Raw genomic sequence first — 57,671 nt, 5'->3', positions numbered from 1 at the left:
GCGGCGTTGCAGCAGCTCCTCGACGGCCCGCTCCAGCTCGACCGCGGCCACCGCGGCGGGCCGGCCGTCCCGCCCGACGCGCAGTTCGCGGAGCGCCTCCAGGGTGCCGGTCGGCACGGTGTCGCCGACCACGGCGGCGTCCCGCAGCACCGAGCGGGCGTCCGCCGGCAGCGCGTCGATGCGGGCGGCGAGCACGGCGGCCAGGTCGCGGGAGAGCAGCCGGCTGCCCAGCGAGCCGGGCGCCAGCCGCCAGCCGCCGGAGTTGCCGGCGCCCCGCTCGGCGACCGCGGTGAGCGCGCCCCGCTCCATCAGCAGGGTGACCAGCTCGGCCAGGTAGAACGGGTTGCCCTGGGCGGTGGCGAGGAGCCGGTCCGCGTCGGCCTGCGGCAGCCGGCCGCCGCCGAGGTAGGTGGTGAGCAGCCGGGCGGCGTCGGCGCCGCGCAGCGGGGGCAGCGCGTGCACCTCGGCGTCGGCGACCCGGGTCAGCGCCCCCGCCGTGCGCACCAGCTCCGGCCGGCCGAGCAGCAGCACCAGCGCCGGGCCGGCGAGCCGGGACAGCGTCAGCCCGAGCGCGCTGATCGTCTCGGCGGTGGCGTCGTGCAGGTCGTCCACGACGATCACCAGCGGCGCCTCGGTGGCCAGGGCGCTGAGCAGGCCGGCGACCGCGTTCGGCACGGCCTCGGCGTCGGCGGGCGCGCCGCCGGCGGTCCACTCCCCGTTGTCGGTGGCGCTGCCGTGCCCGCCGGGCAGCTCGGCGTACCCGAGCAGGGCCAGCAGTTGGTCGGTGGCGAGCGGGGTGCCGCCCTGCCGGCCGAGCCGGTGGCCGAGCCGGCGCAGCCGCTCCTCCACGGCCGGGCGGGTGAGCGCGGTGGACGTGTCGTTGGGCAGGCCGACCGCGGCCCGGACCAGGTCGGCCAGCGGGGCGAGCCGGCGCCGCTCGCCGAAGGCGGCGCAGCGGACGGAGAGCACCCGGGCGCCGGTGTGCGCGGCGTACCGGCCGGCGCCGACGTCGTAGCCGGCGGCGAGGCGTTCCACCTCGGCGGCGAAGCGGGACTTGCCGATCCCCGCCTCGGCGGTCATCAGCAGCACCCGGGGCTCGCCCCGGTCGATCACCTCGGCGAGCCGGCCGGCGACCCGGCCGATCTCGGTCTCCCGGCCCACGAACGGCGCCTCGTCGCCGAGGCCCGAGCGGGTGCCCGGGGCGTCCAGGAGCCCCAGCAGCTCGTACGCCTCGACCGGCTCACGCTTGCCCTTGAGCCGCAGCGGACGCAGCGCCCGCCAGGAGGCGACGTGCCGGGTGGCGGCGGAGGTGCGTGCGCCGCCGTAGACCGCGCCGACGGCGGCGGCGTCGGCGAGCCGGGCGGCGGTGTTCACCGTGTCGCCGATGACGGTGTACTCGATCGCCGCCTGGATGCCGGCGATCACGTCGCCGGTGTTCAGGCCGACCCGCAGGCCGAGCGGCGCGCCGCCGCCCCGCTCGTCGTCGAGCACCCGGCGGACCGCCCGCTGCATGGACAGCGCGGCGCGGACCGCCCGTTCGGCGTCGTCCTCGTGCGCGACCGGCGCGCCGAAGACCGCCATGATGCCGTCGCCGGTGAGCTTGTCGACGTGGCCGCCGAAGGTCTTGACCGCTCCGGCGAGCGCGGCGAGCACCCGGTCGGTGACCGCGCCGACCCGTTCCGGGTCCAGGTCCTCCGACCAGGAGGTGAAGTCGGACAGGTCGCCGAAGAGCACGGTGACGACCCGCCGCTCGGCGGCGGGCAGGGTCGCGGCGGCCGGCAGCGCGGCGCCGCAGTTGTGGCAGAAGCGGGCGCCGGGCACGGCCACGGTGCCGCACACGGGGCAGGTCACGGCTGCTCCAACTCCGTGACCCCGGTGCCGGATTCCCGGGGGGCGACCCCCAGGTACTCAAGTTGGGCCCGGACCGACCATTCGGCGGCCCACCAGAGCGACCGGTCGACGTCGGCGTAGACCCGGGCGACCACCTCGGGCGCGGTGGTCGCGCCCGCCTCGACCGCCGCGCGGACCTGGTCGAGCCGGGCCCGCCGGTGGGCCAGGTAGAACTCCGCCGCGGCGCCGCAGTCGGCCAGTGCCGGGCCGTGCCCGGGCAGCGCCGGGATCCCCCGGTACGCGGAGAGCAGTTCGAGGCTGGCGAGGTAGTCGCCGAGGTGTCCGTCGGGGTGGGCGACCACGGTGGTGCCCCGGCCGAGGATGGTGTCGCCGGTGAGCACGACCCGCTCGTCGCCGTGCTCGGCGAGGAAGCAGACCGAGTCGGCGGTGTGCCCGGGGGTCGGCACCAGGCGGACGGTGAAGCCGGCGGCCTCCACCGGGGCGTCCGGGGTCAGCGGCGCGGCGCCGATGGTGTGCGCCGGGTCGGCGGCCCGCACGGCGGCCCCGTCGAGCAGGTCGGCGAGGCGGGCGGAGCCCTCGGTGTGGTCGGGGTGCCCGTGGGTGATCAGCACCGAGCCGATCGGCCCGTGCGCGGCGATCCGGCCCAGGTGGCCCTCGTCGGCCGGTCCGGGGTCGACCACCACGGCGGGCGCGCCCGGGGCGGCGCGCAGCACCCAGGTGTTCGTCCCGTCCAGCGTCATCGGCCCGGGGTTGGGCGCCCGCAACAGGGTCACCCAGCCGGGCAGCCCGTCCGCGAGCGCGGCCACCGGCCCCGTCACATGCCCGCCCATGGCTGCGATCGTACGACCCCGCCCGCCACTCCCCGCGATCTTGCAGCTTCGACCGATGGTTTGTGGCCGTTCGCGGCTTTCCGCGGCCACGGATCCGCAGGATCGCGGGGAGAGTGCGGTGCGGTCAGGCGACCTCGACGATGACCTCGACCTCGACCGGGGCGTCGAGCGGCAGCTCGGCGACGCCGACGGCGGAGCGGGCGTGCCGGCCGGCCTCGCCGAAGACCGCGCCGAAGAGGTCCGAGGCACCGTTGATCACGCCGGGCTGGCCGGTGAACCCGGACGCGCTCGCGACGAAGCCGGTCAGCTTCACGATCTTGACGACGTTCTCCAGGCCGACCAGGGCGTCGACCGCCGCGAGGGCGTTCAGCGCGCACCGCTCGGCGAGGTCCTTGGCCTGCTCGGCGGAGACGCCGGCGCCGACCTTGCCGGTGGCGAGCAGCTTGCCCTCGGCGATCGGCAGCTGGCCGGAGACGTAGACGTGCTGGCCGGACTGCACCGCCGGCACGTAACTGGCCACCGGCGGCACGACCTCGGGCAGGGCCAGCCCGAGTTCCGCCAGCTTGGCGTGAGGCCCGTTGCTCATGCCCGTCAGCCCTTCGGACGCTTCAGGTAGGCGACCAGCTGGTCCGGGTTCGGGCCGGGGACCACGGCGACCAACTCCCAGCCGTCCTCGCCCCAGTTGTCGAGGATCTGCTTGGTCGCGTGGACCAGCAGCGGGACCGTGGCGTATTCCCACTTCTGCATCGGTGGAAGGCTCCCTTGCCTGGCGTGGACTGGTTTCCAGGCACAGCCTACGGTTTGGGCGTGGGCCGGGGCGCGGGACGCTGCTCGGGGGTGGTCGGCACCTCGCCGCACGGGCCCTCGTGGTCGTACGGCTGGGGGCAGCGGGACTTGTCGGGCAGCAGCAGGTCGCAGAAGACGCGGTGCCGGTTGTTCTGGTCGTCGGCGGTCGAGACGGTGGTGTCCCCGGCGTCCAGCTCGGGCAGGAAGCCCAGCGAGACCGCCACCGTGCCGGCCAGCGCGGTGGCCGCCGACAGGTCGGCGACCCGGATCGGCAGGTGGATGACGTAGCCGGGCTCGTCCTCGTCCCGCCCGCCCGTGCGGTTGGGGATGCGCAGCACCTCGTTCGGCTCCGCGCACCGGCGGTACGACCGCTCGTTGATCGGGAGACCGTCCGCGTCCCCCCGGTCGGTGAGCCGGCCCGCCCGGTCGCCGGGCGGGAACTGGGCTCGAGCGATATTGTCCGCGTCGCGCATGTACTGCCTCCGGGCCTCAAACCATGAACTGACCGCCGTCCGGACCGGGCCCACCGCCCGACCCGCTCCCCGCCGGCACGAACGTAGGACCGCAGCCCGGCGGCCACAACGGGACGCGCATGGTCGATCACCTGAAGTCACATATGCGACACATGCCTCGTCCAGAACGTGACGACGCGGGCCGACGGCTCGTGAACGGTGCACAACGGAAGGACCCATCGACCGCTACCCTTCTGCCTCGGACGGGCGAGCGACGTCGCCCGCCGCGCCCGAACCCTCTTCCACGCCCAGCGGCGGCGAGGATGCCCATCCCCGGGGGACCAGATGACCCAACCGCCGAACGACGGAGCGACCGGATCGCCGGCCACCCCAGCGCCGGGCGACACCACCCCCGACGAGCCCGGGCCGGGCGCCATCCCGGCGTCCCCGCCCGCCTACCCCGCGTACCAGGCGCCGGTGGCCCGGCGCCGGCGCGGCCTGCTCATCGCCTCGCTCGTGCTGGCCGGCGCTCTGCTGCTCTGCGGCGGGGGCGGGACGGCCGCCTTCCTGGCCCTGCGGAACACCGAGGACGGCGAGGGCGCCAAGGAGCCGGCGGTCGCGGTGGACAACTTCCTCACCGCCGTCTACCGGGACCAGGACGCCAAGAAGGCGGCCGACCACGTCTGCTCGGACGCCCGCGACCAGGAGAAGCTCGACGCCAAGGTGGCCGAGGTGCGCAGGTACACGGCCGGCTACGCCAACCCGCGCTTCCGCTGGGCCAGCCCGAAGGTGGACAACCAGACCGGGGACCGGGCCACCGTCACCACCAAGGTCACCATGACCACCGCCGACGAGAAGGTCGCCGAGCAGGCGCTGCGCTTCACCGTCGTACGGAAGACGGGTTGGTGGGTCTGCGAGGTGGCCTGACGCCGCCGGGTGGATAGGCTCGACGGGTGCGAGCAGCAGAGCGGCCGGCCGACCCGGCCTATGGATGGCCGGCCCGCCTGCACGTGGTCACCGGCAAGGGCGGCACCGGCAAGACCAGCGTCGCGGCGGCCCTGGCGCTGGCCCTGGCCGAGGGCGGCCGGCGCACCCTGCTGGTCGAGGTCGAGGGGCGGCAGGGCATCGCCCAACTCTTCGGCACCGACCCGCTGCCGTACGAGGAGCGGCACCTCACCGACGCCCCGGGTGGCGGCGAGGTACGGGCCCTGGCGGTGGACGCCGAGGAGGCCCTGCTGGAGTACCTCGACATGTTCTACAAGCTCGGGGCGGCCGGCCGGGCGCTGCGCAAGCTCGGCGCCATCGACTTCGCCACCACCATCGCGCCGGGGCTGCGGGACGTGCTGCTCACCGGCAAGGTGAAGGAGGCGACCACCCGCACCACCGGCCAGCGCCGGGCGTACGACGCGGTGGTGCTGGACGCGCCGCCGACCGGGCGGATCGGCCGCTTCCTCAACGTCACCGCGGAGACCGCCCGGCTGGCCAAGGTCGGCCCGATCAAGACCCAGAGCGAGGGGGTCGCCGCGCTGCTGCGCTCCCCGATGACCGCGGTGCACGTGGTCACGCTGCTGGAGGAGATGCCGGTCCAGGAGACGGTCGACGCGATCGCCGAGCTGACCCAGCTGGGCTTCCCGGTGGGGCGGGTGATCGTCAACGGCGCCCGGCCGCCGGTGCCGGCCGGGCGTGAGGTCACCCAGGCCGAGCTGAAGCGGGGGCTGCTCGCCGCCGGGCTGCCGGCCGACCGGGCCACCGTGGCCGGGCTGGCCGGCGAGGCACGGGACCAGCAGATCCGGCGCGAGCTGGAGGACTCCCTCCGGACGGACCTGGTGGAGCTGGGGCTGCCCCTGACCGAGCTGCCGCTGCTCCCCGACGGGGTGGACCGGGCCGGGCTGGATCGGCTCGCCGAACTCCTCGGCCGGGCCGATTGACTCACACCTGACCTCGGCACGGGCGCACGGACCCCACCGGCCCGATACGCTCGATTGGTGCCTTCCGAAGACGCGGCGCCACGGCTGGACGTCGACCAGATCCTCGCCGATCCCGGCGTGCGGATCGTCGTGTGCTGCGGCGCCGGCGGTGTGGGTAAGACGACCACGGCCGCCGCGCTCGCCCTGCGGGCGGCCGAGCGGCACGGCCGGCGGACGGTGGTGCTCACCATCGACCCGGCCCGCCGGCTGGCCCAGTCGCTCGGCCTGACCGAGCTGGACAACACACCCCGCCAGGTCAAGGGGCTCGACGTCGAGGCCAGCGGTGGCGAGCTGCACGCCATGATGCTGGACATGAAGCGCACCTTCGACGACGTGGTGCTCCAGCACACCGATCCGGCGAAGGCGGCGGAGATCTTCGCCAACCCCTTCTACCAGGCCATGAGCTCGACCTTCGCCGGCACGCAGGAGTACATGGCGATGGAGAAGCTGGGTCAGCTGCACGCCCGCGGCGAGTGGGACCTGATCGTGGTGGACACCCCGCCGTCCCGCTCCGCGCTGGACTTCCTGGACGCCCCGGCCCGGCTCTCCCGCTTCCTCGACGGGCGGATGCTGCGGCTGCTGCTGGCGCCGGCGCGCAGCGGGGGGCGGAGCATGTTCAGCCTCGTCACGGCCAGCTTCGGGATGTTCTCCAAGGTGGTGCAGAAGGTGCTCGGCGCGCAGCTGCTCACCGACCTCTCCGGCTTCGTCGCCGCGCTGGACTCGATGTTCGGCGGCTTCCGGCAGCGGGCGGAGCAGACGTACCGCATCCTGCAGGCCCGGGAGACGGCCTTCCTGCTGGTCGCGGCGCCGGAACCAGACGCGGTCCGGGAGGCGGCCTACTTCGCCGGGCGGCTGCGCGAGGAGCGGATGCCGCTGGCCGGCCTGGTGCTCAACCGGGTGCACCGGCCGGCGGTGCCCGACCTGGGCGCGGCCGAGAGCGTCGCCGCCGCGGGGCGGCTGGCGGAGCTGGGCGGGCACGGCGCGACCGTCGACGTGCTGCGGGCGCACGCCGCGCTGGCCCAGCAGGCGGTACGCGAACAGCAGGTGGCGACCCGGTTCACCGAGGAGTTCCCGACGGTGCCGGCCGTGTCGGTGACGGCGCAGCCCGCCGACGTGCACGACGTCGACGGGCTGCGGACGATCGGCGCGGCGATCAGCCGGCCGTGACCGGCGTCAGCCGGCGGCGGTGACCAGGACCTTGTCCTTGCCGGTCTTGTCCTTGGCGTTCTTCTTCATCGCGGCCTCGAACATCTTGCGCCAGCTCGTCACCTGCGGGTGCCGGCGCAGCAGCGCCCGGCGTTCGCGTTCGGTCATGCCACCCCACACCCCGAACTCGATCCGGTTGTCGAGCGCGTCGGCCAGGCACTCGTACCGAACTGGGCAGCTCCGGCAGATCCTCTTCGCCACGTTCTGTTCGGCGCCCTGTACGAACAACGCGTCCGGGTCCCCGTTCTGACACGCCGCCAGTGACGGCCAGTCAGTGATCATGCCCATGTGTACACGTCCCCCCTTGCAGTACCTACCGACCTCGTGCGACCAGCCGTGAATTTCCCCCCCGGTCGTCCGGCCCGTTCCTTCCCCAAGGAGGCACGGACGACGTGTGGCTGTCGCCGCCACCATCATGCTCTGTAGTCGCCTGATTACGCAACGTTGTCGGCGAAATCCATCATTACGGACACTCCCGGCTTACCGGGCCTTCGCCCGCCGCTTACCCGGCCCGGGTACGTGAAAACGCTGCGGACGCTCCACCGTTCGGTGGAGACTCGCGGCAGGTCACACGCAACCACGTACCGGGGGTCGTGCGTTTAGCACAACGAGGTCGGCGCGCGCAGGAAATGGGGAAAGAACGCCCCAGCGCCCCTCGTTCCCTACTCGCGTACCCTGTCGAGGTGACCTGGATGCGGAAACGTGACCACAATGTCTTCACCAACGCCGCATCGCTGCTTGTCTGTGGCCTGCTGGCCGGCGTGGTGGTCGCGGCGGCGGCCTTCCCCGCGGTGGCGATGTCCGGCTTGGCCGCGAAGGCCGGCGCCGAGACCTTCGGCGCGTTGCCGAAGGAACTGACCGTGGCCCGCGCGCCGCAGATCAGCTACCTGCTCGCCTCCGACGGCAAGACACCGCTGGCGACCATGTACGACGAGAACCGGCGGGACGTGAAGCTGGCCGACATCGCGCCGGTCATGCAGAAGGCGATCATCGCCGCCGAGGACCACGACTTCTACAAGCACAACGGCGTCGACCTCAACGGTGTCGCCCGTGCCTTCGTCAACAACCAGTCCGGCGCCAACTCCCAGCAGGGCGCGTCGACGCTGACGATGCAGTACGTCCGGCTGGCCATCGCCTACTCGGCGACCCACCCGGCCGACGTGGTCGCGGCGACCGAGGACACCAGCGCCCGCAAGCTGCGCGAGATGCGCTACGCGATCCAGATCGACAAGGAGTTCTCCAAGGACGAGATCCTGGAGCGCTACCTGAACATCGCCTCGTTCGGCAACGGCGCGTACGGCATCTACGCCGCCAGCCAGGTCTACTTCGGCAAGCCGCCGAGCAAGCTGAAGATCGAGGAAGCGGCGATGCTGGCCGGCATGGTCAAGGCGCCGACCACCAACGACCCGACCACCCGTAGCGGCCGCCCGCTCGCCCTCGACCGGCGCAACTACGTGATCGACAACATGGTCAAGATCGGCGCGATCAACCAGCAGGAGGCCGACGCCGCCAAGGCGGCCCCGATGGTGGTGAAGGACAAGCGCACCCCGAACGGCTGCGTCTCCACCAACGAGAAGGGCTGGGGCTTCTTCTGCGACTACTTCTACCGCTGGTGGCTGCAGCAGGAGACGTTCGGCTCGACCACGTACGACCGCGAGCGGCGGCTCAAGAGCGGCGGCTACACCGTCATCACCACCCTCGACGCGCAGGCGCAGCGGGGTGCGGACAAGGCGGTGCGCAAGGCGAAGAAGGAAGGCGCCAAGGAGGCCGCCATGGTCGCCGTGGTGGAGCCGGGCACCGGCCGGGTGCGGGCGCTCGCGGTGAACCGGTCCTTCAAGATCGACGACCCGAAGAACCCGAAGAACAAGATCTCCAGCGACCCGGCGAAGGCCAAGAAGAAGATCCGCGGTAACTACCCGAACACGGTCAACCCGCTGCTCACCGGTGGCCAGGGCATCACCGGCTACCAGGCGGGCTCCACCTTCAAGATCTTCACCATCGTGGCCGCCCTGGAGAAGGGCATCCCGCTCGGCTACACCATCAACGCGCAGCAGAAGTTCAAGTCGGAATACATCATCGACAGCAGCTCTCCGGCCGCCTGCCCGGGCACACACTTCTACTGCCCGACCAACTCGACCGGCAAGGCCGGCGGCGTGCTGAACATGTGGAGCGCCTTCTCCCAGTCGACCAACACCTACTTCGTCCCGCTCCAGCAGCAGGTCGGGGCGGAGAACGTGGTCGACGCGGCGAAGCGCCTCGGCATCCAGTTCCGGGCCGCCAACGACGCCAAGTTCGCCGGCACCAAGGACGCGGCGCACCAGTGGGGCGCGTTCACCCTGGGCGTCTCGCAGACCACCCCGCTGGAGCTGGCCAACGCGTACGCGACCCTCGCCGCGGACGGCAAGTTCTGCGAGCCGATCCCGGTGCAGGAGATCAAGGACCCGGAGGGCAACAAGCTCGACATCGCCAACCCGCGCTGCGAGAAGCGGGTCAGCACCGAGGTGGCCCGGGCCGCCGTGGACGCCGCCCGCTGCCCGGTCGGCGACAACTCCTCCACCAGCAAGTGCGGCGACAGCCGTACCGCCCGCCAGGTGAAGACGATCGTCAAGGCGCCGGTGGCCGGCAAGTCCGGCACCACCGACTCGGAGAAGACCGCCGCCCTGGTCGCGATGACCAAGCAGTACGCGGTGGCCGGCATCATGGCCGACCCGGACTGGCCGCAGACCAACGTCAAGATGAAGCACAACCAGCCCGACGGCATCAACCCGCCGGTCATCGAGACGCTCCGCGACGCGATGGAGGGCAAGGAACGGATCAACTTCGAGCCGCCCGGCAAGAAGATCTCCGAGGGCGACCAGCGGTCCATCCCGAGCGTCACCTGCCAGGACCTGGACGCCGCCAAGTCCCGGATCAACGGGGCCGGCTTCGAGGCGGTCGTCTCGGACGTCAAGGTCCCGTCGAGCTGCCCGGCCGGCAAGGCCGCCGGCACCAGCCCGGACGGCCGGACCATCAAGGGCGGCGTGGTCACCATCCAGGTGAGCAGCGGCGGCGGCACCCCGCCCGGGACGACCACCGGCCCCGGCGGCCCCGCCACCCCGCCGACTCCGGGCCGACCCCCTCGGCCCCGCGGCTGACCTCCGCACCAACGACGGGCGGGCACCCTTTCGAGGGTGCCCGCCCGTTTCGCGTACCCGGGTCAGAGGCCAAGCTGTCGGCGTACCTCGGCGGCCACCCGGCCCCCCTCGGCCTGGCCGGCCACCGCGGCCTGGGCCGCCTTCATGGCCGGGCCCATCTGCGCCTTGCCGGTGAAGCCGCCGGCCGCGAGCGCCCCCGCGACCAGCTCGGCCAGTTCGTCGTCGGAGAGCTGCTTGGGCAGGTAGCGGTCCAGCACCTCGCCCTCGGCGGTCTCCTTGGCGGCCTGGTCGCCACGGCCGGCCTCGGCGAAGGCGGTGGCGGCCTCGCGCCGCTTCTTCGCCTCCTTGGTCAGCACCGCGAGCACCTCGTCGTCGGTGAGCTCGCGCTTGGCCTTGCCGGCGACCTCGGCGGTGCCGACGGCCGCGAGGGCCATCCGCAGGGTGGAGGTGGTCAGCTCGTCACGCGCCTTGAGAGCGGCGCGCATGTCGGCAGTGAGGCGGTCCTTCAACGTGCTCATGGACGGTCAAACTACCCTGAACGCCATGCGAAAGCGCACACTATTCCGCCTCGCCGCCGGAACCGTCGCCGCGGGCGCGGCCACCCTGGCGTACGCGTCGCTCGTCGAGCGCAACATGTTCACCCTGCGGCGGTACGACGTACCGGTGCTGCCGGCCGACGCGGAGCCGCTGCGCGTGCTGCACCTGTCGGACCTGCACATGATGCCCGACCAGGCACGCAAGCAGCAGTGGGTGGCCTCGCTGGCCGCCCTCGACCCGGACCTGGTGGTGGTCACCGGCGACAACATGGCCCACCCGGAAGCAGTCGAAGGGGTGCTGCGGGCCCTGCAACCGCTGCTCGACTACCCGGGCGCGTTCGTCTTCGGATCGAACGACTACACCGGGCCGGTCTGGAAGAACCCGTTCACCTACTTCCTGCCGAACCGGGAGTACACCGAGGGCGTCGAGCTGCCGCACGAGGAACTGCGGGACGTGTTCACCGGGGCCGGTTGGGCGGACCTGAACAACGCCCGGACATCGGTGAAGGCCGGCGGCCGCCTGGTGGAGCTGGTCGGCGTGGACGACCCGCACATCGAGCGGGACGACTACGACGCCGTCGCCGGGCCGGTCGCCGCCTCGGCCGACCTCGGCATCGCGCTCGCGCACTCCCCCGAACCGGCGGTGCTGGACCGGATGGCCGCGGACGGCTTCAGCCTGCTGCTCGCCGGGCACACCCACGGCGGCCAGGTCTGCGTACCCGGCTACGGGGCACTGGTGACCAACTGCGGGCTGCCCCGTTCGATGGCCCGCGGGCTGCACCGCTGGCCCGGCTCGGACTCCTGGCTGCACGTCTCCGCCGGCCTGGGCACCCACCCCACCGCTCCGGTGCGGTTCGCCTGCCCGCCGGAGGCGAGCGTGCTGACGCTCATCCCGCGCTGAGCTCCCCGGCGCCTGCGCCCCGGGCCGGGTCGAGGGGGTACCGAGTTTGACCATCGGACCGGGTGGGCTACTATTTGTCGGCACGCCTCGGGGTGTGGCGCAGCTTGGTAGCGCGCTTCGTTCGGGACGAAGAGGTCGTCGGTTCGAATCCGGCCACCCCGACCAGAGGTAACAGCAGGTCAAGGCCCCTCCACGGAGGGGCCTTGATTCGTTCCTGCGGCCTACTGCTCTTCCGAAGGCAGCGAGAAGGCAGCAGACGACGCCAGCACCCTGCGATCCCGGTCTCGCGTCAAGGCGGCCCTGAACGGCCGGATGCGCCGCCGCCTCAGCGCGCGCCGGCCGCTGCCGCGCTACTTCTGATCAGGGGGGCCCATTCGTCGTCGGTGAGTGAGGCGGTCGCGGCCGCGGCCGTACGCGTCGATGTAGCCCCAGCGTCCTGGGATGTCGAGGAGTTGGAGGTGGCCGATATGTGCGGGTATAGCGGGATTTGTGACCATGTTCTCGTCAACTGGCTCGATGCCGAGCATGGTACGCAGCAGCAGGAGCGGCGTTCCTGAGGACCAGGCTTGGGGGCTGCATGCCGTGGGGTACTCGACCGGGTACCTGGTGCGTTCGCGGGGGTAGCCGGCGAATGCTTCTGGGAGGCGGCCCTGGAAGTAGGTGGCGGCGTCGAGAATGCCGCTGGCGATGCGGGCGGCCTCTTCGTTGAAGCCGTAGCGGCGCAGTCCCCAGGCGATGAAGGAGTTCTCGAATGGCCAGACCGTGCCGATGTGGTATCCGACGGGGTTGTACCGTCGTTCGGTCGTGGCCAGGGTGCGCACGCCCCAGCCGGAGTACATTGCGGGCGACATCAGGTGTGTCACGACCGCCTCAGCCTTGTCTTCGGCGACGATGCCGCTGCCGAGCAGGTGGCCGATGTTGGAGGACAGCGCGTCGACCCGGTCCGCGCCGGGGCCGGCCAGGGCCAGGGCGTAGTACTGCCGGTCCTCGAGCCAGAAGTCGCGGTTGAACCGGCGCTTGAGGTCCGCCGCGTCGCGTTCCAGACGAGCGGCGTAGTCGGGATCGTTCCAGAACTGGCGGGCCAGCCGGGCCGCGCGCCGCTTGGCGTCGTAGGTGTAGCCCTGCAGTTCACAGGTGGCTCGGGGGAATCCGGGCAGCCGGCCGTCACGGTAGGAGATGGAGTCCAGGGAGTCCTTCCAGCATTGGTTCTCCAACCCGGTCTGTTCGTTGCGACGCTGGTAGGACACGTAGCCGTTGCCCATCAGGTCGGCGTATTCGTCGATCCAGGTGATCGCCGCGCGGGCGGCGTGTTCGAACTGCCGCACCGTTGTGGCGTCGCCGCTCCACCGCTCGTACTCGTCGAGCAGGATCACGAACAGGGCAGTGGCGTCGGCGGTGCCGTAGTACGGGCTGTGCGGCTGCTCCCCGAACGCGGCGGTCTCCCCGTACCGGATCTCGTGCAGGATGCGCCCCGGGTCCTCGTCGCGGAAGTCGTCGATGTTGCTGCCCTGCCACCGGGCCAGTACCCGGATGGTGGTGGCGGCCAGCTCGGGCAGGAACGGCACCGTCTGCAAGCTGGTGATGATGCTGTCGCGACCGAACATGGTCATGAACCAGGGCAGACCGGCGGCGGGCATGCTGTCCCCGCCGCCGACGGCAGGCCGGAAGCGTAGTGCGGCTAGATCAGTCAGGCTGCGCTGGTACGTGCGCTTCAGCGGCTCCCAGTCGGTCTCCAGCGTCGGTGCCTGCTCGAGCCACCGGTGCAGCTCGGCCGCCATGTCGTCGATGGTCCGGGTGGTCGCCCCACGGGCCACCAGCGGCACGGACCGACCCCGTACGACAAAGATCGGTTCAACCTGCAACCGGGTGCTCCATTCCTGGCCCGGCTCGATGTGCACCGTGAAGGTCAGCCCGTGCTCGTCGATCTGGGCGGGCTGGTTGGCGCGGATGACGGTCTCCCGGTGAAAGGTCTCCCGCTGGTAGCCCAGGACGAGGTGGTCGTCCTCGACCCGCTTGAGGTAGGTGCCCTTCTTCGCCGTGGCGTTCTTGACGTCGAACAGGTCAGCGAAGTCGCTGCCCGCGTCGACCCGCACGCACACGTCGGCCGGGTCCTCGCCGTGGTTGATGACCGTCACGTCCTCGACCAGCCCGCTGGATAAGGTGCGATGCCGCAGCACCGACAGCTCGGCGTTGACGTATACCGTCGCGGCTCCCGGCACGAGGAAGAAGCGCGTCTCGAAGTACTGCACATCGTCGACCGACAGCGAGCTGAGCCGCATCCCGTCGACGGTCAACACCCACGTCGACAGGTACCGCGTGTCGAAGGAGAACAGGCCGGCCGGGTCGGCGAGGGTCGCCTCGATATCTCCACTGTCCGTGCTGACAAGGAACGTATTTCCATCCAACAGCGTCACCGCGCCGTCGCTCATCCGGTCCCCCCATGCACGCTGCCGGCCGTCCCCGGTCCGGCCTGCCCGGGTGGTCCGGGAAACAGCCGACCGAACAGAACAACCAGGTCAAGGCTTCCGTCCAGGCGAACCTCACCCCGCAACACAGCCGGCAACAGCTTCTCCTCACCCGCTACCAAGCGGTCGAACCAGGCGCGGTCGGCGCGGAGGACCGCATCCACCTCGGAGTCAGCCGGGTCGACCCTGACCTTCCCGTCATCGAAGACCAGCGTCCACAGCTGCCAGCAGTCCCCATCCACAATCTCCACGCGCAGCCGGCCGTGCTCGTGCTCCAACCACGGCACGTGCCCCCGATCGGACAGATCATCGAAGAATGTCCTGGTGGGATTGGTCATCCTCAACCGCCTTGCCGCCTCGACGCGCCACTAGGCACCGGCATGTCCCGTCTCCGTACCCGTCGAAGCGGGCCGCATTTATGGACTTTCGCAACTCCGGGGGCAGGGAGCCAACAGCAGCGGTGACCTGACCAGAGGTAAGTGAAGGTCAGGGCTCCTCCTCGGAGGGGGCTTGGCCCACTCCTGGGGCTCACCGCTCGGTCGGAGCCGGCCGGCTACCCCCGGAAGTCTCCGTGGCTGTCGCCTCCGCCGGGCCGCCCCGCCGAGCGAAGGCACGGGCAGCCGGCCGGACGCGGTCGGCTAGCGGAGCGACCGGAAGGCGGTGCGCAGCTCTTCGGACAGGAGCTGTGGCTGTTCCCAGGCCGCGAAGTGGCCGCCCTTGTCGAGCTTGTTGTAGTGGATCAGATTGGAATACGCCTGCTCGGCCCAACTCTTCGGGGCCTGATACATCTCGTTCGGGAAGACGCTCACGGCAGCCGGGACGGAGACGCCCTTGGCGGCGAAGAAGGAGAGCTTGTTCTCCCAGTAGATGCGGGCCGCGGAGACTCCCGAGTTCATCAGCCAGAAGAGCGTGATGTTGTCGAGGACGTCGTCCCGCGTGAGGCCGACGGATTTCCCGGCGAAGGCCTGGCAGATCAGGTCCAGGCTGGCCGCGTCATGGTCGATCATGTAGCTCGCCAGCGCGATGGGCGAATCCGCGAATCCGGTCAGTGTCTCCGGACGCGTCCCCATCAAGAGGGCGTAGGCGGAATGCTTCCAGAAGAAGTCGAGCTGCTCGCACGTCTGCTTCTCCTCGGCGGAGAGGTTGGCCGGCAGCGAGGCCAGCGGGTTGGCGGCTCCGGTGACGCCGGTCTGGAGCAGCGTGTCGATGTCGGGCGGGACGACACCGGGCATGTTGGTGTGGATGCCGGCCAGTTCCGGAGGCGCCTGCAGAGCGATGACGTCCGTGATGAGCGCCCCCCAGTCGCCGCCCTGCGCGACGAACCGCGGGTAGCCGAGGCGCCTCATCAGCTCGATCCAGGCGCCGGCGATGCGCTCCGGGCCCCAGCCGGGCTCGGTCGGCTTGCCGGAGAACCCGAAGCCGGGCATCGACGGGATCACCAGGTGGAAGGCGTCCGAGGCGGCCGCGCCGTGTGCCGTCGGGTCGGTGAGCGGACCGACGATCTTCAGCTGCTCGATGATCGAGCCCGGCCAGCCGTGCGTGACGATGAGCGGCAGCGCGTCCTCGTGCTTCGACCGGATGTGGAGGAAGTGGATGTCCAGCCCGTCGATCTCGGTGATGAAATTCGGTACGGCGTTCAGCCGTGCCTCGACCTTGCGCCAGTCGTACTCCTTCTCCCAGTAGCGGGCGAGCGCCTGGCTGGTCTCGAGCGGCACGCCCTGGGACTGATCGCCGACGGTCTGCTTCTCCGGCCAGCGGGTGGCCGCGATACGCGCACGTAGCGCCTTCAGATCCGCCTCGGGCACCTCGATGGTGAACGGCCGGATCTCCACGGTCCTCGTGCGCGCTTCGGTCTTGACAGCCATCTGGCCACCTTCCGTTCGAGCTGATCAGAGGTCGAGCGGGAGCCTTCTGCCCTCGTGCCGCGACAAACGGCAAAGCACCCCGCTCCTGCCTCGCGAGGGCATTTCGATGACGGCGCTACCCGGACTTGCGGCAGGTCACAGAGGTGCACGGCCCATCTGCCCAGAGCGTAGGACGCCTCTTCACGGGTCGCGGGCCATACCACCGATCCCGCCCGGCGCTGCGGGCCGAGTCCGCCCGAGTGTCCGAAACGTCGGTCACAACCGGGCGCGGCCCGGTGTCAGTGCGGTGAGGAACCCCGGACGACCCGCCCGGGTGAGCCGCACACCGAGGAGCGCTCCTGATGTCCACCGCGCACGTCGTCGTGACCCTGCTGGCCGCCGCCATGGTCGGCTTCTCCGCCGCCTCCGTCTTCCTCCGCGCCCCGTGGGTCGTGCAGCCCCTGGCCGACTACGGCGTACCCCGCTCGTGGTGGCCCTGGCTCGGCACCGCCAAGGCGGCCGGCGCGGCGGGACTGCTGGCCGGCCTGTTGGTGCCGGTCGTCGGCGTGCTGGCCGGGATCGGCCTGGTGCTCTACTTCACCGGCGCCGTCGTCACCGTGCTCCGGGCGCGCTCGTACTCGCACATCCCGTTCCCCCTGCTGTACGCGGCGCCGGTGGTCGGCTCCCTGGCGCTGCTGGCCGCCTCCTGAGCGGCGCGGAAGCCCCGGACAGGCCCCGGACGGCGCGGTCGCGGTGCGGCCGGCCGTCCGGGGCGTCGACGGTTCAGGCGACCTTGACCGGCGCCGAGCGCAGTTCGTTGTCGTACGGGAGCGCGTCCCGGGCGTCGAGCAGTTCGGCGACCGCCCGGAAGGAGACCTTGCCGACGGCCAGGTCCTCCGCCGTGACCGTGTAGTCGATGACGAAGCGGGTGGTCTTCCCGCTGTCCGTCGCCGGTACCGGATGGGTGGACGATCCGACCGGCACGTAGCCGGTGGGGGTGCTCCGCTCGAGGTCGACCCGGACGTTCTCGTCGTACCGGGTGTTCCGGACCTGGACCGCGACCCCGATGGTCTGCCCCACCCGCGCCGTCGACGGCACGTTCAGCTTCACGACGGCGACGTCATGGGTCCGGACCGACACCACGTGGCTGACCGAGGCGGTGCGCCCGTCGAGGGTGCGCACGGAGAGCCGGACGGTCCAGTCGCCGTCACCGGGGAACCGGTGCACCGGGTACAGCTCGGTCGACGTCGTCCCGTCACCGAAGTCCCAGGCGAAGGAGGCGAAGCCGGCGCCGGCCGGGTCGTAGGCAGAGCTGCCGAGGCTGACCTGGTCGTAGGAGCTGGGGTCGCTCGGGTAGTGGTAGAAGTCGACGGTCGGGTCGGCCGCCACGTCGAGCTGGAAGGTGTGCACGGCGCTGCCGTCCGAGCCGACCTGGAACAGGTACGTGCGGCCGGCCTGCGCCACGAAGGTCAGCGGGTCGTAGTCGTAGAGGCGCGTACACCCCACCCGGGAGAGCGCGGTCAGCGAGGAACCCGTGTAGGCGGCGATGCCGGCGTAGCCCGGGTTCGTCCGGGCCGTGATCGAGCCGGTGGTCGTCGGCGTGTACGCGTACCAGGCCGTGTGGCCGGCGCCGCCGCAGGACGAGGGCTCGCCGGTCTCGGCGGTCGCGCCGGCGTAGTTCCGGGTGTCGGCGTACGGCAGTGCGCCTACCGTGATCGCGTCGGCGAAGTCGTCGTTGGCCGGCGCCACGGCCTGGTCGAGCGAGAACCGCAGCGAACCGCCGGTGGTGTCGCCGAAGCCGCCGGTGCCGACCATGAGGTGGTACGTCGTGCCCGCGGTGACCGCGAAGCGGATCCTCGACCGCTGGCTGCCGTTGTCGTCGTTGCAGGCCACCTGCGTGAGGGAGCCCTGCCCACCGGTCCAGGCCGAGAGCACGCTGTAGTAGTCGCTGCCGTACGTGTGGGCCTCGACGCGGCCGTCCACGGTCGGGGTGAAGCTGAACCAGACGGACCCGCGGTTGGCGCACCCGGTCGGGTCCGTCGGGTCCGTGGTGGCGCCGGTGGTGTCGATGGTGGTGGTGAAGGGAGTGGTCCCCACCGTCGTCGCGGCGGAGAAGTCGTCGTTCGCCGGTGCGGCGTAGGCGGCGGTCTGCCCCGCGACGAGCAGGGCGACCACCCCCGTGAACGCGACGGCGAGCCGGGCGACACTGCGTCTGATCACTGGAATCCTCCTGGGCCCCGTATCCCACCTGGATGGTGACCGTCCGACCGTACGGCGGCGGGCGCAGCGCCATAGTTGAATGGATCACTGGTTTTGGTTAAGGGGCACAGGCGCGGGGCCCGGCGGTCCGACCGGGTGGTCGGTCCGCCGGGCCCCGCAGGGGGTACGTCAGAGCGGGCGGTTCGGCTCGCTGACCGGGCCACCGGGGTACGCGGTGGCGGCCGCGTCGGGCACGACCTCGACGTCGGTCACCACGTACTCGGTGTCGGTGGTGGTGGTCGTCGGCGTCCGGTCCTCGTCGTCGCCCGTGCGGTGCTTGGCGGCGGCGATCCCGGCGGCGGCAGCGGCACCCGCGGCGGCGGCGCCGGCCGCGACCGCGGTGCCCGAGACACCGGCCTTGCCGCTGTCACCCTGGGACGACGCCGCGTGCGCGACGCCCGGCGTGCCCACGCCGTGCCCCTCGCCGACCGAGCCGCGCCAGGCGCCGGTCTCGGCGCCCCGGGACTCGATGAAGCTCTTGAACTTCTCCAGGTCGGACTCGGCCTGCTTCTCGACGATGTTCAGCTTGTCGCCGGTCTTCTCGACCAGCCCCTCCGGCTCGTACTCCAGGTGCAGCCGGACCATGGTGCGGCCCGCGCCCACCGGCTGGAAGTAGACGGCACCGGCGTTGGTCGCGCCCTCGGTCGCCGCCCAGGCGACCTTCTGGTCGGGCACCTGCTCCAGGACCCTGGCGTCCCACTCACGCTTGACGCCGGCGATCTGGGCGACCCAGTGCATCCGCTGGTCGTCGAGCTGGCGCACCTCCTGCACGCCACCCATGAAGCGGGGGAACTCCTCGAACTGCGTCCACTGGTTGTAGGCGGTGCTGACCGGGACGTCGACTTCGATCGACTTCTCGACCACGGTGGTCATGGCAATCCTCCTCGTTCCGGTCGACCTCCCTCCACGCGGGAGGGAGCAGCGTTTCTCGTCCACCAGAATCCCTACCCACCGTCGGGCGGCTGAACCGGAAAATGCCGGAGCCGGCGACAACCCGCTGGTCACGGGGGTCGCCGGCTCCGGGTCGTACGTCAGGACAGGGGCGCGATGAAGAAGCCCGCCTGGTCCACGATCAGCTCGGTGCCACCCTTGCTGTTGTGGTACACGGCGATCTCCCCGCCGGTGCCCGCCCGGACGACCGCCATGTTCGCGGCCGTCTCACCGGCGACGAAGTTGACGTTCGAGGCGGTGGGCGGCGCCGCCCCGGTACGCGGGTACGCGGTGAGGACGCCCGGGGCGCTCGGTCGGGTGGCGGTCATGTTGAACACGGCCGCGGTGGGCGTGGCACACGTCGCCGGGCACGCGGTCTGGACGTACCGGGGCAGGAAGGCGACCTTCTCGTACGGCTGGAGCGGACCGCCGTACCCCCGGCCGTCCAGGCCGATGCTCGCCCGGGTGTCCACGATCCGGTGCGGGTCCAGCGGCACGTAGCCGTCGACGGCGCCCGAGGCGGCGGAGCCGTAGTAGCCGGCCAGGTCGGCGATCACGTGGGTGGTACCCGAGCTGGCGTTGTGGATGCTGACCTTTCCGGCGACGACGGGCACGGTCACCAGGTTGGGGATGGTCTGCCCGGTGACGAAGTTCAGGTTCGATGCCACCGGCACGGTCGAGCCCGCCGGGAAGACCTTCAGCACTCCGTTCGCCGTCGGCCGGGTCACCGTGACGTTGAGGATCGCCGCCGTCGCGCCGGCCGGCAGCTTGCCGGAAAGGTCCACCTGCCGGGTGGTGTTGGCGGGGAACGGCCCGGCGGCGCCGGCGCGGGTGTCCAGCATTCGGGTGGGCGCCAGGGTCCGCAGGCCACTGCCCTTGGCGCCGTACCAGCCTTGAAGGTCGGCGACGACGTGCACGGTGCCGCTGCCGGTGTTGCGGATGCGCAGCTTGCCGTTGGACATCGGCACGGTGACCAGGTTCGGCACCGTCTCCTTCGGCACGAAGTTGACGTTCGAGGCGTCCGGCAGCTTGACGCCGTCCGGGTACACGGTCAGGAACCCGGCGCTGGTCGGCTGGGTCGCGGTGACGTTCAGCACGACCGCGGTGATGTCCGCCGCCGGCACCCCGCCGATCTCGGGAATCGACAGCACGACCTCCGAGTTGCCCGGCACCGGCGTCCGGGTGGGCACGCCGACCGCCGCCCGGGTGTCCAGCACCCGGGTCGGGGCGACCGGCTGGTACAGCGAGCCGACCACGGTGAACAGCGGGCCCACCGAGGCGTTGCCGGCGCGCGACTTCGTGCTGAGGTCGGCCGCGCGGAAGCCGATGAAATCGACCCGGGCGTTCATGACGACGCTCCCCGCCCGGCGGAACGTGTGCCGCAACGACCCGGCGGTCCCGACCCGCCAGTACCGGTCACCGGTGAACTTGAACGCCACCGAGCCGCCCGGCCCGTCCGTCGGGTACCAGTACGTCGGCACGGCGGTGGCCTCCGTGTCGAGGAACCCGCCCCCGGGCACCCGACGGAAGCCGGTCGCGCCGACCTTGCCCTGCCCGACCCACTCCACCGCGCCGCGGTCGTGGTACCCGTTGCCGGTGCCGGTGTTCGACACGTGCGGCAGGTCGGCGTGCGGGTTGCCCAGCAGGTCGGTGCGGAGCACAGCGGGCGCGTCGGCGTCAGCGCTGTCCAGGCCGGGTGAGCCGCTTTCGAGCTCCCACCAGCTGCGGGACTGGCCGCGCCGGTCGAGTCGCACCAGGTCGAGGATGTCGTGCCCGCCCTGCCCGGTGGCGGCCCGGAACGCGTCGAGGGTCTCGTGGGTGGTGCCGCCCCACCGGTACGGCACACCGCCACTGCGGGAGCCGATCAGGTTGTGGTCGGACGTCGACCCGGCGGACGACTCCGGCGAGACGGAGATCGCGGTGGCCCGCGACGGAGCGTCGCAGGGCTGCGGGTCGTACTCGGGGCCGCCCGCGGTCTGGACGACGTTGTTGTGCAGCCGGACGCCCGGCGAGACGCCGGCCACCTGGATCGCCACGTCGCACTCGTTGACGACGGTGTTGCCGGTGATCACCGTGCCCGGCGCGTCGGTGACGTCCACCCGGCTGTCCTCGAAGGCGTTGCCGGTGATCACCGCCCCCGTAACCCCCGGCTCGACCACCACTCCCGCGGCCCCGCCGTGGGCTCGCAGCCACGCCCGGCTCACCCTGACGTCGCTGGACCCGCCGGTGAGCCGGATCAGCGCGGGGGCCTCGAACTGGTTGCGGATCGCCAGGCCGTCCAGGGTGACCCGGGAGGAGCGGTCCACCACGACGGTGCTGCTGCTGCCCCAGGTGGCGGCGATGAAGCCCTCCAGGACGACATCGTGCACGCCCGCCAGGCGGAAGACGGTGTCGGTGAGGGTGTAGTGGTCGCCGACGCGGACCTCACCGTCGGGGCTGTGCACGGCCCGGTAGGTGATCGGCGCGTCCGGGGTGCCGGACCGGTCGAAGGTCACCGTCTCCCGGTAGTCACCCGGATGCACCAACACCGTCTGGCCCGGCTGCGCCACCGCGGCCGCGGCACCGATGGTGCAGTACGGCTTCTCCGTGCTGCCGTCAGCGTCCGGCGTGCAGTCCTTGTTGTTGACGTACACCTCGGCGCGCGACGCGGCCTCCTGGGTGACGGTGGGCGCGGCCACCGCAGGCGCCGCCGGCCCCGTCAGACCGACACTCGCCACCAGTGGCAGGACCGCGAGCAACGCGGTGCCGTGTCTTGTCATCGATCTCCCCCGTGATATCGAGCAGGTGCGGCGGCAGCCTATCCGATCCGTCGCCACTGTGGACGACGCCTGTGGATGCGTGCAGAACCCGGACCGGACGCTGCCATGGCCGGCGCCGGGCCGGATCAGGATGCCGGGCCGATGAAGTACCCGGACTGGTCCACGACGGCGTGGGCCATGCCCGCACTGCTGTTGTACAACTCGATGCCCGAGCCGACCGCGACCACCGCGGCGTTCGAGGCGGTCTCACCCGTGACGAAGTTGACGTTCGAGGCGGTCGGCCGCGGCTGCCCAGCCGGGTAGGCGATCAGCACGCCCGGCGCGGTCGGGCCGGTCACCGTCACGTTGCCCACCAGGGCGGTCGGGGCCGGGCAGGCCGGCACGCAGTTCACCGTCGGCATCAGCGCAGGAAAGCGTACGGTCTCCCGGGCGGCCAGCGGCCTGGAGCCGCGACCGGAGAGCCCGGTGCCGTCGCGGGTGTCGACGACCCGGGTCGGGTCGATCGGCACGAAGGTCTGGGTGGCGTTCGGGCTGAACCAACCGGCCAGGTCGGCGACGACGTGAGTGGTTCCGGAGCTCTGGTTGTGAAGGCTGACCCGGCCGTTGACCACCGGCACGGTGACCAGGTTGGGGATGGTCTGCCCGGTGACGAAGTTCAGGTTCGACGCGGTGGGCACCGCCAAGCCGTACGGAAAGACCTTGAGTACCCCGTTCGCCCTCGGCCTGGTGACCGTCACGTTGAGCACGGCGGCCGTCGCGCCGGCGGGCAGCCGGCCGGACAGGTCGAGCGGGCGGGTGCCGTTGGCCGGGATCGGGACCGCGGCGCCTTCGCGGGTGTCGAGCACCCGCACCGGCGACACCGGGGCGAAGCCCGACCCGGATTCCGCGTAGAAGCCCTGGAGGTCGGCGACCAGGTGGACGGTGCCCTGGCCGGAGTGGTGGAACGAGACGGACCCGTTGACCACCGGCACGGTGACCTGGTTCGGCACCGTCTCCTTGGCCACGAAGTTGACGTTCGACGCATTCGGCCAGCCACCGCCGGTCGGGTAGACGGTGATGAAACCGGCGGCGGTCGGCTGGGTGACCGTCACGTTGAGCACGACCGCGCTGATGTCCGCCACCGGAACCCCGGCGATGCTCTCGATCGGCAGGGAGATGGTGCCGTTCGCGCCCACCGGGGCGGCGTAGTTGACGCCGATCGGGATCCGGGTGTCCAGCAGCCGGGTCGGCGCCACCGGCACGTATCGTGCGCCGACCTGCGTGCAGACCGGTTCGAGGTAGGTGCTGGCCACCCGGAAGTCGCTCTGGCTGGCCTGCACCTGGACGCAGGCGGAGCCGGCCCGGCGCAGGGTGTGCTCGGCGGTGCCGGAGTCGCTCACCCGCCAGTACGGCTCGTCGGTGAACTTGTACGCGTACGCGGCCCGCTCCCGCTCGACCGGCCAGGGCGAGTGCAGGCCCGTCCGGGCGACCACGTCGAACGGGCCACCGCCGACCTTGCGTTCGAGCCGCACCGGGTCCTGGGTGGCCGGGCCCTGCGCCTCGACCGCGCCCCGGTCCCGGTAGCCGCTGCCGGTCCCGGTGTTCGACACGGCCGGATCGTCGGCGTAGGAGTTGTCGAGCATGTCGGTGTCGAGGGCGCCCCGGGCGCCCGCGTCGGCGGAGTCGCGCGCCGGCGAACCCTCCCTGGTCTCCAGGTAGCCCCGGTCCTGGCCGGCCGCCCACGTGAGCTTCGGGTCCGCGACGATGTCGTGGGTGGCCTGCCCGGTCGCCTCGACGAACGAGGCCAGCGTCGGGTACTGGCTGCCGGCCCAGACGTAGGGCAGCCCGCCGCCCAGCGGGTCGATCAGGTTGTGGTCGGTGCTGGTCTGCGGCGCCGACTCGGCGGAGACGGTGACGGCGGTGGCCTCCACCGAATTCGCGCAGGTGGGCTGACGCAGCCGGTCGGTCACCACGATGTTGTTGCGGATCGAGGCTCCCGGCGAGGCACCGGCCAGCTCGATGCCGCGCCGGCATTGGGTGTTGACGGTGTTGCCGGTGGCCGTCAGGCCGGGGGCGTCGGTGGCGACCAGGCCGGAGACGTCGAGCTGGCTGGCGGTGACCGTCGTGCCGGTGACGCCCGACTCGACGGTGACGGACGGGCCGGCGAAGTTGCGGAGGAAGCTCCGGCTGAGCGTGACGTCGTCCGAGGCGCCGCTGATCCGCACCGCTGTGGGCCCGTAGGCGCCGCCCAGGATGGTGAGCTTGTCGAGGCGGATCCGGTTGACGTCCTTCAGCCGCACCCCGTCGGCGTAGTTGGCGCCATACACGACGAAGCCTTCCACCACCACGTCGTGCACGCCGGTGAGGTCGAGGATGGTCCCGGTGACCGCGCCGGTGTTGAACTTGCCCACCCGCGCCCACTGCCAGGAGACGTTGATCGCCCGAAAGGTGATCGGTGCGGCCTCGGTGCCGGACCGGGTGAACTTCACGTTCTCCTGGTACTCGCCCGGCTGCACCAGCACTGTCTGGCCGGGACCGGCTACCGCCGCCGCCTCCGAGATGGTGCAGAACGGCTTGGCCGCGCTGCCGTCCCGGGTGGCCGGGGTGCCGGCCGGGCACCAGGTCTTGCTGACATACAGCTCGCCGGCGGCCGTTCCCGCGGCCGTGACCGACGCCGGCCCGGCGACCGCCGCGGGTGCCGCCGGCCCCACCAGGGCCGCACCCGCGAGCAGCGGTACGACCGCGAGCAGCGCCAGCAGTCGTCCGGTTGTCATCAACCACCCCCGTGATCAAGTGTCCCGAGCGGGGAGCGTACACCGACGGGCGCCGATGAAGCAGCGCCGGAAGGCCACCGACCCCCACCGTTCGGCCGGTCCGCGGGGCGACCTACGCGACGACGACACAGGGCGGTCGAGCGCTGACCGTCGGCGACCGATCAGCGCGCCTGGCATTGTTGACGGCATGATCGCGCTGATTCGATCCCGTTTGACCAACTGGACCGTATTCATACCCATCCTCGCGGTCGTGCTGCTCGTCCTCACCTGGGGTCGCGACCTCTCCGGGGTCGCGGTCGCGTTGGTGGCCGGCTTCCTGGCCGGCGCGGTGCTCGCGGCCGTCCACCACGCCGAGGTGGTCGCGCACAAGGTCGCGGCGGCCCGGGCCGCCCGGCGGAACCGGGTGCAGATCAGCCTCAACCTCGCCCTCGGCTCCGCCATGGCCAGCATCGGTCTCACCATCCCGGCGATCGCCCTCGCCTCGATCTGGCTGGAGGGACCGCTGCTGCTCGGCCTCGGCGGCACCCAGTTGGCCCTGTTGGCGCTGACCGCGGTGACCGGGGTGCTCACCGTCGTCCCTGGCCGGGCGACCGTCCTTCAGGGCGGGGTCCACCTGGTGCTGCTGGCCGCGTTCGTCTTCCTCGCCGCCAGCCCCTGACCGCGCCTTCGGCCGTCGTCGGTGACGGGAGAGGCGCCGAACGGCGCAGCGGCCGCGTCCGGGTCGACGAGACCGGGCGCGGCCGCCGCGGGCCGGGCTGGTCAGGGGGCAGCGATGAAGTAGCCCGCCTGGTCGACGACGACGTGGGTGCTGCCACTGCTGTTGTTGTACGCGGCGATCCGGCCGTCGGCGCCGACCTTCACCACGGCCAGGTTGGACGCGGTCTCCTTCGCGACGAAGTTGACGTTCGACGCGGTCGGCGCGGCCTGGCCGGCCGGATACGCGGTGAGCACCCCTGCGGCCGTGGGCGCGGTGACGGTCAGGTTGAGCACCGCCGCCGTCGGCTGGGGACATCCGCCGTCGCACTGCTGACTCACCAGGACGCCGGCCGACGCCTTCGCATACTTCGTGAACGGCCCGTCGTAGGGCTTGATCCAGCCGGTGCGGTTCCGGCTGTCGGCGATCCGGTGCGGTCCGTGCGGCATATAGGTCTGGTCGGCGCCCGACGCGGCCGAACCGAAGTACCCGGCCAGGTCGGCCACCACGTGGGTGGTGCCCGAACTGGCATTGCGGATCATCGCCTTGCCGGCGACGACCGGCACGATCACCAGGTTGGGGATCGTCTGCCCGGCCACGAAGTTCAGGTTCGAGGCCACCGGCACGGGCGACCCGTCCGGGTAGACCTTGAGAACGCCGCTCGCCGTCGGCTTCGTGACGGTGACGTTCAGGATCGCGGCCGTCGCGTCCACCGGCACCCTCCCCGACAGGTCCAACCGCCGCTCACCGTTCGCAACCAGCGCCGCGCCGGTACGGGTGTCCAGCACGCGGGTCGGGGTGAACGGCTTCAGGCCCGAGCCCTGCCGGCCGTAGAAGCCCTGCAGGTCGGCCACCAGGTGCACCGTCCCGCTGCCGGTGTTGCGCAGGCGGATGCGGCCGTTGGCCATCGGCACCGTGACGAGGTTCGGGACGGTCTCCCCGGCGACGAAGTTGACGTTCGACGACTGTGGCGCGCCCACACCGTCGCCGTCCGGGTAGACGGTGATGAACCCGGCGGCGGTCGGCCTGGTGACCGTCACGTTGAGCACCACCGCGGTGATGTCCGCGGCCGGCGTGCCACTGATGCTGGGGATCGGGAGCACGATCTCGGAGTTCGCGGCGACCGGCGTGGTGGTGGCGGTGCCGACGGCCGCACGGGTGTCGAGCAGCCGCGTCGGCGTCACCGGCTGGTAGAGCGCACCGACCGTGGTGCAGTGGTAGTAGGTGTATTCCGCCCCATTCCGGAAGTCGGTGAAGCTGGTGTGCGTGGTGACGCAGGCCTCCCCGCCCCGACGGAACGAGTGGTCCAGCGTCCGCGCGGCGGTGACCCGCCAGAACGGCTCGTCCCAGAACCGGTAGGCGATGGAGCCGCCCTCGCCGTCGGTCGGCCAGGCGTACTGGGGCGCGGCGATCGCGGTCACGGCGAGCGGGTCACTGCCCCGCTTGCGCTGGATGCCCACCTGACCGCCGTTGACGCCACCCTGAGCCTCCACCGCGCCCCGGTCGTGGTAACCCGGACCGGTGCCCGTGTTGGCGACGGCGGGGTTGTCGCTGTGCGGGTTGAGCAGCATGTCGGTGCGGGTGAGCCCCTTGGCGGCGGCGTTCGCCGAGTCGACCGCCGGTGAGGCCGGGTCGATCGGGAAGTACATCCGGGCCGCTCCCTGCCAGTTGGCGATGCGCGGATCGGCGGCGATGTCGTGACCGCCCTGCCCGGTGGCGGCGCGGAACGACGGCAGGTCGGGGTAGCTGGTCCCGGCCCAGGAGTAGACGGCGCCGCCGCTGATCGGGTCGATCAGGTTGTAGTCGGCGACGGATCCCTCGACGGACTGCGGGGAGACCGCGATCGCGGTGGCGTTCTGCGTGGTGGTGCAGGCCGCGCGGAGCCGGTTGGTGCGCACGACGTTGTTCTGGATCTCCACCCCAGGGGATGCTCCGGCCACGTCGATTCCCCGGGTGCAGTAGGTGAGCACCGTGTTGTTGGTGACCACCGTGCCGGGGACATCGGTGGCGATCAGACCCCCGTAGTAGAGCTGGTTGTGGACGACGACACTGCCGGTGACGCCCGGGTCGATCCGCACCGCCGGCTGCGGAGTCGCGGCGACGTTGCTGAAGAAGCCCCGACTGATGGTGACGTCGCTGGACCCTCCGGTGATGCGCACGACCTCGGGGCCGCGCGATACGGAAGCCGTGACGCCGTCGACGGTGACCCGGGTCGAGCCGTCGACCACGAGGGGCGTCTTCTCCGGCTGGGCCGCCAGCCGGAAGCCCTCGATCACGACGTCGTGCACTCCGGTCACGGTGAAGACCGTGCCGATGGTGGCGTTACCGTCGACGCTGCCCACGTCGACCCGGCCCTCCGGCCCGTTGACGGCGCGGAAGGTGATGGGCGCATCCGCCGTGCCCGAGCGGTTGAAGGTCACCGCCTCCGGGTAGGCGCCGGGCTGCACCAGCACGGTCTGGCCCGGCTGGGCCACGGCCGCCGCCGCCGAGATCGTGCAGAACGGCGCGGTCATGCTGCCGTTGCCGCCCGGCGCGCAGTCCTTGTTGCTCACGTACAACTCGCTCGCCACCGCCTGGGTGACCGGCGCCGGCGCGGCGACCGCCGCGGGCGCCGCCGGGGCCACCAGGCCCGCACCGCCGACCAGTGGTACGACCGCGAGCCGCGCCCACGCACGTCTGTCCATCAACCGCCCCCGTGACGAATCGATCATGCCTGGCCGGAGCGTATCGTGACGGACGCCGATGTGATCAGGGTCGGACGGGCGGCGCCCGTCGGCCGATCGGCCAGGCCCGGGCGGCGCAGCGGCCGCGTCCCGGTGTCGGGGCGCGGCCGCTGCGGACCGGCGGCAACCGTCAGGCCGGGGCGATGAAGTACCCGGACTGGTCGACGATGGCGTGGGTGTCGCCGCTGCTGTTGTTGAACGCCGCGACCTGGCCGTTGGCGCCGACCTTGACCACGGCCAGGTTGGACGCCGTCTCCCCGGCGACGAAGTTGACGTTCGACGCCGTCGGCGCCGCCTCGCCCGCCGGGTACGCGGTCAGCACCCCCGCGGCCGTCGGGGCGGTGACGGTCAGGTTCAGCACGGCGGTGGTCGGCCGGGGGCACTCGACGCCACAGCCCGTCTCGCTCTTCACCGCGACCGACGCCTTCTGGTATCTGACCAGCTTGCCGGGGAAGACCCCCAGCCAACCCGAGCCGTCCCGCGTGTCGGCGATCCGGGTCGGCCCGTACGGCACGTAGACCTGGTTGGCGCCCGACGCGGCCGAGCCGAAGTAGCCGGCCAGGTCGGCGACCACGTGGGTGGTGCCGGAGCTGGCGTTGCGGATCATCACCTTGCCGGCGACCACCGGGACGATCACCAGGTTGGGGATCGTCTGCCCGGCCACGAAGTTGAGGTTCGAGGCCACCGGCACCGGCGAGCCGTTCGGGTAGACCTTCAGCACGCCGGCCGCGGTCGGCTTGGTGACCGTCACGTTCAGGATCGCCGCCGTCGCGTCGGCCGGAAGCCGGCCGGCGAAGTCCAGCTGCCGGTCGGCGTTCCCGGCCACCGGCGTCGACGTCCGGGTGTCCAGCACGCGCACCGGGCTGAGCGGCTTGAAGCCGGAGCCCTGCCGGCCGTGGAAGCCCTGCAGGTCGGCGACCAGGTGCACGGTGCCGCTGCTGGTGTTGCGGAAGCGGATGCTGTCGCCCATCGGCACGGTGACCAGGTTCGGCACGGTTTCGTTGGCGACGAAGTTGACGTTCGACGAGCTGGGCAGCGGGGTGCCGTCCGGGTAGACGGTGATGAAGCCCGACGCCGTCGGCCTGGTGACCGTGACGTTGAGGACCAGCGCGGTGATGTCCCGGGCCGGCACGCCGCCGACGCTCGGGACCGGCAGGACGACCTCGCCCTTCGGCGGCACCGCCGTGGTGGTGGCGGTGCCGATCGCCGCCCGGGTGTCCAGCAGCCGGGTCGGCGCCACCGGCGTGTAGGGCGCCCCGACCGTGGTGCAGTGGGAGTAGCTGTACTCGGCGGCGACCCGGAACCCGGTGAAGCTGGTCCGGGTCAGTACGCAGGCCGGACCGCCCCGGCGGAAGGAGTGGTCGCGGGTTCGGGCGTCGGTCACCCGCCAGAACTTCTCGTCGGCGAACTTGTACGCGATGGCGCCACCGTCACCGTCGGTCGGCCAGGCGTACTGCGGGGCGGCGATCGCCGTCACGGCGAACGGATCGCTGCCCCGCTGCCGCTGGATGCCGACCTGGCCGCCGATCACGCCGCCCTGCGCCTCGACCGCGCCTCGGTCGTGGTAACCGGAGCCGGTGCCGGTGTTGGCGACGGCGGGGTTGTCGGTACGCGGGTTGCCCAGCATGTCGGTGCGGGCGACCCCCTTGGCCGAGGCGTTGCCGGAGTCGACCGCCGGCGAGTTCGACTCCAGGGGGAACCACGACCGCATGGCGGTCCTCTGGCTTCCGAGCAGCGGGTCCGCCACGATGTCGTGACCGCCCTGCCCGGTAGCCGCACGGAAGGCGGCCAGGTCCTGGTACGCCGTGTCGCCCCAGGAGTAGAGGGTCCCACCCGTGATCGGGTCGACCAGGTTGTAATCCAGCACTGTGCCGGCCACGGACGAGGCCGAGACCGCGATGGCGGTCGCGTTGGCCGGCGTGGTGCACGCCTGCCGGGTCCGGTTGGTGCGCACGATGTTGTTCTCGATCGACACCCCCGGCGAGGCCCCGGTCACGTCGATCCCCCGGACGCAGTTCGTCACGAGGGTGTTGTTGGTGATCACAGTGCCCGGCGCGTCGGTCACCCGCAGCCCGGAGTAGGAGAACTGGTTGCCGCTCACCACCGCGCCGGTGACCCCGGCGTCGATCGCGAGGCCCGGATTGCCGGCGGGCAGGTTCCCCAGGTAGCTCCGGCTGACGGTGACGCCGTCCGAATCACCGGTGATCTGCACGGCACCCAGCAGCGGACGCGACGCCAGAACGGCGACCCCGTCGATGGTGATCCGGTCCGAGCCGTCCACCACCGCGGCGGCCTGGCCCGTCGCGCTCACCAGGCGGAAGCCCTCGATCGTGACGTCGTGCACCCCGGCAAGCGTGAAGATCGCGCCGGTGACGGTGCCGCTGGTGTTGCCGACGGCGACGGAACCGTCCGGGCTGTTGACCGCCCGGAAGGTGATCGGTGCGCCGTCGACCCCCGAGCGGGTGAAGGAGACGGCCTCCGGATAGTTGCCCGCGTGGACCAGGACCGTCTGCCCGGCCTGGGCGACGGCCACCGCCGCCGAGATGGTGCAGAACGGCTTGTCCAGGCTGCCGTCCCCGCCCGGCGAGCACTGCTTGTTGCTCACGTACAGCTCGTCGGCCACCGCCTGGGTGACCGATGCCGGCGCGGCGACCGCCACGGGCGCCGCCGGACCCACCAGGCCCGCGCCGCCGACCAGTGGTACGACCGCGAGCCGTACCCACGCACGTCTGTCCATCAACCGCCCCCGCGACAAGTCGATCATGTTGTGCGCGGAGCGTATCGCGATGCCCGCCGATGCGAGCAGCGCCGATCGGTCGATGCGCCCGACCATTCGGCCTGACGTCAGTCGTGCCGTTCGGTCCGCTCGATCTCGGCGAACGCCGCGCCCAGGTAGCCCTCGACCGGCCGGCCGGTCACCGCGAGCAGGTCGGCGACGAGCAGCGGGGCGTGCCGGGCGATCGCCGCCGGATCGGGCGGGGATTCGTCCTCGCCGGGGCCGTACACGCCGAGCGCGGAGGCCAGCAGGACCAGCACCACGTGCGGGTCGACCTCCGGCCGCCACGGGGCCGCCGTCCGGACGCAGTGCTCCAGCACCTGCCGGATGTCGTCGCCGTCCAGCCCGTCCGGGTGGGTCTCCTCGAGCAGCAGCCGCACCACCGCGCCGAGGACCAGGCCGGACCGCTCGGCCCCGCCGAGCCTCGCGGTCGCCGCCTCGTACGCCGCACCGTCGCGGGCCTTCGCGGCCTCGACGGCGTCGGTGGCGGCGACGGCGATCTCGCGGGCCGATGCGGGCAGGTGTCGCCAGGTCACGCTCACCGGGCCAGCATGGCAGAGCCGACCGACAGCGCCGGTCGACGTGCGCTTGATCACGTGGCAGGCGCGAGCGGCGGCAAATTCCGTCGCGACCTGTCAGACCCGCTGGAAAGAATCGCGGCATGCTGCGCCGATCCCTCCCCCGCCGCCCGGAAGCCCGACGCATCCTGCTCGGCACCCTGCTGTCGGCGATCGGTCGCGGCCTCACTCTGCCGTTCCTGTTCATCTACCTGACCGACGTGCGCGGGCTCTCCGACCCGCGCGCCGGTCTGGTCATCGGCTGGTACGGCGCGGTCACCCTGGCGCTCTCCCCGCTGGGCGGGACGCTGATCGACCGGTTCGGCGCCCGCCGGGTGGTGCTGCCGTCCCTGCTGATCGAGGCGATCGGCACCGGGTCGCTCGCGCTGGTCGACTCGACCGCCTCCGCGTTCGGGGTGGCCACGGTGATCGCGATCGGCAGCTCCGCGATCTGGTCGGGGCAGAACACCATCCTCGCCTCGCTCACCGCCGACGACGAGCGGCAGCGGGTGTACGGGCTGAACTTCGCCCTGCTCAACCTCGGCATCGGCGTGGGCGGCCTGACCTCCGGCGCCATCGTCGACGTCGCCCGACCGGTGACCTTCCAGGCGATCTACCTGCTCGACGCGCTCAGCTACCTGACGCCGGCGATCATCCTGCTGACCCTGCCGCACGTCGGGCACCGGCTCGCCGCCGGCGCGGCGGGCGCGAAGACGGGCGGCGGGGGTTACCTCACCGTGCTGCGGGACCGCCCGTTCCGCCGCCTGGTGATCTTCGGCCTGGTGCTCACCACCTGCGGGTACGCCCAGATCGAGGTCGGCTTCACCGCGTACGCGGTCCGGGTGGTCGAGGTGACCCCGCGTGTCGTCGCCTGGGCGCTGGCCGGCAACACCCTGATGATCGTGCTCTCCCAACTGCTGGTGATCAGGCGGATGGAGGGGCGCAGCCGCACCGGGGGGCTCGCGGTGGTCGGCGCGGTCTTCGCGACCGCCTGGCTCACCCTCGGCGCGGCCGGCCTGATCGGCACCGGCAACGCCCTCGTGGCGGCGCTCGGCGTGGTGGCCTGCGCGGCGATCTTCGGGTTCGGCGAGACCATGCTGTCGCCGGTGATGCCGGCGCTGACCAACGCGCTGGCCACCGACGAGCTGCGCGGCCGGTACAACGCGATGAGCTCGATGATCTTCGGGATCAGCGGGGTGATCGGCCCGGTCACCGCCGGCCCGCTGATCGGCGCCGCCGACGGCAAGGTCTGGGTCGCCGTCGTGGTGGGTGGCTGCCTGGCCGCCTCGCTGATCGCCCTCTCCCTGCGCCCCCTGCTCACCGCCATCCAGGACGGTCGCGTCCCCGCCCCCGCCGCCCGCACCCCCGAACCCACCCCCGCCTGACCACTCCCACCCCCACCCACGCCCCCACCACGCCGCAAGCTCCGGGCACTTTCACGGAAAGCGTGGCTATGACGCGTTCCATAGGCCCGTTTTCCGTGAAAGTGCATGCGCGGCGGGGCGGGGCGCGGCGACCGGGGACGGGGACGGGCCCCGGAGCGACTGCTCCGGGGCCCGTTCGTGGGCGGGGTCCTGCCGTCAGGCGGCGGGGACCTCGGCGGTGGTGCGGATGCGGTCCAGGGCCGGCGCGGAGACCGGCGAGGACGCGGTCAGGTACGCCACGAAGGCATCCAGGTCGATCATGCCGGTGACCTGGTTGGTGCCGCTCTTGAGCGCGGTGAACCCGTCACCGCCACCGGCCAGGAAGTTGTTCACCGTGACCCGGTAGGTGCCGGCGTCGGTGACCGTCACGCCGCCGAGGGTGAGGCTGCCCCGGACGACCCGGGTACCGGCGCACGGGTCGGCGGTGGTGCCGGTGGCGCCGTTCACGTCGACTGTGTAGCGGACCGTCGAGGACGGGTAGAGCGTCCGGCCGACGACGAACTGCTGCTCCAGCACGCAGTAGAGCTGCGCGCCGGTGAGGTCGAGCGTGACCAGGTTGTTGGCGAACGGCTGGACCGTGAACGCCTCCTCGTAGGTGACCTGGCCGGCGTCGAGGTCGGCGCGGACACCACCGGGGTTCATGAACGCGCCGAGCGCGCCCTGCTCGTTGTCGGTCGCCGCGAACTGCGCGTCGGCGATCACGTTGCCGAGCGGGGACTCGCCCTTGGCCGTACCGAACAGGGTCTCCTGCACGCGGTTGAGCGGCTCGGCGGTCTCGCCGACGACCTTGGTGGCGACCGGGCCGAGCGCCGTCTTGTAACGGGTGATCAGCTCGGTCTGCGCCGCGTCCTTGGTGACGTCCCGGGTGACCACGACGTTGTTGGCCTTGGCGGTCAGCACGTCGCCGGTCTTCCGGTCGATCTGCAGGTCGATGTCGGTGACCAGGCGTCCGAACGAGCTGGCGCTGGTGACCAGCTTGCCGTTGATCTCGCAGTTGTACGCCTGGTGGGTGTGCCCACTGACCACCACGTCGATCGACGGGTCCATCCGGTTGGCGATGTCGACGACCGGGCCGGTGAAGCCCTTGCAGTCGTTGATGCCGCCGGTAGCCTCCTGCTGACCGCCCTCGTGCAGCAGCACGACGATGCTCTGCACGCCCTGCGAGCGCAGGATGCGGGCGTACTTGTTGGCGGTCTCCGCCTCGTCGCTGAAGGTGAGGCCGGCGACGCCCTCCTGGGAGACGATCTGCGGGGTGCCCTCCAGGGTCATCCCGATGAAGCCGACCTTGACGCCGTCGACCTTCTTGACCGCGTACGGCGGCAGCAGCGGCTGGCCGGTGGCGGTCTTGAACGCGTTGGCGGAGAGGTACTGGAAGCCTGCGCCCGTGTACGGGGTGCCGTCCGCGCAGCCGTCGACCGGGTGGCAGCCGCCGTTCTGGATGCGCAGCAGCTCGTTGGCGCCCTCGTCGAACTCGTGGTTGCCGACGCTGGCGAAGTCCAACCCGGCCATGGTGAGCGACTCGATGGTCGGCTCGTCGTGGAACGCGGCGGAGAGCAGCGGGGAGGCGCCGATCAGGTCACCGGCGGCGACCGTGATGGTGCGCTCCTGCTCCTCCTCGGTGGCGCCGCGCAGGGCGGCGAGCTGGGTGGCGAGGTATTCGGCGCCACCCGCGGGCTGGCCGGCGATGTTGCCGCTGGAGCCGGTCGGCGGTTCGAGGTTGCCGTGGAAGTCGTTGAGGGCGAGCAGCTTGACGTCGACCGGCTTGGGGCCGGCCTCGGCCTGGCTCGGGTTGACGGCGACCGTGCTCAGCGCGGCCGCGGCGAGTGCGGTCAGGCCGATGGCGGCCCGACGCATCCCGGGGACGGACATGGAACTCCTCGTGAGGTTCGGCGTTGGACGCGGCACGGGCGATGGTTCGCCCGGCCACCCTGATCCGTGCCGTGACAGGGGCGATCGCGGATGGCGGCGGTCGGGGGTCGCCGCTCCGTCAGGGGACAGCCTCTCATCTCCGCCCACCCCGGTCGACTGGGGAAGTCGAACAGACCTGCGGATACGTGAGGTGACCCGGCCTGGACGTTCGGACCATTCCGACATGACGGGTAGGTGAAAGCGGTCCGGCGGTCGGCGTCGGATTCGCGTCGGTGGCACCGACCAGGATGGGAGACGACGACGAGGAGAGGATCCACGGATGACTGACGCGACCCTGGCGGTGGGCACGGTGCGCTCCGCCGACGGCACGACCATCGCGTACGAGCGCAGCGGCGACGGGCCGGCGATCGTGCTGGTGGGCGGCGCGTTCAACGATCGGACCACCACCCGCGCGGTGGCCGCCGCGCTGGCCGAGGACTTCATCGTGTTCGGGTACGACCGGCGCGGCCGGGGCGACAGTGGCGACACCGCCCCGTACGCGGTGCAGCGGGAGATCGAGGACCTGGCGGCGCTGATCGAGGCGGCCGGTGGCACGGCGTACCTCTACGGGATCTCGTCCGGCGCGATCCTCGCCGCCCTGGCGGCCGCCGCCGGGCTCCCGGTCGCGGGGCTGGCCCTCTTCGAGCCGCCGTTCCGGGTCGGGCCGCACGACGGATCAGTCGCGGCGCTCGCGCCCCGGTTGGCCGAGCTGGTGTCGGCGGGGCGGCGGGGCGACGCGGTCGAGTGCTTCCTGCGCGACGCGGTGGGCCTTCCCGCCGACCAGGTACGCGGCATGCGTGACCAGCCGATGTGGCCCTGGCTGGAGATGATGGCCCCGTCCCTGGTCCACGACGCCACCGTCAGCGGGGACGGCACTCTTCCCGCCGACCGGCTCGCCACCATCACCGCGCCGACGGTGGTGCTGGACAGCACGGGCAGCCCGCAGTGGCTGCGCGACGCGACGGGCGCGACCGCCGAGGCGGTGCCGGGTGCCCGGCGGGTGAGCCTGGAGGGCGGTTTCCACGAGGTGCCCGCCGACCGGCTCGCCGCCGAGCTGCGCCGCCTCCTGCTCGGCTGACCGGGCGCAGCGCCGGCCACCGGCCGAGGGGCGATCGCGGAGACGTGGCCGACCCCCCGCAGCGCCGGCCACCGGCCGAGGGGCGGTCGCCGGAAGGCGTGGTCGGCCGCCCCGGGCAGGGGCGGCGGCTCCCGGTGCGGAGGAGCCGGCGCCCGCTGCCCGGGGCGGTCGGATGGCGTGCCGGCTCCCGCCCCTTTCGGGATGCCGGCCGCCCGGCCTGCGCGGGTCGGTGGCCCGCCCGGTGGTTGGTCAGAGTCGGGCCGACCTCGGGGGCCGGCCACGGAGTGGGCCAAGGCTATCGATGCGGTGCGGCAATTGTGGACCGTGAAACCTCTGCGCCGGCAAACAGATCCGCGAGTCCCGGTGGGTCGAGACTGGACGGTGACCGGCGTCGGCGCGATCGTCGGCCCCGGAGCAGCCCTTCCGCCGACGCCCGACCGCCGACCGGCCGGGCGACGCGGCCCGATCGGCGCATCGTCCGCCGGCTGCCCGACGGCGGTCAGGTCAGCGTGTCGGCACGGCCGCCACCAGGTCGGTCAGGTCGGCGCGGGTCCAGTGCCCGGTCACGCCGGGGCGGTCGGCCACGTAGGCGACGGTCCGCGCGACCGACCAGCCGTGCGCCGCCCGCAGCCCGGCCGCGATCATCCCCAGGTAGAACGGCGCCGGCGCGGTCCACTCCACCTCGCCCGCCCGCCAGGGCGCGGTGAAGGTCAGCATCGGCACCCCGTCGCGCACGCCGACCCGCAGCAGCGTCTCGTACCGGCCGGGGCCGAGGGTGGCCCGTCCGGCCTCGACGGCCACGGCGACCAGGTCGAGGTCGGCGCCGGGCGGGCGGTACATCTCCTGCGCGGCGATGTCGGCGAACTGCCCGGCGGTGAGCAGGTAGCCGCGCGCCGCCGCCGTGCCCGGCAGCTCGGGGTCGTAGAACGCCATCCCGCCCGTCCAGGCCCGGGACTCCCCGGCGAAGTGCACGCCGCCGGGGACCAGCACCGCTTCCGTCCGGCGCGGTGGCCGGCAGTCCCGACACCCGGGGTACGACCGCAGCCCGCCGGGTGGCCGGCCACCGGAGAGGTACCAGCCGAGCCGTGCCGGATCCATGTTCGACCCGTACGCGACGTACCAGAGGAGCCGCACCCGGCGAAGGTCAGTAGCCGCAGGTCTGACCGGCGGCATGGCTGACCTGCACGGTGTGGGTGACGCAGCCGCCGTCGTCCACCGCGTGCAGCAGGAAGGCGGTCGGCTCGTCGACCCAGCCGATCTCGTCGTCGGCGCTCATGGTCAGCGACGCCTGCCGCCAGGTGCTCGGCGCGACGGTCAGCACGGTGCCGGCGTACCCGGTGGTCACCGGGCGGTGCAGGTGGCCGGCGGCGACGCGTACCACGTGGGGGTGTCGGCGGACGACCTCGGCGAGCGCGTCACCGTCGGCGAGCCGGACGGCGTCGGCGGCCGGGACGCCGACGGCGACCGGCGGGTGGTGCAGGCAGACCAGGGCGGGCACGTCCGGGCGGCCGGCCAGCACCCCGTCGAGCCAGCCCAGCTGGTCCTCGCCGAGCCGGCCGCCGCCCTCCCCCGGAGTCAGCGAGTCCAGCACCACGACGGTCACGTCCGGATGATCGACGTGGTAGTACGCGGAGAAGCCGCCGCCCAGGTACGGGGTGCCGCCGAAGGCGTCCAGCAGCGACTCGCGGTCGTCGTGGTTGCCGGCGACCAGGTGCACCGGCAGCGGATACCGGCCGATAACCTCGCGCAGTACCGCGTACTCGTCGGGGCGGCCCTGGTCCACCAGGTCGCCGGTGATCACCACGCAGTCCGGGCGGGGGCGCAGCGCCAGCACCCGGCCGAGCGCGCGGTGCAGACCGGCGGCGGGCACGGCGCCGAGCACGCCGGTGGTCAGGTGCGGGTCACTCAGCTGGGCGATGAGCATGGCTCCTCCACTGCGACCGGGACCTTCACGCTAACCCGGCGAGCCGTCGCGGGCGGGCCCGTCGCGCAGCCCACAGGCCGTGTCCACAGCCTGTGGATGGCACATGTGTACGAACGCCAGATGATCTTTCGCGTGGCGGACCGCCATCGGCTGAGTACGCTTGATCGCAGCCCCGGCGCCGGCCGGGCCCACCCCCACCTGGAAGAACGTGGATCACGAGCGAGTCGTCCGCGACGTCACGGTCCGCCTGCCGATGGCGTCGACCGCCGTCGAGGCGTGCCAGTGGACCGTCACCGCGCTCGCCCGGTACGCCCCCGCGACGATCTCCGTCCTGCTCCAGGTCCACGACCGGCTGCGCTGCGTCGCCGCCACCGGATCATGGCAGGTCTTCTCCACCGTGCCGCCGAAGTCCGGCATCGTCGGCCGGGTCTACGCCTCCGCCGAGGGGGCCACGGTGCCCGATGTCACCGCCGACCCGGACTACCTCCCGCTGCGCCCGGACGTGACCGCCGAGATCTGCGTACCGGTGCTCGACCCGGCGGGCCGCCCGATCGGGGTGCTCGACCTCCAGTGGAGCGGGCCGGCCGAGCTGGGGCGGTGGCGGCAGACCGCGGAACGGCTGGCCGGCCGGCTGGGCGCGCGGATCGTGGCCCTCGGCGGACCGCCGGCCGAGAGCCGCAGCGAGAAGCTGCTGCGACACTCCACCGCGTTCACCGCCGCCCCGACCGGTCGGGACCTGATGGCCGCGGCCCTCACCGCGGCCCGGGACGTCTCCACCCTCTCCTGCGCCGTGCTGGTCCTCGCCGGCCGGGGCGGCCCCCGCCTCGGCGACCCGACCGGCGCGCCGGGCGAGTTGGAGTCGCGCATCCGGGCCGAGCTGACCGAGGCCGGGGCCGGGCCGCTCAGCCGGATGGTGGCCCGGGCCCACCGGCACGGCACCGCGTACACGCTGGGCGAGGCGGGTCATCCGCCCACGGACGAGTACGCGCCGCTGGCCCGGGCCGGGGTACGCACCCTGGTGTCGGTGCCGGTCGGCCAGCCCGACGCGGGCGGGGTGCTGCTGGTCGCCGACGAGCGGCTGCTGCGGCCCGACCCGACCACGGTCAACCTGATCGAGCTGCTGGCCGGGCAGGCATGGGGTGCCCTGGACCGGCTCCGTACGCTGGCCCGGCTCCGCGAGCAGGCCAGCTCCGACCCGCTCACCGGGCTCCGGCACACCGGGCCGTTCGGCCAGCGGATCAGGGCGGCCACGCCGGGGCGTACCGCCCTGCTCGCCATCGACGTGGACGGGTTCAAGACCGTCAACGACACGTACGGCCACCAGGCCGGCGATCGGCTGCTGGTCGGACTGGCCCGAGCGCTGGAGGGCGCGCTGCGCCAAGGCGACGAGCTGTACCGGGTGGGTGGCGACGAGTTCGTCGCGGTGATCGAGGTGAGCCGCCCCGAGGAGGCGGTCCGGATCGCCGAGCGGCTGACCGAGGCGGCCCGACGTACCGGGCGCACCATCAGCGTCGGCGTGGCCCTCCCCCAGGCCGGCGAGTCCCCGGAACTCACCCTCCGCCGCGCCGACCAGGCCCTCTACGCGGTCAAGCGCCACGGCCGCGACGGCGTCCGCCTAGCCGCCGCCTAACCCACCCCCACCGACCCCACCGCACTTTCACAGAAAGAGGCCCTATCCGCGCCTGGATAGGGCCTCTTTGTCTGAAGCTGGCCACCCTTGGGCGGGGTGCCCCGGGTGGGGGTCAGGGACGGGTGAGTTCCTTGGCCAGGAGTTCGGCGATCTGGGCGGTGTTGAGGGCGGCGCCCTTGCGGAGGTTGTCGCCGGTGACGAAGAGGTCCAGGGCGCGCGGGTCGTCCAGGGCGCGGCGGATCCGGCCGACCCAGGACGGGTCGGTGCCGACCGCGTCGATCGGCATCGGGAACTCGCCGGCGGCGGGGTCGTCGACCAGGATCACGCCGGGGGCGTTGCGCAGCGCCTCCCGGGCGCCCTCGGCGTCCACCTCGGTGGCGAAGACCGCGTGCACGGCCACCGAGTGGCCGGTCACCACCGGCACCCGTACGCAGGTCGCGGAGACCTTCAGGTCGGGCAGCCCGAGGATCTTGCGCGACTCGTTGCGGATCTTCAACTCCTCGGACGACCACCCGAAGTCGCCGAGCGACCCGGCCCACGGCACCACGTTGAGCGCCAGCGGCGCGGGGAACGGGCCGAGCTCGTCGCCGACCGCCTGCCGCACGTCGCCCGGGCGGGAGCCGAGCACCCGGTCCCCGGCGATCTTGCCGAGCTGGAGGTGCAGCGCGTCCACGCCGGCCTGACCCGCCCCCGACACCGCCTGGTACGAGGCGAGCACCAGTTCGCGCAGGCCGTACTCGCGGTGCAGCGGGGCGATCGCCACGATCATCGCGAGCGTGGTGCAGTTCGCGTTGGCGATGATCCCCTTGGGCCGGTTGCGCACCTGCTCGGGGTTGATCTCCGGGACCACCAGCGGCACGTCGCGGTCCATCCGGTACGCGCCGGAGTTGTCGACCACGACCGCCCCGCGGGACACCGCGACCGGCGCCCACCGGACGGAGACGTCGTCCGGCACGTCGAACATGGCGACGTCGACGCCGTCGAACGCCTCCGGGGTGAGCGCGCCGACGGTCAACTCCTCGCCCCGGCAGCGCAGCTTGCGCCCGACGGAACGTTCCGAGGCGAGCAGCCGGATCTCGCCCCAGACGTTGCGCCGGGAGGAGAGCAGCTCGCACATCACGGTCCCGACGGCGCCGGTCGCCCCGACGACGGCGAGCGTGGGCTGCGCCGACACGGGCGCTACCGTCCCGTCCCCGCGTAGACCACGGCCTCGGAGTCGCCGCCGAGCTCGAACTGGTCGTGGATGGCCCGCACCGCCTTGTCGAGGTCGGTGTCGCGGCAGACCACGGAGACCCGGATCTCCGACGTGGAGATCATCTCGATGTTGACCCCGGCCGCGCCGAGCGCGGCGAAGAAGCCGGCCGCGACACCGGGGTGCGACCGCATGCCGGCGCCGATCAGCGACACCTTGCCGACGTGGTCGTCGTAGAGCAGGCCGCGGAACTTGACGGCTTCCTGGATCTTGCTGAGCGCGGCCATGGCGGTTGGCCCGTCGGTCTTGGGCAGCGTGAACGAGATGTCCGTGCGACCGGTGCCCTCGGTGGAGACGTTCTGCACGATCATGTCGATGTTGATCTCGGCGCCGGCCACGGTGTCGAAGATCCTGGCGGCGGCACCGGGCTCGTCCGGCACGCCGACAATCGTGATCTTGGCTTCACTGCGGTCGTGGGCGACCCCGGTGATCAGTGCCTGTTCCACGGGAAGGTCCTCCATCGATCCGGTGACCATGGTGCCGGTGTTGGTCGAGTATGACGAACGGACGTGGATCGGCAACCCCGCGCGCCGCGCGTACTCCACGCTGCGCAGGTGCAGCACCTTGGCGCCGCAGGCGGCCAGCTCCAGCATCTCCTCGTAGGTGATCTGCTTGATGTGCCGGGCGTTCGGCACGATCCGCGGGTCGGCGCTGAAGATGCCGTCCACGTCGGTGTAGATCTCGCAGACATCGGCGCGCAGCGCGGCGGCGAGCGCCACGGCGGTGGTGTCCGAGCCGCCCCGGCCCAGCGTGGTGACGTCCTTGGTGTCCTGCGAGACGCCCTGGAAGCCGGCGACGATCACCACCGCGCCCTCGTCGAGCGCGCCCTTGAGCCGGCCCGGGGTGACGTCGATGATCCGCGCCCGCCCGTGTACCGAGGTCGTGATGACACCGGCCTGCGAGCCGGTGAACGAGCGGGCCTCGTACCCCAGGTTGTGGATGGCCATCGCGAGCAGCGCCATGGAGATCCGCTCGCCGGCGGTGAGCAGCATGTCCAGCTCACGGCCTGGCGGCAGCGGGCTGACCTGGTTGGCCAGGTCGAGCAGCTCGTCCGTGGTGTCGCCCATCGCGGACACCACCACCACCACGTCGTCGCCGGCCTTGCGGGCGGCGACGATCCGCTCCGCCACCCGCTTGATGCGCTCGGCGTTGGCGACGGAGGACCCGCCGTACTTCTGCACCACGAGTGCCACGACGGTGCACTCCCTCCCAGCGACGACCCTGAGCGTGCCGACGCCGCCGGTCAATGGTCCGGCGGCGCGTGTCAGACCTGTCCAGGGTATCGGGCGGTACGCGAGGACGGGTCGGGTGATCCCACCATCCGGCGGAAGCGCCCGGTCGACGCCCTGCCCAGGGCGGTCGCGCCGACGCCCGCCGACACGCCGGCCGTCGTCGACGGCACGGGTCCGTGGGCGGCGGGCGGGCGGCGCAGAATGACCCGGTGCCTGCCCATCTGCGCGCGACGTTCCGGTCGGCCGGAGTCCTGGTCCTGCTCCTGCCGGCGCTCCTCACCGGCTGCACCGCCGACCGGCCGGCCCCGCCACCCACCGCCGGGTCCGCCGACCCGGCACCGGCCGAGGTGGACGCGGCCCGGGACGAGCTGGCCGCGCTGGCGGCGGCGGCGCGGGACCGCCACCTGACCGCCCGCTACACCCTCACCGGCACCGACGGGCCGACCCGGGACGTCACGGTGACCAGCGCGGCGGACGGCACCTGGCGGGTCGACGTCCCGGGGGGCGCGCTCGGCGGCACGGCGGACGTCTCACTGGCCGCCACCGCCGACGGCCTCTTCCAGTGCGGCCTGCCGTCTGCCGGCCGCCCGGAGGCGGCCAGCTGCGTCCGCCTCGGCGACCGGGACGACGCGGTGCCGCGCCGGCTGGACCCCCGGGTGCAGCACCCGTTCACCGACTGGCTGGAGGTGCTCACCGACCGACGCACGCCGCTCGCGGTCTCCCCCGCCACCGCGCCGGCCGGCGTGGCCGGCACCTGCTACGCGGTGGAGACCACCTCCGCCTCGCTCAACCCGCCGCTGGACGTCGGGATCTACTGCTACGAGCCGGACGGGACGCCCACCTACGTCCGAGCCGCCCTCGGCACGCTCACCCTGGCCGGGCCGCCCGGGCCGGGGCCGGCCACCGCGCCGCTGGCCGGGCCGGTGGTGAACGCCGAGCCGCTGGGCGTGGCGGCACCCGAGCCGAGCGACAGCACGGGCGCGGGAACGTCCTGACCCGGCGCGGCGTTACGGGTGCGATTGACCACATTTGCCCCCACCCGCCTCGCCGGGCGAATCACCCATACGGGACGCTCTTCGCATGGTCGACCTCACCCCACTACTCGCCTTCCGTTGGAGTCCCCGGGCCTTCGACCCGGCCGCCGAGCTGACCGGGGAGGAGGCGTCCTCGCTGCTGGAGGCCGCCCGCTGGGCCCCCTCGACGGGCAACGCCCAGCCCTGGCGGTTCGCCCTCGGCCACCGCGACGACGAGACCTGGAAGCGGACCCTGGTCAGCCTCCCGGAACCCGACCAGCGCTGGGCCCGGCACGCCGGCGCCCTGGTGGTGGGCGCGCACGCCGGCACCGACCCGGAGCGGGCCGCGTACGACCTGGGGCAGGCGATGGCCCACCTCACCGTGCAGGCCACCGCGCTCGGCCTGTACGTGCACCAGCTCACCCGCTTCGACCGCGCCGCGCTCTGCGCCGACCTCGACCTGCCACCCGCCGTACGCCCGCTGGTGGTGGTGGCGGTGGGCCGACTCGGCGACCCGCTCGACCTGCCCGAGGAGCTGCGCCGGCGGGAGACCGCGCTGCGCCGCCGACACCCGATGCACGCCCTGCTGCTGCGCTGAGCCATCCGGCGCCACCCGCTGGCCGGCCGGAGGGAGAACCGTCGTCGGGCGGTCACTCTCCCCGGCTGGCCCGCAGCAGCACCGCCGCCACGTCGGTTCCCCGGTAGAGCACGTGCCGCCCCTGCCGGACCCGGGAGACCAGCCCGGCGGCGTGCAGCGCGGCCAGGTGCTGGGAGACGTTTCCCGCCGACATCCCGGTCCGCCGGGCCAGGTCGCTGGTGGTGGCCGCGCTGTCGAGCAGCTGGAGCAGCGCCGCCCGGCCCGACCCGATCACCCGGGCCAGCGGGTCGCCGGGCGGCGCCGGGGCGGCCTCCCAGAGGGTGGCCACCGCCCGCACCGGGTACGTGCCGCCGGGCGGCGAGTCCTCCAGCAGGTTCCACAGCACCCGACGGTCGGTGAAGACGCCCGGGTTGAGCGTCAGGCCGCGCCCACCCAGGTCGAAGTCGAGCCGCCACGGGTCGTCGCTGACCAACCGGTCACCGGCCCACCGCAGGGTCGGGTGCAGGTGCGCGAAGAACTCGCCGGCCCCTCGCTCGGCGAGCGTGCCGGCCCGGTGCGCGATGTCCGCTTCCAACAGGGACCGCATCCGTGGCCAGGCCGGCGCCAACGCCTCCTCGTGCCACACCCGCAGTGCGGTGACGAGCTGTGGCAGCAGGCCGCGCGGATCGTCGCGCAGGGCCGCCCCGAACGGGCTCAGCGGACGCGACGGCGTGGTGGCCAGCAGGTCCCGGACCACCACGTCGGCCGGGGTCGCCGCGATCTGGTCGAGCTGCTCGTCGAATTGCACGTCGGGGCGGGTGGGTGGGGGCGTGAGGAAGTCGGGCAACCAGCGGCGCGGCTGGGTCAGCTGGATCAGCGGGCGGACCCGGACGGCCACCTCCGGCCGGCGGAGCACCCGCCGGGCCCGGTCGATCCACGGCAGGTGCACGGCGTGCCGGGCCGGCTCGTCGAGCCCCCAGAGGCTGGAGACGGTCTCCCAGACCGGGGACACCGCGAACCGCACCCCCGCGACGTCGGCGGTTTCGAACCGCAGCTGCGACATCCCCACCCCCGTCGAGAATTCGGCCCAGCCTAAAAGGCTCGACCCGTCGGTGGGGGGCACGGTTTGCTCGACGGCCATGGGGACCAGCGACACCATCCGCACCGCCGTCCGGCACGTCGTGCCACCCGCCGGCCTGACTCGCGCCCTCGCCGTGCAGGCGATGGTCTACGCCGTCGGCAACGGCCTTTTCCAGGCCGGCAGCGCGGTCTTCTTCACCCGCGCGCTCGGGCTCAGCGCCACCCAGGTCGGGCTCGGCCTGTCCATCGCCGCCGGAGTGTCGCTGCTCGGCACCGTGCCGCTCGGCGGGCTCACCGACCGGTACGGCCCACAGCGGGTCTGGCTGGCCGGCCTGGTGCTTGACGCGGCGCTCTTCGCGGCGTACCCGTTCGTGGGCGGTTTCGCCGGATTCCTCGCGGTGGTGGTGACGCTGGCCGCGGTGGACGCCGCCACCGGGGTGGCCCGGCAGGTCTACTCGATCAACGCGCTGCCCCCCGCCGAGCGGGTCACCGCGATGGCGTACCAGCGCTCGTCGCTGAACGTCGGATTCGGGCTCGGGGCGGTGATCAGCGGCGTGGTGCTCGCGGTGGACACGATGGCGGCGTACCGGGGGATGGTCTGGTTCATCGCGGCGGTGTTCCTGGTCACGGCGGTCTTCGTCCGCCGGCTTCCCCGGCTGCCCGAGGTGGCCCGGCCGGCGGAGCCGATGAGCCGGCTGGCCGTGCTCCGGGACCGCCCCTTCATGGCGGTGTCCCTGCTCTCCGGGCTGCTCACCGCGCACCAGACGCTCTACCTGACGGTGATGCCGTTGTGGATCCTGAGCCACACCGACGCCCCGAAGACGGTGATCGCCGGGCTGGTGCTGCTGAACACGATCCTGATCGTGCTGCTCCAGGTACGGGCCAGCCGGGGTGCCGACACCACCTCCGGCGCAGCCCGGGCGTCCCGCCGGGGTGCCCTGCTGATCGCCGGTTTCTGCCTGGTCCTGCCGCTCTCCGGGGTGACCCGCGGCGGGCTCACGGTGGTGGTGCTGGTGGCCGCCGCGGCGCTGCTCGTCGTGGCCGAGTTGATCGAGTCGGCCGGCACCTGGGGGCTGACCGCCACCCTGCCGCCGGCCGCCCAGCGCGGCGCGTACGTCGGGGCGTTCCGGCTCGGCACGCAGTTGCAGTACCTGATCGCGCCGGCCGGGCTGACCGCGCTCGGCGTCGCCACCGGCGGTTGGGGCTGGTACCCGACGGCGGCGCTCTTCGTGATCATCGGGTTGGCCGTGGTACCTGTGGTCGCCTGGGCTGAGCGGACGCCGCGCCTCGGCGAGACCGCTTCGGAGCCGGCGGAGAGGGCCGTGACTCCGATCCCATAGTCCGGACCTGCCTTCCCACCCCCCGTCTCACCACGTAGGGTGACCCTGTCATGTGGCAGGCGTACCTCCTCCTTGGTCGCCGCGACGAGGCCTGACCGGCCGGCACCTCGTCGCGGAGTCGAACCGCGCCGTCCAGCACATCCGAACTTCCCCTCGGCACCGCCCGGGCATCGTCGCCCGGCACCCGCCGACACCTTCCGATTGCTGACGCCCGACATGACCCACGGGAGCACTCCGCCATGGCTCAACCCGCCACTGACGCCGAGACCGATCCGATCGCCCGGCAGCGCCCCAGCCGGATGCCGTTCCACCGCTACCAGCCGTACCAGCAGCAGTTCCGGATCGACCTGCCGGACCGCGCCTGGCCGACCCGGCACGTCGACGTCGCGCCCCGCTGGTGCGCGGTCGACCTGCGCGACGGCAACCAGGCCCTGATCGACCCGATGTCCCCAGAGCGCAAGCGCCGGATGTTCCAGCTGCTGGTGCAGATGGGCTACAAGGAGATCGAGGTCGGCTTCCCCTCGGCCAGCCAGACCGACTTCGACTTCGTCCGGCAGCTGATCGAGCAGGACCTGATCCCGGAGGACGTCACCATCCAGGTGCTCACCCAGTGCCGGGAGCACCTGATCGACCGGACCTTCGAGTCGCTGCGCGGCGCGCGCCGGGCGATCGTGCACTTCTACAACTCCACCTCGACGCTCCAGCGCCGGGTGGTCTTCGGGCTGGACCGCGACGGCATCACCGACATCGCCACCCAGGGCGCACGGCTGTGCCAGAAGTACGCCGAGATCCACACCCCGGACACCGAGATCCACTACGAGTACTCGCCGGAGTCGTACACGGGCACCGAGCTGGAGTACGCGCTGGAGGTCTGCACGAAGGTGATCGAGGTGGTCGACCCGACCCCCGACCGCAAGCTGATCGTCAACCTGCCGGCCACCGTCGAGATGGCCATGCCGAACGTGTACGCCGACTCGATCGAGTGGATGCACCGGCACCTGCCCCGGCGGGACAGCCTGGTGCTGAGCCTGCACCCGCACAACGACCGGGGCACCGGGGTGGCCGCCGCCGAGCTGGGCCTGCTGGCCGGCGCCGACCGGATCGAGGGCTGCCTCTTCGGCAACGGCGAGCGCACCGGCAACGTGGACCTGGTGACGCTGGGGCTCAACCTGTTCTCCCAGGGCATCGACCCGATGATCGACTTCTCGAACATCGACGAGGTCAAGCGGGCCGTCGAGTACTGCAACCAGCTGCCGGTGCACGAGCGCCACCCGTACGCGGGCGACCTGGTCTACACCGCCTTCTCCGGCTCGCACCAGGACGCGATCAACAAGGGCTTCGACGCGCTGGCCGCGGACGCGGCTGCCGCCGGGGTGCCGGTCGACCAGCAGCAGTGGGCGGTGCCGTACCTGCCGATCGACCCGAAGGACCTGGGCCGCACCTACGAGGCGGTCATCCGGGTCAACTCGCAGTCCGGCAAGGGCGGCGTCGCGTACATCATGAAGACCGAGCACCAGCTCGACCTGCCGCGCCGGCTCCAGATCGAGTTCTCCGGGGTGGTCCAGCAGGTCACCGACCACGGCGGCGGCGAGGTCGAGCCGGGCGCGATGTGGGAGATCTTCGCCCGGCACTACCTGCTCGACCACCAGAGCGACCCGGCCGTCACGCTGTCCGGCTACACGATCGGCACCGTCGACGGCAAGGTCGAGATCGAGGCCGAGGTGGAACTCGGCGGGGAGCGCCGCGCGCTCGCCGCGGTCGGCAACGGCCCGATCGACGCGTACGTCAACGCGCTCCAGTCGGTCGGCGTCGCGGTACGCGTGCTCGACTACCACGAGCACGCGCTCTCCTCCGGTGGTGACGCGCAGGCCGCCGCGTACGTCGAGTGCGACGTCGACGGTCGGACGGTCTGGGGCGTCGGGATGGACGCCAACATCGTCACCGCCTCGGTGAAGGCGGTCACCAGCGCGGTCAACCGCGCCCGCGACTGAGGTGCCACGGCAGGGTCCGGCTCCGGCCGGGCCCTGCCGCACGCGCCCGGTCAGACCGGGGTGACCCCGGCCGACCAGCCGTCGCCGAGCACCACCGCCTGAACGACGACCACCCGCTCGCCGTCGAAGGTGATGGCCGGGGAGCCGTGCAGGCGGTAGCCGTCGGCCAGCGCCTCGCTGACCCGGCGGCAGAAGTCGGCGTCGTCCGGCCCGGTCAGCAGCCGGTAGCGCAGCCGGTCGTCATGATCGTCCATCCGCCGACCGTAGCAACCGGTCCGGTGGGTCGAGGCGGCAGCGAGGGCGCGGCTACGACGGCGGGGCCGGCCGGGGCGGCCGGTGCACGAGCAGGCCGGCCGTCACCGCGCCGGCCAGCAGCAGCCCGGCGCACCAGTCCAGCGCGCCCCGGTACGCGTGGGTCAGCTCGGCCGGCTGCTCGTACCCGGTGCCGGAGAGGCCGACCAGCAGCGGCAGCGCGGCCACCGCGAGCAGGCCGCCCACCCGGGACGCGGCGTTGTTGAAGCCGCTCGCCACCCCGGCGAACCGGTCCGCGACGGCGGCCAGCACCGACGCGGTCAACGGCGCCACCACCAGGGTCAGCCCCAGCCCGAAGAGGAGCACCCCGGGCAGCACGTCCACCCAGTACGACGCGCCCGGGCCGACCCGGCGCAGCAGCAGCAGGCCGGCGGCGGCGATCACCGGGCCGACGGTCAGCGGCAGCCGGGGGCCGATCCGCGCCGACAGGGCACCGGCCCGGGCCGAGCCGACCAGCAGCAGCACGGTTATCGGGACGTTGGCCAGCCCGGTGCGGACCGCCGACCAACCGACGACGTTCTGGAGGTAGACGGCGAAGAAGAACATGAAGCCGCCGAGCGCCGCGTAGACCACCACGGTGAACAGGTTGAGCGCCGAGAAGAGGCGGCTGGTGAACAGCCCGGTGGGCAGCATCGCCGCCTCCCCCCGGCGTCGCTCCACCAGCACGAAGGCCACCGCGCCGAGAACGCCGACCAGCGCGGCCAGCAGCACCGGCAGCGAGCGCGGGCCCCGCACCGGGGCGTCGATCAGGGCGTACGTGACGCCGGTCAGGCCGAGTGCGCCGAGCAGCGCCCCGGTCACGTCGAACCGCTTCCCCCCGCTGCGTGAGGCGTCCTCGTCACGGCTCTCCGGCACCCAGCGCAGCGCGGCCAGGATCACCGCGACCGCCAGCGGGAGGTTGATGAAGAAGATCCACCGCCAGGAGAGCGCGTCGATCAGCCAGCCACCGATGACGGGGCCGAGTGCGGTGGTCACGCCGGCCAGCCCGGACCAGGCGCCGATGGCCCGGCCCCGGTCGTCGGGGTGGAAGCTCGCCTGGAGCACGGAGAGCGAGCCGGGGGTGAGCAGCGCCCCGCCGGCGCCCTGGAGGAACCGGGCGACGACCAGCCAGCCGGTGTCCTGGGCCAGGCCGCAGAGGACGGAGGCGACGGCGAACCAGACCACCCCGAGCAGGAAGATGCGCCGCCGGCCGAAGCGGTCGCCCAACGCCCCGCCGAGCAGCACGAACGCGGACAGGGTCAGCAGGTATCCGTTGACCGTCCATTGCAGACCCGCGACGGTCGCCTCGAGTTCGGCGCCGAGCCGGGGCAGGGCCACGTTGACCACCGTGCTGTCCAGGAAGACCATTCCGGAGGCGAGGATCGCCGCCAGCAACGTGCCCCGACCCGCGCCGCTGCGGAGCCGGAGCGCGTGAGGGGGTGCGGTCATGGGTACCAATCTGCCCGCGCCGCGTGGGAGATTCCACGAAACGCCGAAACCGTGCCCGGGTACTGTGCGGGATCGCCGGGAGCCCGCAAGCTGGAGAGGTGTCGTCTGTGCGTACCAGATCAGGAGCCCGTGGGACGGTGGCCGTCGCGCTCGCCGCGGTGCTCGCCCTCGGCGTGGGCGGTTGCGAGGTTTCGCTCGACGAGCCGGAGGCGCCGCCGAGCAGCGCCGGCAACGTCGGTGAACAGCTGGCCGAGCTGACCGTCGCGAAGGCGGGCTCGATGCGGGGCTACAGCCGCGAGCGGTTCCCGCACTGGCGGGACACCGGCACCAACTGCGACGTCCGGGACAGCGTGCTCAAGCGCGACGGGGAGGACATCCGCCTCTCCGGCTGCAACGTGGTCGCCGGCCACTGGGAGAGCGTGTACGACGGGCGCACCTTCACCGATCCCTCCGACGTGGACGTCGACCACATGGTGCCGCTGGCCAACGCGTGGCGCTCGGGGGCGAACGAGTGGGACGACGCCAAGCGCGGGGACTTCGCCAACGATCTGACCCGACCGCAGCTCATCGCGGTTTCCGCGACCTCCAACCGGGCAAAGGGTGACCAGGACCCGTCGCAGTGGAAACCGGCGAACCGGTCGTACTGGTGCAAGTACGCGGAAAGCTGGGTGACGGTCAAGCATCACTGGCGGCTGACGGTGACCAGCGCCGAGAAGGCCGCCCTCAGCGACATGTTGGAGGGTTGCACATGGGCGAACAAGCCGTGACCGGTGCCGGGGCGACTCCCGCGCCGGAGCAGATGCCGGACGCCGGCGGGTACGACGCGGCCGCCGCCACCGGCAGCGGTGGTGGCACCGGCACGACGGCTGCCACCGCCGGAATGACCGCGGACGGCCACCCGGCGGCGCCCGCCGCCGTGCCGGGGGCGGGGATGAGCGCCGACACCCGCCCGGACGCGTCCCCCCGGGAGCTGACCGCCGACCTGGTCGCCGGGCCCGGCGGGGTGATGACCGACGAGGCCGGCGTGGTGACCGGCGAGCTGACCCTGAAGACCCGGTACGCCGACGGGCAGGTCACCCTCTCCGTGCAGTACAAGGACGCCGACGAGTGGTACGCGGTGACCGGCGGGAAGGCCGCGCTGGCCGACCCGGCCGGGTTGGACGCCGTCCACGCCGTCGCGGTCGCCCTGCTCAACCGCCCGGAGGGCTGAGACACGCCGAGGCCCCCAACCCCGCGCGGGGCTGGGAGCCTCGGCACGCCCTCACGGCGTCGGGATCAGCTCACCGGTGTCCGGCGCCCCACCGTCGTCCGGCCGGACCAGCTCCGGCTCCACCTCGTGCGGCCGGATCCGGCCGGCCGCGATCTCCTCGGCGTAGTGGCAGGCGACCTTGTGCCCGCCGACCACCTCGCGCAGCGCCGGCCGCTCGTCGGCGCAGCGGGTCGGCTGCGCCCACGGGCACCGGGTGTGGAAGCGGCACCCGGACGGCGGGTTGGTCGGCGAGGGCAGGTCGCCGGCGAGCAGGATCCGCTCGCGGCGGTCCTCCACCAGCGGGTCCGGCACCGGCACCGCCGACATCAGCGCCTTGGTGTACGGGTGCATCGGCTCCCGGTAGAGGTCGTCGCTGGACGCCTCCTCCACCAGGCCACCCAGGTACATCACGCCCACCGTGTCGGCGATGTGCCGGACCACCGCCAGGTCGTGCGCGATGATCAGGTACGTCAGGCCGCGCTCGTTCTGGAGGTCCTCCAGCAGGTTGAGCACCTGCGCCTGGATGGACACGTCGAGCGCCGACACCGGCTCGTCGGCGACGATCAGCTCCGGGTTGAGCACCAGCGCCCGGGCGATGCCGATGCGCTGGCGCTGGCCGCCGGAGAACTCGTGCGGGTACTTGCTCAGCGCCGACGCGGGCAGGCCGACCGCCTCCAGGGTCTCCCGCAGCCGCCGGCTCGTCGCCGCCTTGTCGTTGGCGAGGCCGTGCGCCTTGAGCCCCTCGACCAGCAGCGACTCCACCGACTGCCGGGGGTCCAGACTGGACAGCGGGTCCTGGAAGATCATCTGCATCCGGCGGCGGGCCAGGCGCATCTTCTCGCCCTTGAGCTGCCGGACGTCGGCGCCGTCGAAGAGGATCTCGCCGTCGGTCGGCTCGACCAGCCGCAGCAGGCCCCGGCCCAGCGTCGACTTGCCGCAGCCCGACTCGCCGACCAGCCCGTACGTCTCACCCGCCCGGATGGCGAGCGAGACACCGTCGACGGCGTAGACGTACCCGACGGTGCGGTCGAAGAGCAGGCCGCTCTTGATCGGGAAGTGGACCTTGAGGTCGCGCAGTTCGACCAGTGGTCCGGTCCGCTCGGTCACGGGACCGCCACCTCCTCGGAAACGGGGTTGTTGCAGCGAAGGTCGCCGCCGGTGGCGGTGGGCTCCAGCGGGGGCGGACCCTCCAGGCAGGCGTCCACGACGTTGTCGCAGCGGGGCGCGAACGCGCACCCCTCGGCCCACGGGATGTTGTCGGCCACCGAGCCACGGATGGCGTGCAGCCGCTCGCCGCGCGGCGAGTCCAGCCGGGGCACCGAGCTGAGCAGCCCGTGGGTGTACGGGTGCCGGGCCCGGGCGAACAGCTCGTGCCGGGCGGCCCGCTCGACCACCTTGCCGCCGTAGAGCACGTTCACCGTGTCGCAGAGGCCGGCCACCACACCGAGGTCGTGCGTGATCATGATGAGCGCGGTGCCGGTCTCGTCGACCAACTGCTTGAGCAGGGTGAGGATCTGCGCCTGGATGGTCACGTCCAGGGCGGTGGTCGGCTCGTCCGCGATCAGCAGCCGCGGCTTGCAGGCCAGCGCGATGGCGATCAGCGCGCGCTGCCGCATGCCGCCGGAGATCTGGTGCGGGTACTCCTTCAGCCGGCGCTCCGGGTCCGGGATGCCGACCGCGTCGAGCAGTTCCCGGGCCTCCCGCAGCGCCTTCTTGCGGTCCATCCCCTGGTGCCGCTCCAGCACCTCGGCCACCTGCACACCGATCGGGATCACCGGGTTCAGCGAGGAGAGCGGGTCCTGGAAGATCATGCCGATGTCCCGGCCACGCCGGTCCCGCATGTCGTCCGGGCGGAGCTTGAGCAGGTCGGCGCCGTCGAAGAGCACCTCGCCGCTGACCTTGTTGCCCCGCCTGGGCAGCAGGCCCATGATCGCGAGGCTGGTGACGGACTTGCCGCAGCCGGACTCGCCGACCAGGCCGACCGTCTGGCCCGGCTCCACGCTGAAGCTCACCTTGTCCACGGCGGTGAACGGCCGCTCGCCCCGCCGCTGGAACACCACGCTCAGGTCGCGTACGTCGAGCAGGCTCATCGGGTCACTTCCTCACTGCACTGGTCCTTCGCTCGCGACTGCGGGGCTCGCAAGCTCACTCCTCGCGCTCGCCGGCACTGGTCCGTCGCCCGCGACTGCGGGGCTCGCAAGCTCACTCCTCGCCCTCGCCGGCGGCCCACGCCGGCCGTGCTGGTCCGCCGCACCGCCCTCACCGCCGGTTCTTCGGGTCGATTGCGTCGCGCATCGCCTCGCCCAGCAGGGTGAAGCCGAGCGCGACCACGATGATCGCGAGCGCCGGGTAGTAGGCCAGCTCGGGGCGGGCCTCGAAGTAGTGGACGCCGTCCACGCCGAGCATCAGGCCCCACTCGGCGCGGTTGATGTCCGGGTCGCCGAGGCCGAGGAAGGAGAGCGCCGCCGCGTCCAGGATCGCCACCGCGAAGGTGAGCGTGGCCTGCACGATCACCGCGGTCAGCGAGTTGGGCAGCATGTGCCGCAGCACGATGTTGCGCTCCTTGACGCCGAGCGCCCGCGCGGCGAGCACGTGGTCGCTCTCCCGCTGGGCGAGCATCGAGCCACGCAGCAACCGGGCGAAGATCGGCACGCTGACGATGGCCACCGCGAAGATGACCGTCCACTGGCTGGACTTGCTCGCCATGGCGACCAGGGTGATCGCCAGCAGGAGGCTGGGCAGCGCCAGCATCACGTCGGTGAGTCGCATCAGGACGACGTCGACCCAGCCACCGAAGGCCCCCGCGATCGCGCCGAGCAGCACGCCGAGGGAGAGACCGATCAGGGTGGCGAGCACGCCGACGAAGAGGGTCTGTCGGCTGCCGTAGATGAGCCGGGAGAGGAAGTCGCGACCCAGCGGGTCGGAGCCGAGCGGGTGCCCGTCGGTGGCCCCCGGGATGTTCTCCACGGTCAGGTTCTTGGTGAGCGCGTCGAACTCCTGCGCCGGGTCGTGCGGCGCGATCAGCGGCGCGAAGACCGCCACCAGGATGAACAGCCCGACGATGATGGCGCCGACGATGGCGACCGGGTTGCGCCGGAGCCGCCCCAGCGCGTCGCGGAAGAGGCTGACGCCGCCGTTGTCGGCGGTGGCCCGCGCCAGCTCGTCCAGCCGCGCCTTCTTCCGGTCGCCGAGCAGGCCGATGTTCCGCTCGCTCACGCCGCCCGTGCGCTCGTCACCGGTACGGGGCGCCGGCGCGGTGGCGCCGGCCTGGGTGGTCGGATCGGTCATCGGACACGCACCCTCGGGTCGATGAAGGCGTAGGAGAGGTCGACCAGGAGGTTGACCACCACGAAGACCAGGGCGGCCAGCAGGATGATCGCCTGGAGCACCGGGTAGTCCCGGCCACCGGTGATCGAGTCGACGATCAGCGTGCCGAGCCCGCCCCAGTTGTAGACCTTCTCGGTGAGCACCGCGCCGGAGAGCAGCGCGCCGGTCTGCAGGCCGATGGTGGTGACCACCGGCAGCAGGGCGTTGCGCAGGATGTGCCGGCCCCGGATGGTCCGGTGCCGCAGGCCCTTGGCCTCGGCGGTGCGCACGTAGTCCTCGTTGAGCACGTCGAGCACGCTGGCCCGGGTGATCCGGACGATCACCGCCAGCGGGATGGTGGCGAGCGTGACCGCCGGCAGGATCAGGTGCCAGAGCGCGTCGGCGCTGGCGTCGAACTCCCGGGTCAGCAGGCCGTCGAGGACGTAGAACCCGGTGATGTTGGTGTTGTCCAGCCCGGTGGTGACCCGCCCGGACGGCGGAAACCAGTGGATGTTCTGGGTGAACACGTCCTTGAGCAGGTAGCCCAGGAAGAAGATCGGGATCGAGATGCCGATCAGGGTGCCGGCGATCGTCAGGTTGTCGAGGGAGCGACCGCGCCAGCGGGCGGCGAGGTAGCCGAGCGGGATACCCAGGCCCACCGCGATGATCATCGCAGCGAGGGCCAGCTCGATGGTGGCGGGGAAGGCGCGCCCGATCACCTCACTGACCGGGTCACCGGTCCGGATCGAGTTGCCGAAGTCCCCGGTGAGGACCCGCTGCATGAACTTGCCGTACTGCACCAGGATCGGCTGGTCGTAGCCGAGCGCCTTGATCAGCAGGGCGCGGCGTTCCGGGGTGGCCCGCTCGCCGAGCAGCGCCTCCACCGGGCCGCCGGGCAGGTTCCGCAGCCAGATGAAGATCAGCGCCGACAGCGCTATCAGGGTCACCACCAGCTGCAGCAGGCGGCGGACTATGACTCGCAACATCTCTCACACACCAGACTCTCGATGTTCGCGGAATCGGCCCGGGCCGGGGTGGAGCCCCCGACCCGGGCCGATACGCGCCTACGGCGTCAGCCGACGTACGTCACTTGGTGACGCTGACCGTGTTGAACCGCTCGTCGGTCAGCGGGCTGGCGACCAGACCCTTGACGTCCTTGGTGACGACGATGGCCGGCGGGGCGTGCCAGACCGGCACGGCCGGCAGCCACTTGCTGGCGATGTCCCGGTTGACCTGCTCCCAGGCCGCCTTCTTGGCCGCCTCGTCGACGGTGCCGTCGGCCTTGGCGATGGCGTCGAACATCTCGGTCATCGACTGGTCGCCGAACTCGACCTTGCCCCGACCGAAGAACGTGCCGACGAAGTTGCCCGGGTCGTTGTAGTCACCGGTCCAGCCCAGGATGTGCAGGTCCTGCTTGCCGAACTGCTGCACGTCGTCCTTGAAGCCACCGTTCCACGGACGCGGCACGCCGTTGACCTTGATGCCGACGGCCTGCAGGTCGTTGGCGAGGATCGTGAAGATCTCCTGCGGGTTCGGCATGTACGGCCGGGAGACGTCCGGCGGGTAGTAGAAGTTGAGGGTCAGACCCTCGGCGCCGGCCTCCTTGAGCAGCTGCTTGGCCTTCTCCGGGTTGTACTCGTACTTCTGCACGTCCGGGGCGTAGCCGAGCACGGTGTCCGGCATGAACTGGTCGGCGACCTTCGAGCCACCCGGGCCCTTGGTCTGCACGAGCTGCTGACGGTTGAGGGCGTAGGCGATCGCCTGACGCACCCGCAGGTCCTTCAGCTTCGGGTTCTTCTGGTTGATGCCCAGGTAGAGGATGTTGAACGCCGGCCGGGCGACGACCTGGAAGCCCTCACCCTCGAGCGCCTTGCGGTCGGCCGGGGCCGGGAAGTCGATGCCCTGGACGGTGCCCGCGCGCAGCTCCTGCTTGCGGGTGTTCTCGTCCTTGATGATCTTGATGATCAGCTTGTCGACCTTGGCCTTCTCCCCGAAGTAGTCCGGGTTCCGGTTCAGGGTGATCTCGTTCTTGGCCTTGTCCCAGCCGCCGAACGTGAACGGACCGGTGCCGACGGGGCCGCTGGTGGCGAACGAGCTGTACTCGAAGGAGTCGCCGTTCTGCTTGACCGTGTCGGCGTCGCCCTTCTTCAGGGCCTCCGGGCTGGCGATCGAGAGCGCGGTCAGCGCGAAGGCGCCGGGGAACGCACCCTTGTACTGGTTGAGGGTGATGACGGCGGTGCCGTCGTCCTTGGCCTCGCACTTGTTGTAGACCGGCTTGCCGGCGTCGGGGTTCTCGTTCTTCGCGAAGCCGCCGAAGACGTCCATGTAGTAGATCATCTGCGACTGGGCGGCGGCGCCCTTCATGTTGTACCAGCGGTCGAAGTTGAAGCAGACCGCCGTGGCGTTGAAGGGGGTGCCGTCGTGGAACTTCACGCCCTGGCGCAGCTTGAAGGTCCAGACCTTGCCCTCGGGGTCGTGCTCCCAGCTCTCCGCCAGGCCGCCCTGAAGCTCGGCCGTGCCCGGCTTGTGCTGAATGAGGGTGTCGTACATCTGCCGGATCGGCCGGAACGACTCACCGTCGTCGTTGAAGATCGGGTCGAAGTTCTTGGGGTCACCGGCACCCGCGAAGATGAAGGTGCCGCCCGTCTTGGCCTCGCCGCTGTCGTCGCTGCGGTCGCTTTCCGCACAGCCGGCCGCGCCGACCGCCAGGGCTGCAACGGCCGCGAGGGTCACGGCCGTTCTAAGCCTTCTCGCCTGCATCTCTCACCTCTGTCATCCGCGTGACCACGCCGGTTTCATGGCCGGTCCGTGAGCGGGAGGCTATGACAGGACTCACCCGCAGCGGAACGGCCGTTAGGCAATCGCTATCAAGCCGACACCAAGTGACCGGGTCTGACAGCCTCGGATCGGCCGACAAACGGGACTGTCACACCCGGCACCCCGCCCCGGACCGTTCCCACGCCGCCGACCAACACCCACCAAAACCCCGCAAACCACCCTCCGGACCACCGCCCGCCCCCGCCGGCTCCTCTTCGGGTACGCGGACACCCGCCCTACCTGCCGCCAGGCGGACGGACGACGCCCGCCGCCGAGGCGAGAATGGTCCTCACCCGTTGACGTCCGGTGGTCGCCGTCCGGGTCGGGTGGGCGTCAGCCGATGTCGCCGGCGCGGCGGTGTCGCCGGCGCGGCGGTGTCGGATCGGCGTGGAGGCCGCCATCTCGGCGAAACGGCGTCGGTCGAGGTCCGGTCGGATCGTCGTGCGGCGACAAACCACTGGCCCCAGAACAGGACGGGCCGATGGTCCGGGCCGGGATGATCTGCGGCGGCTGTCCGCTTCACGCAGGTGTCCGCCCGGCGCTATGTCCGGTTCATGCCTGGATCGGGTCCCCGGTCCAGTGACCGGCGGCACCCTGGCGGCGGAATGGCGGCCGGGCCGGTGTCGTTACATCACCTGGACGATCGCAGCAGCAAGCCCGCTGGCCCGGCCCGATACATGGGGCCGC

General features: G+C 72.2%; 44 protein-coding genes, 1 tRNA gene and 2 pseudogenes (1 of these 47 running past the window's edge). 17 read left to right on the top strand and 30 right to left on the bottom strand.

The features are described from left to right. The 5 genes from ACTMTB_RS00235 to ACTMTB_RS00215 form a co-directional block, all read right to left on the bottom strand. A protein-coding gene (locus ACTMTB_RS00235; protein ID WP_441141945.1) for an adenylate/guanylate cyclase domain-containing protein crosses the window boundary here: on the bottom strand, nt 1–1,851 show its 5' portion. Its footprint begins 1,743 nt before the window's first position; the window shows 1,851 of its 3,594 coding nt (coding positions 1–1,851); its start codon is at nt 1,849–1,851; its stop codon lies off the left edge, out of view. Continuing rightward, entirely contained in the window at nt 1,848–2,681 is an 834-nt protein-coding gene (locus tag ACTMTB_RS00230; protein ID WP_441141944.1) for an MBL fold metallo-hydrolase, read from the bottom strand. The genes ACTMTB_RS00235 and ACTMTB_RS00230 overlap by 4 nt, the downstream gene beginning before the upstream one ends. A 124-nt stretch (nt 2,682–2,805) precedes the next feature. Beyond that, the gene (locus ACTMTB_RS00225) at nt 2,806–3,267 is read right to left on the bottom strand and encodes a RidA family protein (protein ID WP_154941322.1); all 462 of its coding nucleotides are present in this window, start codon (nt 3,265–3,267) and stop codon (nt 2,806–2,808) included. Nucleotides 3,268–3,272: 5 nt separating this feature from the next. Beyond that, on the bottom strand, nt 3,273–3,428 hold the full coding sequence (locus ACTMTB_RS00220) for a hypothetical protein (RefSeq protein ID WP_088959894.1): 156 nt from the start codon (nt 3,426–3,428) through the stop codon (nt 3,273–3,275). Between the two features lie 47 nt (nt 3,429–3,475). After that, entirely contained in the window at nt 3,476–3,940 is a 465-nt protein-coding gene (locus tag ACTMTB_RS00215) for a hypothetical protein (protein ID WP_441141941.1), read from the bottom strand. A gap of 324 nt (nt 3,941–4,264) precedes the next feature. On the opposite strand from ACTMTB_RS00215, the gene ACTMTB_RS00210 reads away from it, so the two are divergent. From ACTMTB_RS00210 to ACTMTB_RS00200, 3 genes are read left to right on the top strand one after another with little or no spacing between them, the layout of a single operon-like run. Further along, complete coding sequence (locus ACTMTB_RS00210) at nt 4,265–4,846, top strand: Rv0361 family membrane protein (RefSeq protein ID WP_441141939.1); 582 nt, start codon at nt 4,265–4,267, stop codon at nt 4,844–4,846. 26 nt (nt 4,847–4,872) lie between these two features. Then, nucleotides 4,873–5,847, top strand: a complete 975-nt coding sequence (locus ACTMTB_RS00205; RefSeq protein WP_334570925.1) for an ArsA-related P-loop ATPase — start codon at nt 4,873–4,875, stop codon at nt 5,845–5,847. Between the two features lie 54 nt (nt 5,848–5,901). Further along, a complete protein-coding gene (locus tag ACTMTB_RS00200) occupies nt 5,902–7,053 on the top strand; it encodes an ArsA family ATPase (protein ID WP_441141936.1) in 1,152 nt (383 codons plus the stop codon). 6 nt (nt 7,054–7,059) lie between these two features. On the opposite strand, the gene ACTMTB_RS00195 is transcribed toward ACTMTB_RS00200, so the two are convergent. Beyond that, on the bottom strand, nt 7,060–7,380 hold the full coding sequence (locus ACTMTB_RS00195) for a WhiB family transcriptional regulator (protein WP_088959889.1): 321 nt from the start codon (nt 7,378–7,380) through the stop codon (nt 7,060–7,062). Nucleotides 7,381–7,784: 404 nt separating this feature from the next. Here ACTMTB_RS00195 and ACTMTB_RS00190 point away from each other — a divergent pair, with 404 nt between their 5' ends. Further along, complete coding sequence (locus ACTMTB_RS00190) at nt 7,785–10,226, top strand: penicillin-binding protein (protein ID WP_441141934.1); 2,442 nt, start codon at nt 7,785–7,787, stop codon at nt 10,224–10,226. 62 nt (nt 10,227–10,288) lie between these two features. Here the strand turns inward: ACTMTB_RS00190 and ACTMTB_RS00185 are convergent, their stop codons facing one another. Beyond that, on the bottom strand, nt 10,289–10,744 hold the full coding sequence (locus ACTMTB_RS00185; RefSeq protein WP_154941316.1) for a GatB/YqeY domain-containing protein: 456 nt from the start codon (nt 10,742–10,744) through the stop codon (nt 10,289–10,291). A gap of 25 nt (nt 10,745–10,769) precedes the next feature. Between ACTMTB_RS00185 and ACTMTB_RS00180 the strand changes: the two genes are divergently transcribed. Next, a complete protein-coding gene (locus tag ACTMTB_RS00180) occupies nt 10,770–11,663 on the top strand; it encodes a metallophosphoesterase (protein ID WP_441141931.1) in 894 nt (297 codons plus the stop codon). A gap of 88 nt (nt 11,664–11,751) precedes the next feature. Further along, nucleotides 11,752–11,828: transfer RNA gene (locus ACTMTB_RS00175), tRNA-Pro, on the top strand. A gap of 185 nt (nt 11,829–12,013) precedes the next feature. Here ACTMTB_RS00175 and ACTMTB_RS00170 read toward each other — a convergent pair. The 3 genes from ACTMTB_RS00170 to ACTMTB_RS00160 form a co-directional block, all read right to left on the bottom strand. Then, nucleotides 12,014–14,092 carry an amylo-alpha-1,6-glucosidase gene (locus tag ACTMTB_RS00170; RefSeq protein WP_441141929.1) on the bottom strand — a complete coding sequence of 693 codons (2,079 nt, stop codon included), beginning with the start codon at nt 14,090–14,092 and terminating at the stop codon, nt 12,014–12,016. Further along, a complete protein-coding gene (locus tag ACTMTB_RS00165; RefSeq protein WP_441141927.1) occupies nt 14,089–14,466 on the bottom strand; it encodes an SCP2 sterol-binding domain-containing protein in 378 nt (125 codons plus the stop codon). The genes ACTMTB_RS00170 and ACTMTB_RS00165 overlap by 4 nt, the downstream gene beginning before the upstream one ends. A gap of 300 nt (nt 14,467–14,766) precedes the next feature. Further along, nucleotides 14,767–15,993, bottom strand: a complete 1,227-nt coding sequence (locus ACTMTB_RS00160; protein WP_441141925.1) for an epoxide hydrolase family protein — start codon at nt 15,991–15,993, stop codon at nt 14,767–14,769. A gap of 341 nt (nt 15,994–16,334) precedes the next feature. On the opposite strand from ACTMTB_RS00160, the gene ACTMTB_RS00155 reads away from it, so the two are divergent. Further along, entirely contained in the window at nt 16,335–16,682 is a 348-nt protein-coding gene (locus ACTMTB_RS00155) for a DoxX family protein (RefSeq protein WP_441141923.1), read from the top strand. A gap of 73 nt (nt 16,683–16,755) precedes the next feature. Here the strand turns inward: ACTMTB_RS00155 and ACTMTB_RS00150 are convergent, their stop codons facing one another. From ACTMTB_RS00150 to ACTMTB_RS00135, 4 genes and pseudogenes are all read right to left on the bottom strand, one after another. Continuing rightward, a complete protein-coding gene (locus ACTMTB_RS00150) occupies nt 16,756–18,192 on the bottom strand; it encodes a PKD domain-containing protein (RefSeq protein ID WP_441141921.1) in 1,437 nt (478 codons plus the stop codon). A gap of 465 nt (nt 18,193–18,657) precedes the next feature. Continuing rightward, nucleotides 18,658–19,104 (bottom strand): annotated as a pseudogene (locus ACTMTB_RS00145) (SRPBCC family protein); the annotation flags it as partial. A gap of 158 nt (nt 19,105–19,262) precedes the next feature. After that, nucleotides 19,263–21,920, bottom strand: coding sequence for a hypothetical protein (locus tag ACTMTB_RS00140; protein ID WP_441141919.1), 2,658 nt, complete (start codon nt 21,918–21,920; stop codon nt 19,263–19,265). Between the two features lie 125 nt (nt 21,921–22,045). Next, a complete protein-coding gene (locus ACTMTB_RS00135) occupies nt 22,046–24,673 on the bottom strand; it encodes a hypothetical protein (RefSeq protein ID WP_441141917.1) in 2,628 nt (875 codons plus the stop codon). A 370-nt stretch (nt 24,674–25,043) separates the two neighbouring features. Here ACTMTB_RS00135 and ACTMTB_RS00130 point away from each other — a divergent pair. Then, nucleotides 25,044–25,331: pseudogene (locus ACTMTB_RS00130) on the top strand (ionic transporter y4hA); the annotation flags it as partial. Between the two features lie 101 nt (nt 25,332–25,432). On the opposite strand, the gene ACTMTB_RS00125 reads toward ACTMTB_RS00130, so the two are convergent. The 3 genes from ACTMTB_RS00125 to ACTMTB_RS00115 all read right to left on the bottom strand — a co-directional run bounded on the left by ACTMTB_RS00125 (nt 25,433) and on the right by ACTMTB_RS00115 (nt 31,408). Continuing rightward, entirely contained in the window at nt 25,433–28,051 is a 2,619-nt protein-coding gene (locus tag ACTMTB_RS00125; RefSeq protein ID WP_441141915.1) for a right-handed parallel beta-helix repeat-containing protein, read from the bottom strand. A gap of 169 nt (nt 28,052–28,220) precedes the next feature. After that, complete coding sequence (locus ACTMTB_RS00120; RefSeq protein WP_441141913.1) at nt 28,221–30,827, bottom strand: right-handed parallel beta-helix repeat-containing protein; 2,607 nt, start codon at nt 30,825–30,827, stop codon at nt 28,221–28,223. 107 nt (nt 30,828–30,934) lie between these two features. Beyond that, complete coding sequence (locus ACTMTB_RS00115; RefSeq protein WP_441141911.1) at nt 30,935–31,408, bottom strand: hypothetical protein; 474 nt, start codon at nt 31,406–31,408, stop codon at nt 30,935–30,937. 119 nt (nt 31,409–31,527) lie between these two features. Between ACTMTB_RS00115 and ACTMTB_RS00110 the strand changes: the two genes are divergently transcribed. Next, a complete protein-coding gene (locus tag ACTMTB_RS00110; protein WP_441141909.1) occupies nt 31,528–32,808 on the top strand; it encodes an MFS transporter in 1,281 nt (426 codons plus the stop codon). Between the two features lie 195 nt (nt 32,809–33,003). Here ACTMTB_RS00110 and ACTMTB_RS00105 read toward each other — a convergent pair whose 3' ends face one another. After that, complete coding sequence (locus ACTMTB_RS00105; protein ID WP_441141907.1) at nt 33,004–34,716, bottom strand: bifunctional metallophosphatase/5'-nucleotidase; 1,713 nt, start codon at nt 34,714–34,716, stop codon at nt 33,004–33,006. A gap of 319 nt (nt 34,717–35,035) precedes the next feature. Between ACTMTB_RS00105 and ACTMTB_RS00100 the strand changes: the two genes are divergently transcribed. Then, the gene (locus tag ACTMTB_RS00100; protein ID WP_441141906.1) at nt 35,036–35,833 is read left to right on the top strand and encodes an alpha/beta fold hydrolase; all 798 of its coding nucleotides are present in this window, start codon (nt 35,036–35,038) and stop codon (nt 35,831–35,833) included. Between the two features lie 504 nt (nt 35,834–36,337). On the opposite strand, the gene ACTMTB_RS00095 is transcribed toward ACTMTB_RS00100, so the two are convergent. Further along, complete coding sequence (locus ACTMTB_RS00095; RefSeq protein WP_441141904.1) at nt 36,338–36,967, bottom strand: histone deacetylase; 630 nt, start codon at nt 36,965–36,967, stop codon at nt 36,338–36,340. 10 nt (nt 36,968–36,977) lie between these two features. Beyond that, nucleotides 36,978–37,757, bottom strand: coding sequence for a phosphodiesterase (locus ACTMTB_RS00090; RefSeq protein ID WP_441141902.1), 780 nt, complete (start codon nt 37,755–37,757; stop codon nt 36,978–36,980). 253 nt (nt 37,758–38,010) lie between these two features. Here ACTMTB_RS00090 and ACTMTB_RS00085 point away from each other — a divergent pair, with 253 nt between their 5' ends. Further along, nucleotides 38,011–39,387 (top strand): diguanylate cyclase, encoded by a 1,377-nt coding sequence (locus ACTMTB_RS00085; RefSeq protein ID WP_441142588.1) that lies wholly within the window; start codon nt 38,011–38,013, stop codon nt 39,385–39,387. 112 nt (nt 39,388–39,499) lie between these two features. On the opposite strand, the gene ACTMTB_RS00080 is transcribed toward ACTMTB_RS00085, so the two are convergent. Both ACTMTB_RS00080 and ACTMTB_RS00075 read right to left on the bottom strand, forming a co-directional pair. Then, nucleotides 39,500–40,561 carry an aspartate-semialdehyde dehydrogenase gene (locus tag ACTMTB_RS00080; protein WP_441141900.1) on the bottom strand — a complete coding sequence of 354 codons (1,062 nt, stop codon included), beginning with the start codon at nt 40,559–40,561 and terminating at the stop codon, nt 39,500–39,502. Nucleotides 40,562–40,566: 5 nt separating this feature from the next. Then, complete coding sequence (locus ACTMTB_RS00075; RefSeq protein ID WP_154941300.1) at nt 40,567–41,832, bottom strand: aspartate kinase; 1,266 nt, start codon at nt 41,830–41,832, stop codon at nt 40,567–40,569. Between the two features lie 248 nt (nt 41,833–42,080). Here ACTMTB_RS00075 and ACTMTB_RS00070 point away from each other — a divergent pair, with 248 nt between their 5' ends. Both ACTMTB_RS00070 and ACTMTB_RS00065 read left to right on the top strand, forming a co-directional pair. Next, entirely contained in the window at nt 42,081–42,866 is a 786-nt protein-coding gene (locus ACTMTB_RS00070) for a hypothetical protein (protein WP_441141898.1), read from the top strand. Between the two features lie 85 nt (nt 42,867–42,951). Continuing rightward, nucleotides 42,952–43,482 carry a nitroreductase family protein gene (locus tag ACTMTB_RS00065; protein WP_441141896.1) on the top strand — a complete coding sequence of 177 codons (531 nt, stop codon included), beginning with the start codon at nt 42,952–42,954 and terminating at the stop codon, nt 43,480–43,482. Between the two features lie 52 nt (nt 43,483–43,534). On the opposite strand, the gene ACTMTB_RS00060 is transcribed toward ACTMTB_RS00065, so the two are convergent. Next, entirely contained in the window at nt 43,535–44,524 is a 990-nt protein-coding gene (locus tag ACTMTB_RS00060) for an ArsR family transcriptional regulator (protein WP_441141894.1), read from the bottom strand. 76 nt (nt 44,525–44,600) lie between these two features. Here ACTMTB_RS00060 and ACTMTB_RS00055 point away from each other — a divergent pair, with 76 nt between their 5' ends. Continuing rightward, nucleotides 44,601–45,881: an MFS transporter gene (locus ACTMTB_RS00055; protein ID WP_441141892.1), complete on the top strand. Its 1,281-nt coding sequence runs from the start codon at nt 44,601–44,603 to the stop codon at nt 45,879–45,881. Between the two features lie 239 nt (nt 45,882–46,120). Beyond that, a complete protein-coding gene (leuA, locus tag ACTMTB_RS00050; RefSeq protein ID WP_441141890.1) occupies nt 46,121–47,872 on the top strand; it encodes a 2-isopropylmalate synthase in 1,752 nt (583 codons plus the stop codon). Nucleotides 47,873–47,922: 50 nt separating this feature from the next. Here the strand turns inward: leuA and ACTMTB_RS00045 are convergent, their stop codons facing one another. Further along, nucleotides 47,923–48,126, bottom strand: coding sequence for a DUF1737 domain-containing protein (locus ACTMTB_RS00045; protein WP_441141888.1), 204 nt, complete (start codon nt 48,124–48,126; stop codon nt 47,923–47,925). A gap of 52 nt (nt 48,127–48,178) precedes the next feature. Beyond that, on the bottom strand, nt 48,179–49,612 hold the full coding sequence (locus ACTMTB_RS00040; RefSeq protein WP_441141886.1) for an MFS transporter: 1,434 nt from the start codon (nt 49,610–49,612) through the stop codon (nt 48,179–48,181). Nucleotides 49,613–49,719: 107 nt separating this feature from the next. Between ACTMTB_RS00040 and ACTMTB_RS00035 the strand changes: the two genes are divergently transcribed. Both ACTMTB_RS00035 and ACTMTB_RS00030 read left to right on the top strand, forming a co-directional pair. Then, complete coding sequence (locus ACTMTB_RS00035; RefSeq protein ID WP_154941296.1) at nt 49,720–50,379, top strand: HNH endonuclease family protein; 660 nt, start codon at nt 49,720–49,722, stop codon at nt 50,377–50,379. Beyond that, the gene (locus ACTMTB_RS00030) at nt 50,361–50,822 is read left to right on the top strand and encodes a hypothetical protein (RefSeq protein WP_441141884.1); all 462 of its coding nucleotides are present in this window, start codon (nt 50,361–50,363) and stop codon (nt 50,820–50,822) included. Before ACTMTB_RS00035 ends, ACTMTB_RS00030 begins: the two co-directional genes overlap by 19 nt. A 51-nt stretch (nt 50,823–50,873) precedes the next feature. Here the strand turns inward: ACTMTB_RS00030 and ACTMTB_RS00025 are convergent, their stop codons facing one another. The 5 genes from ACTMTB_RS00025 to ACTMTB_RS00005 all read right to left on the bottom strand — a co-directional run bounded on the left by ACTMTB_RS00025 (nt 50,874) and on the right by ACTMTB_RS00005 (nt 56,927). Then, the gene (locus ACTMTB_RS00025) at nt 50,874–51,968 is read right to left on the bottom strand and encodes an ABC transporter ATP-binding protein (protein ID WP_441141883.1); all 1,095 of its coding nucleotides are present in this window, start codon (nt 51,966–51,968) and stop codon (nt 50,874–50,876) included. Further along, the gene (locus ACTMTB_RS00020) at nt 51,965–52,951 is read right to left on the bottom strand and encodes an ABC transporter ATP-binding protein (protein ID WP_210776038.1); all 987 of its coding nucleotides are present in this window, start codon (nt 52,949–52,951) and stop codon (nt 51,965–51,967) included. Before ACTMTB_RS00020 ends, ACTMTB_RS00025 begins: the two co-directional genes overlap by 4 nt. Nucleotides 52,952–53,120: 169 nt before the next feature. After that, complete coding sequence (locus ACTMTB_RS00015) at nt 53,121–54,149, bottom strand: ABC transporter permease (protein ID WP_280837382.1); 1,029 nt, start codon at nt 54,147–54,149, stop codon at nt 53,121–53,123. Continuing rightward, nucleotides 54,146–55,153, bottom strand: a complete 1,008-nt coding sequence (locus tag ACTMTB_RS00010) for an ABC transporter permease (RefSeq protein ID WP_210776037.1) — start codon at nt 55,151–55,153, stop codon at nt 54,146–54,148. Before ACTMTB_RS00010 ends, ACTMTB_RS00015 begins: the two co-directional genes overlap by 4 nt. Before the next feature lie 100 nt (nt 55,154–55,253). Continuing rightward, nucleotides 55,254–56,927 carry an ABC transporter substrate-binding protein gene (locus ACTMTB_RS00005; RefSeq protein WP_210776036.1) on the bottom strand — a complete coding sequence of 558 codons (1,674 nt, stop codon included), beginning with the start codon at nt 56,925–56,927 and terminating at the stop codon, nt 55,254–55,256. Between the last annotated feature and the right edge of the window lie 744 nt (nt 56,928–57,671).

The organism is Micromonospora sp. L32 (assembly GCF_052068055.1).
Lineage (GTDB): Bacteria > Actinomycetota > Actinomycetes > Mycobacteriales > Micromonosporaceae > Micromonospora > Micromonospora purpureochromogenes.
The sequence above is the reverse complement of the archived record's forward strand: the minus strand, read 5'-3'. Positions and strand labels throughout refer to the sequence as shown.

Excerpts from the sequence above, each read along its gene's own strand:
- ACTMTB_RS00230 (WP_441141944.1), bottom strand. The coding sequence starts at position 2,681 with ATGGGCGGGCATGTGACGGGGCCGGTGGCCGCGCTCGCGGACGGGCTG.
- ACTMTB_RS00225 (WP_154941322.1), bottom strand. The coding sequence starts at position 3,267 with ATGAGCAACGGGCCTCACGCCAAGCTGGCGGAACTCGGGCTGGCCCTG.
- ACTMTB_RS00220 (WP_088959894.1), bottom strand. The coding sequence starts at position 3,428 with ATGCAGAAGTGGGAATACGCCACGGTCCCGCTGCTGGTCCACGCGACC.
- ACTMTB_RS00215 (WP_441141941.1), bottom strand. The coding sequence starts at position 3,940 with ATGCGCGACGCGGACAATATCGCTCGAGCCCAGTTCCCGCCCGGCGAC.
- ACTMTB_RS00210 (WP_441141939.1), top strand. The coding sequence starts at position 4,265 with ATGACCCAACCGCCGAACGACGGAGCGACCGGATCGCCGGCCACCCCA.
- ACTMTB_RS00195 (WP_088959889.1), bottom strand. The coding sequence starts at position 7,380 with ATGGGCATGATCACTGACTGGCCGTCACTGGCGGCGTGTCAGAACGGG.
- ACTMTB_RS00190 (WP_441141934.1), top strand. The coding sequence starts at position 7,785 with ATGCGGAAACGTGACCACAATGTCTTCACCAACGCCGCATCGCTGCTT.
- ACTMTB_RS00185 (WP_154941316.1), bottom strand. The coding sequence starts at position 10,744 with ATGAGCACGTTGAAGGACCGCCTCACTGCCGACATGCGCGCCGCTCTC.
- ACTMTB_RS00180 (WP_441141931.1), top strand. The coding sequence starts at position 10,770 with ATGCGAAAGCGCACACTATTCCGCCTCGCCGCCGGAACCGTCGCCGCG.
- ACTMTB_RS00170 (WP_441141929.1), bottom strand. The coding sequence starts at position 14,092 with ATGAGCGACGGCGCGGTGACGCTGTTGGATGGAAATACGTTCCTTGTC.
- ACTMTB_RS00165 (WP_441141927.1), bottom strand. The coding sequence starts at position 14,466 with ATGACCAATCCCACCAGGACATTCTTCGATGATCTGTCCGATCGGGGG.
- ACTMTB_RS00160 (WP_441141925.1), bottom strand. The coding sequence starts at position 15,993 with ATGGCTGTCAAGACCGAAGCGCGCACGAGGACCGTGGAGATCCGGCCG.
- ACTMTB_RS00155 (WP_441141923.1), top strand. The coding sequence starts at position 16,335 with ATGTCCACCGCGCACGTCGTCGTGACCCTGCTGGCCGCCGCCATGGTC.
- ACTMTB_RS00140 (WP_441141919.1), bottom strand. The coding sequence starts at position 21,920 with ATGACAAGACACGGCACCGCGTTGCTCGCGGTCCTGCCACTGGTGGCG.
- ACTMTB_RS00135 (WP_441141917.1), bottom strand. The coding sequence starts at position 24,673 with ATGACAACCGGACGACTGCTGGCGCTGCTCGCGGTCGTACCGCTGCTC.
- ACTMTB_RS00125 (WP_441141915.1), bottom strand. The coding sequence starts at position 28,051 with ATGGACAGACGTGCGTGGGCGCGGCTCGCGGTCGTACCACTGGTCGGC.
- ACTMTB_RS00120 (WP_441141913.1), bottom strand. The coding sequence starts at position 30,827 with ATGGACAGACGTGCGTGGGTACGGCTCGCGGTCGTACCACTGGTCGGC.
- ACTMTB_RS00110 (WP_441141909.1), top strand. The coding sequence starts at position 31,528 with ATGCTGCGCCGATCCCTCCCCCGCCGCCCGGAAGCCCGACGCATCCTG.
- ACTMTB_RS00105 (WP_441141907.1), bottom strand. The coding sequence starts at position 34,716 with ATGTCCGTCCCCGGGATGCGTCGGGCCGCCATCGGCCTGACCGCACTC.
- ACTMTB_RS00100 (WP_441141906.1), top strand. The coding sequence starts at position 35,036 with ATGACTGACGCGACCCTGGCGGTGGGCACGGTGCGCTCCGCCGACGGC.
- ACTMTB_RS00090 (WP_441141902.1), bottom strand. The coding sequence starts at position 37,757 with ATGCTCATCGCCCAGCTGAGTGACCCGCACCTGACCACCGGCGTGCTC.
- ACTMTB_RS00085 (WP_441142588.1), top strand. The coding sequence starts at position 38,011 with ATGGCGTCGACCGCCGTCGAGGCGTGCCAGTGGACCGTCACCGCGCTC.
- ACTMTB_RS00065 (WP_441141896.1), top strand. The coding sequence starts at position 42,952 with ATGGTCGACCTCACCCCACTACTCGCCTTCCGTTGGAGTCCCCGGGCC.
- ACTMTB_RS00060 (WP_441141894.1), bottom strand. The coding sequence starts at position 44,524 with ATGTCGCAGCTGCGGTTCGAAACCGCCGACGTCGCGGGGGTGCGGTTC.
- ACTMTB_RS00055 (WP_441141892.1), top strand. The coding sequence starts at position 44,601 with ATGGGGACCAGCGACACCATCCGCACCGCCGTCCGGCACGTCGTGCCA.
- leuA (WP_441141890.1), top strand. The coding sequence starts at position 46,121 with ATGGCTCAACCCGCCACTGACGCCGAGACCGATCCGATCGCCCGGCAG.
- ACTMTB_RS00045 (WP_441141888.1), bottom strand. The coding sequence starts at position 48,126 with ATGGACGATCATGACGACCGGCTGCGCTACCGGCTGCTGACCGGGCCG.
- ACTMTB_RS00040 (WP_441141886.1), bottom strand. The coding sequence starts at position 49,612 with ATGACCGCACCCCCTCACGCGCTCCGGCTCCGCAGCGGCGCGGGTCGG.
- ACTMTB_RS00030 (WP_441141884.1), top strand. The coding sequence starts at position 50,361 with ATGGGCGAACAAGCCGTGACCGGTGCCGGGGCGACTCCCGCGCCGGAG.
- ACTMTB_RS00020 (WP_210776038.1), bottom strand. The coding sequence starts at position 52,951 with ATGAGCCTGCTCGACGTACGCGACCTGAGCGTGGTGTTCCAGCGGCGG.
- ACTMTB_RS00015 (WP_280837382.1), bottom strand. The coding sequence starts at position 54,149 with ATGACCGATCCGACCACCCAGGCCGGCGCCACCGCGCCGGCGCCCCGT.
- ACTMTB_RS00010 (WP_210776037.1), bottom strand. The coding sequence starts at position 55,153 with ATGTTGCGAGTCATAGTCCGCCGCCTGCTGCAGCTGGTGGTGACCCTG.
- ACTMTB_RS00005 (WP_210776036.1), bottom strand. The coding sequence starts at position 56,927 with ATGCAGGCGAGAAGGCTTAGAACGGCCGTGACCCTCGCGGCCGTTGCA.